The 57,232-nt window shown below is 52.1% G+C and carries 60 protein-coding genes, 1 tRNA gene and 1 pseudogene (2 of these 62 only partly in view); 50 read left to right on the top strand and 12 right to left on the bottom strand.

Translation table 11 applies throughout. The annotated features are described in order from the left end of the window. From CFREI_RS11470 to dmpG, 8 genes are all read left to right on the top strand, one after another. On the top strand, positions 1-857 hold the 3' portion of the coding sequence (locus tag CFREI_RS11470) for a FecCD family ABC transporter permease (protein WP_027013590.1). 214 nt of this gene lie to the left of the window's left edge; only the last 857 of its 1,071 coding nucleotides appear in the window; the start codon falls outside the window, past its left edge; the stop codon is at positions 855-857. Further along, the gene (locus CFREI_RS11465) at positions 851-1,573 is read left to right on the top strand and encodes an ABC transporter ATP-binding protein (RefSeq protein WP_027013591.1); all 723 of its coding nucleotides are present in this window, start codon (positions 851-853) and stop codon (positions 1,571-1,573) included. The genes CFREI_RS11470 and CFREI_RS11465 overlap by 7 nt, the downstream gene beginning before the upstream one ends. Next, a complete protein-coding gene (locus CFREI_RS11460) occupies positions 1,566-3,668 on the top strand; it encodes a S9 family peptidase (protein ID WP_027013592.1) in 2,103 nt (700 codons plus the stop codon). Before CFREI_RS11465 ends, CFREI_RS11460 begins: the two co-directional genes overlap by 8 nt. A 161-nt stretch (positions 3,669-3,829) precedes the next feature. Then, a complete protein-coding gene (locus CFREI_RS11455) occupies positions 3,830-4,699 on the top strand; it encodes an alpha/beta fold hydrolase (RefSeq protein WP_027013593.1) in 870 nt (289 codons plus the stop codon). After that, positions 4,692-5,642, top strand: coding sequence for a 3-carboxyethylcatechol 2,3-dioxygenase (locus CFREI_RS11450; protein ID WP_027013594.1), 951 nt, complete (start codon positions 4,692-4,694; stop codon positions 5,640-5,642). Before CFREI_RS11455 ends, CFREI_RS11450 begins: the two co-directional genes overlap by 8 nt. Then, complete coding sequence (locus CFREI_RS11445; RefSeq protein WP_027013595.1) at positions 5,639-6,415, top strand: 2-keto-4-pentenoate hydratase; 777 nt, start codon at positions 5,639-5,641, stop codon at positions 6,413-6,415. The genes CFREI_RS11450 and CFREI_RS11445 overlap by 4 nt, the downstream gene beginning before the upstream one ends. Before the next feature lie 18 nt (positions 6,416-6,433). Continuing rightward, positions 6,434-7,351 carry an acetaldehyde dehydrogenase (acetylating) gene (locus tag CFREI_RS11440; protein WP_027013596.1) on the top strand — a complete coding sequence of 306 codons (918 nt, stop codon included), beginning with the start codon at positions 6,434-6,436 and terminating at the stop codon, positions 7,349-7,351. Further along, on the top strand, positions 7,352-8,353 hold the full coding sequence (gene dmpG, locus CFREI_RS11435) for a 4-hydroxy-2-oxovalerate aldolase (RefSeq protein WP_027013597.1): 1,002 nt from the start codon (positions 7,352-7,354) through the stop codon (positions 8,351-8,353). 69 nt (positions 8,354-8,422) lie between these two features. Here the strand turns inward: dmpG and CFREI_RS11430 are convergent, their stop codons facing one another. After that, positions 8,423-9,211: an IclR family transcriptional regulator gene (locus CFREI_RS11430; protein WP_027013598.1), complete on the bottom strand. Its 789-nt coding sequence runs from the start codon at positions 9,209-9,211 to the stop codon at positions 8,423-8,425. Positions 9,212-9,590: 379 nt separating this feature from the next. Here CFREI_RS11430 and CFREI_RS11425 point away from each other — a divergent pair, with 379 nt between their 5' ends. From CFREI_RS11425 to trhA, 17 genes are all read left to right on the top strand, one after another. Further along, a complete protein-coding gene (locus tag CFREI_RS11425; RefSeq protein WP_027013599.1) occupies positions 9,591-10,925 on the top strand; it encodes an aromatic ring-hydroxylating dioxygenase subunit alpha in 1,335 nt (444 codons plus the stop codon). Between the two features lie 4 nt (positions 10,926-10,929). After that, the gene (locus CFREI_RS11420) at positions 10,930-11,265 is read left to right on the top strand and encodes a non-heme iron oxygenase ferredoxin subunit (protein ID WP_027013600.1); all 336 of its coding nucleotides are present in this window, start codon (positions 10,930-10,932) and stop codon (positions 11,263-11,265) included. Between the two features lie 20 nt (positions 11,266-11,285). Then, the gene (locus CFREI_RS11415; RefSeq protein WP_027013601.1) at positions 11,286-12,488 is read left to right on the top strand and encodes an NAD(P)/FAD-dependent oxidoreductase; all 1,203 of its coding nucleotides are present in this window, start codon (positions 11,286-11,288) and stop codon (positions 12,486-12,488) included. 9 nt (positions 12,489-12,497) lie between these two features. Beyond that, the gene (locus CFREI_RS11410; RefSeq protein ID WP_051256129.1) at positions 12,498-13,055 is read left to right on the top strand and encodes an aromatic-ring-hydroxylating dioxygenase subunit beta; all 558 of its coding nucleotides are present in this window, start codon (positions 12,498-12,500) and stop codon (positions 13,053-13,055) included. Positions 13,056-13,066: 11 nt separating this feature from the next. Beyond that, positions 13,067-13,885 (top strand): SDR family NAD(P)-dependent oxidoreductase, encoded by an 819-nt coding sequence (locus CFREI_RS11405; RefSeq protein ID WP_027013603.1) that lies wholly within the window; start codon positions 13,067-13,069, stop codon positions 13,883-13,885. Continuing rightward, positions 13,882-15,483, top strand: a complete 1,602-nt coding sequence (locus CFREI_RS11400) for an AMP-binding protein (RefSeq protein ID WP_027013604.1) — start codon at positions 13,882-13,884, stop codon at positions 15,481-15,483. Before CFREI_RS11405 ends, CFREI_RS11400 begins: the two co-directional genes overlap by 4 nt. Further along, positions 15,480-15,794, top strand: coding sequence for a hypothetical protein (locus CFREI_RS11395; protein ID WP_027013605.1), 315 nt, complete (start codon positions 15,480-15,482; stop codon positions 15,792-15,794). The genes CFREI_RS11400 and CFREI_RS11395 overlap by 4 nt, the downstream gene beginning before the upstream one ends. Continuing rightward, complete coding sequence (locus CFREI_RS11390; RefSeq protein ID WP_027013606.1) at positions 15,791-16,207, top strand: PaaI family thioesterase; 417 nt, start codon at positions 15,791-15,793, stop codon at positions 16,205-16,207. The genes CFREI_RS11395 and CFREI_RS11390 overlap by 4 nt, the downstream gene beginning before the upstream one ends. 714 nt (positions 16,208-16,921) lie before the next feature. Continuing rightward, entirely contained in the window at positions 16,922-18,109 is a 1,188-nt protein-coding gene (locus CFREI_RS11385; RefSeq protein ID WP_027013607.1) for an AAA family ATPase, read from the top strand. Positions 18,110-18,158: 49 nt separating this feature from the next. Then, positions 18,159-18,785 carry a 5,6-dimethylbenzimidazole synthase gene (gene bluB, locus CFREI_RS11380; RefSeq protein WP_027013608.1) on the top strand — a complete coding sequence of 209 codons (627 nt, stop codon included), beginning with the start codon at positions 18,159-18,161 and terminating at the stop codon, positions 18,783-18,785. Next, positions 18,782-19,261 (top strand): glutathione peroxidase, encoded by a 480-nt coding sequence (locus tag CFREI_RS11375; protein ID WP_027013609.1) that lies wholly within the window; start codon positions 18,782-18,784, stop codon positions 19,259-19,261. Before bluB ends, CFREI_RS11375 begins: the two co-directional genes overlap by 4 nt. Positions 19,262-19,391: 130 nt before the next feature. Further along, positions 19,392-19,637, top strand: a complete 246-nt coding sequence (purS, locus tag CFREI_RS11370; protein WP_027013610.1) for a phosphoribosylformylglycinamidine synthase subunit PurS — start codon at positions 19,392-19,394, stop codon at positions 19,635-19,637. Then, entirely contained in the window at positions 19,634-20,305 is a 672-nt protein-coding gene (gene purQ / locus CFREI_RS11365) for a phosphoribosylformylglycinamidine synthase subunit PurQ (RefSeq protein WP_027013611.1), read from the top strand. Before purS ends, purQ begins: the two co-directional genes overlap by 4 nt. A gap of 21 nt (positions 20,306-20,326) precedes the next feature. Next, a complete protein-coding gene (gene purL, locus CFREI_RS11360) occupies positions 20,327-22,603 on the top strand; it encodes a phosphoribosylformylglycinamidine synthase subunit PurL (RefSeq protein WP_027013612.1) in 2,277 nt (758 codons plus the stop codon). A gap of 171 nt (positions 22,604-22,774) precedes the next feature. Continuing rightward, positions 22,775-23,524 (top strand): ABC transporter ATP-binding protein, encoded by a 750-nt coding sequence (locus CFREI_RS11355; RefSeq protein WP_240483247.1) that lies wholly within the window; start codon positions 22,775-22,777, stop codon positions 23,522-23,524. Beyond that, positions 23,524-25,842 carry an ABC transporter permease gene (locus CFREI_RS11350; RefSeq protein WP_027013614.1) on the top strand — a complete coding sequence of 773 codons (2,319 nt, stop codon included), beginning with the start codon at positions 23,524-23,526 and terminating at the stop codon, positions 25,840-25,842. Before CFREI_RS11355 ends, CFREI_RS11350 begins: the two co-directional genes overlap by 1 nt. Before the next feature lie 74 nt (positions 25,843-25,916). Next, positions 25,917-26,621, top strand: a complete 705-nt coding sequence (gene trhA, locus CFREI_RS11345; RefSeq protein WP_035112583.1) for a PAQR family membrane homeostasis protein TrhA — start codon at positions 25,917-25,919, stop codon at positions 26,619-26,621. A gap of 165 nt (positions 26,622-26,786) precedes the next feature. Here the strand turns inward: trhA and CFREI_RS11340 are convergent, their stop codons facing one another. Further along, positions 26,787-27,755: an acyl-CoA thioesterase gene (locus CFREI_RS11340; RefSeq protein WP_027013615.1), complete on the bottom strand. Its 969-nt coding sequence runs from the start codon at positions 27,753-27,755 to the stop codon at positions 26,787-26,789. A 53-nt stretch (positions 27,756-27,808) separates the two neighbouring features. Between CFREI_RS11340 and CFREI_RS11335 the strand changes: the two genes are divergently transcribed. From CFREI_RS11335 to purM, 4 genes are all read left to right on the top strand, one after another. Further along, a complete protein-coding gene (locus CFREI_RS11335) occupies positions 27,809-28,186 on the top strand; it encodes a sterol carrier family protein (RefSeq protein ID WP_027013616.1) in 378 nt (125 codons plus the stop codon). Positions 28,187-28,251: 65 nt separating this feature from the next. Then, entirely contained in the window at positions 28,252-28,947 is a 696-nt protein-coding gene (locus CFREI_RS11330) for a VIT1/CCC1 transporter family protein (protein ID WP_027013617.1), read from the top strand. Between the two features lie 59 nt (positions 28,948-29,006). After that, positions 29,007-30,521, top strand: a complete 1,515-nt coding sequence (purF, locus tag CFREI_RS11325) for an amidophosphoribosyltransferase (protein WP_051256134.1) — start codon at positions 29,007-29,009, stop codon at positions 30,519-30,521. A gap of 34 nt (positions 30,522-30,555) precedes the next feature. After that, positions 30,556-31,626 (top strand): phosphoribosylformylglycinamidine cyclo-ligase, encoded by a 1,071-nt coding sequence (purM, locus tag CFREI_RS11320; protein ID WP_027013619.1) that lies wholly within the window; start codon positions 30,556-30,558, stop codon positions 31,624-31,626. Between the two features lie 363 nt (positions 31,627-31,989). Here purM and CFREI_RS11315 read toward each other — a convergent pair whose 3' ends face one another. Continuing rightward, the gene (locus CFREI_RS11315) at positions 31,990-32,193 is read right to left on the bottom strand and encodes a DUF3073 domain-containing protein (RefSeq protein ID WP_027013620.1); all 204 of its coding nucleotides are present in this window, start codon (positions 32,191-32,193) and stop codon (positions 31,990-31,992) included. 148 nt (positions 32,194-32,341) lie between these two features. Continuing rightward, positions 32,342-33,310 carry a CAF17-like 4Fe-4S cluster assembly/insertion protein YgfZ gene (ygfZ, locus tag CFREI_RS11310; protein ID WP_240483248.1) on the bottom strand — a complete coding sequence of 323 codons (969 nt, stop codon included), beginning with the start codon at positions 33,308-33,310 and terminating at the stop codon, positions 32,342-32,344. A 63-nt stretch (positions 33,311-33,373) separates the two neighbouring features. Between ygfZ and CFREI_RS11305 the strand changes: the two genes are divergently transcribed. Continuing rightward, positions 33,374-34,258, top strand: a complete 885-nt coding sequence (locus CFREI_RS11305) for an aminodeoxychorismate lyase (RefSeq protein ID WP_027013622.1) — start codon at positions 33,374-33,376, stop codon at positions 34,256-34,258. A 550-nt stretch (positions 34,259-34,808) separates the two neighbouring features. On the opposite strand, the gene CFREI_RS11300 is transcribed toward CFREI_RS11305, so the two are convergent. Further along, a complete protein-coding gene (locus CFREI_RS11300) occupies positions 34,809-35,450 on the bottom strand; it encodes a heme-binding beta-barrel domain-containing protein (RefSeq protein ID WP_027013623.1) in 642 nt (213 codons plus the stop codon). A gap of 20 nt (positions 35,451-35,470) precedes the next feature. Next, the gene (locus CFREI_RS11295; RefSeq protein ID WP_027013624.1) at positions 35,471-36,169 is read right to left on the bottom strand and encodes an LmeA family phospholipid-binding protein; all 699 of its coding nucleotides are present in this window, start codon (positions 36,167-36,169) and stop codon (positions 35,471-35,473) included. A gap of 25 nt (positions 36,170-36,194) precedes the next feature. Here CFREI_RS11295 and mshD point away from each other — a divergent pair, with 25 nt between their 5' ends. Continuing rightward, positions 36,195-37,043 (top strand): mycothiol synthase, encoded by an 849-nt coding sequence (gene mshD, locus CFREI_RS11290; RefSeq protein WP_027013625.1) that lies wholly within the window; start codon positions 36,195-36,197, stop codon positions 37,041-37,043. Between the two features lie 144 nt (positions 37,044-37,187). On the opposite strand, the gene CFREI_RS11285 is transcribed toward mshD, so the two are convergent. Further along, on the bottom strand, positions 37,188-38,048 hold the full coding sequence (locus tag CFREI_RS11285; protein WP_027013626.1) for a putative endonuclease domain-containing protein: 861 nt from the start codon (positions 38,046-38,048) through the stop codon (positions 37,188-37,190). A gap of 116 nt (positions 38,049-38,164) precedes the next feature. Continuing rightward, complete coding sequence (gene dusB, locus CFREI_RS11280) at positions 38,165-39,319, bottom strand: tRNA dihydrouridine synthase DusB (RefSeq protein ID WP_027013627.1); 1,155 nt, start codon at positions 39,317-39,319, stop codon at positions 38,165-38,167. Between the two features lie 264 nt (positions 39,320-39,583). Between dusB and scpC the strand changes: the two genes are divergently transcribed. Beyond that, on the top strand, positions 39,584-41,101 hold the full coding sequence (gene scpC, locus CFREI_RS11275) for a succinyl-CoA:acetate CoA-transferase ScpC (protein ID WP_027013628.1): 1,518 nt from the start codon (positions 39,584-39,586) through the stop codon (positions 41,099-41,101). Between the two features lie 910 nt (positions 41,102-42,011). Continuing rightward, positions 42,012-42,084: transfer RNA gene (locus CFREI_RS11270), tRNA-Lys, on the top strand. 94 nt (positions 42,085-42,178) lie between these two features. Here CFREI_RS11270 and CFREI_RS13440 read toward each other — a convergent pair. After that, a pseudogene (locus CFREI_RS13440) lies at positions 42,179-42,253 on the bottom strand (hypothetical protein); the annotation flags it as partial. A gap of 224 nt (positions 42,254-42,477) precedes the next feature. Here CFREI_RS13440 and CFREI_RS13395 point away from each other — a divergent pair. From CFREI_RS13395 to CFREI_RS11185, 17 genes are all read left to right on the top strand, one after another. Beyond that, a complete protein-coding gene (locus CFREI_RS13395; RefSeq protein WP_353959537.1) occupies positions 42,478-42,666 on the top strand; it encodes a helix-turn-helix domain-containing protein in 189 nt (62 codons plus the stop codon). After that, positions 42,666-43,010: a hypothetical protein gene (locus CFREI_RS11260; RefSeq protein WP_290246073.1), complete on the top strand. Its 345-nt coding sequence runs from the start codon at positions 42,666-42,668 to the stop codon at positions 43,008-43,010. The genes CFREI_RS13395 and CFREI_RS11260 overlap by 1 nt, the downstream gene beginning before the upstream one ends. Positions 43,011-43,640: 630 nt before the next feature. Beyond that, entirely contained in the window at positions 43,641-44,126 is a 486-nt protein-coding gene (locus CFREI_RS11255) for a hypothetical protein (protein ID WP_290246074.1), read from the top strand. Continuing rightward, on the top strand, positions 44,126-44,395 hold the full coding sequence (locus CFREI_RS11250; RefSeq protein WP_027011477.1) for an HNH endonuclease: 270 nt from the start codon (positions 44,126-44,128) through the stop codon (positions 44,393-44,395). Before CFREI_RS11255 ends, CFREI_RS11250 begins: the two co-directional genes overlap by 1 nt. A 136-nt stretch (positions 44,396-44,531) precedes the next feature. Beyond that, positions 44,532-44,873 (top strand): hypothetical protein, encoded by a 342-nt coding sequence (locus CFREI_RS11245; protein ID WP_051255733.1) that lies wholly within the window; start codon positions 44,532-44,534, stop codon positions 44,871-44,873. A 31-nt stretch (positions 44,874-44,904) separates the two neighbouring features. Beyond that, positions 44,905-46,248 (top strand): terminase large subunit domain-containing protein, encoded by a 1,344-nt coding sequence (locus CFREI_RS11240; RefSeq protein ID WP_169719116.1) that lies wholly within the window; start codon positions 44,905-44,907, stop codon positions 46,246-46,248. Between the two features lie 41 nt (positions 46,249-46,289). After that, entirely contained in the window at positions 46,290-47,375 is a 1,086-nt protein-coding gene (locus CFREI_RS11235) for a phage portal protein (RefSeq protein ID WP_290246075.1), read from the top strand. Continuing rightward, the gene (locus CFREI_RS11230; protein ID WP_084170620.1) at positions 47,372-48,229 is read left to right on the top strand and encodes a glycoside hydrolase family 25 protein; all 858 of its coding nucleotides are present in this window, start codon (positions 47,372-47,374) and stop codon (positions 48,227-48,229) included. The genes CFREI_RS11235 and CFREI_RS11230 overlap by 4 nt, the downstream gene beginning before the upstream one ends. 103 nt (positions 48,230-48,332) lie before the next feature. Continuing rightward, the gene (locus tag CFREI_RS11225) at positions 48,333-48,602 is read left to right on the top strand and encodes a hypothetical protein (RefSeq protein ID WP_035111211.1); all 270 of its coding nucleotides are present in this window, start codon (positions 48,333-48,335) and stop codon (positions 48,600-48,602) included. Beyond that, a complete protein-coding gene (locus tag CFREI_RS11220) occupies positions 48,586-50,043 on the top strand; it encodes an HK97 family phage prohead protease (RefSeq protein WP_290246076.1) in 1,458 nt (485 codons plus the stop codon). The genes CFREI_RS11225 and CFREI_RS11220 overlap by 17 nt, the downstream gene beginning before the upstream one ends. Continuing rightward, the gene (locus CFREI_RS11215) at positions 50,040-50,363 is read left to right on the top strand and encodes a hypothetical protein (RefSeq protein ID WP_290246077.1); all 324 of its coding nucleotides are present in this window, start codon (positions 50,040-50,042) and stop codon (positions 50,361-50,363) included. The genes CFREI_RS11220 and CFREI_RS11215 overlap by 4 nt, the downstream gene beginning before the upstream one ends. A 14-nt stretch (positions 50,364-50,377) precedes the next feature. Beyond that, positions 50,378-50,719, top strand: coding sequence for a hypothetical protein (locus CFREI_RS11210; protein ID WP_027011476.1), 342 nt, complete (start codon positions 50,378-50,380; stop codon positions 50,717-50,719). A gap of 9 nt (positions 50,720-50,728) precedes the next feature. After that, positions 50,729-51,169, top strand: coding sequence for a hypothetical protein (locus CFREI_RS11205; protein WP_027011475.1), 441 nt, complete (start codon positions 50,729-50,731; stop codon positions 51,167-51,169). Beyond that, entirely contained in the window at positions 51,166-51,579 is a 414-nt protein-coding gene (locus CFREI_RS11200; RefSeq protein WP_027011474.1) for a hypothetical protein, read from the top strand. The genes CFREI_RS11205 and CFREI_RS11200 overlap by 4 nt, the downstream gene beginning before the upstream one ends. 6 nt (positions 51,580-51,585) lie before the next feature. After that, complete coding sequence (locus tag CFREI_RS11195; protein ID WP_051255732.1) at positions 51,586-51,873, top strand: hypothetical protein; 288 nt, start codon at positions 51,586-51,588, stop codon at positions 51,871-51,873. 99 nt (positions 51,874-51,972) lie between these two features. Beyond that, positions 51,973-54,000 (top strand): phage tail tape measure protein, encoded by a 2,028-nt coding sequence (locus tag CFREI_RS11190; RefSeq protein WP_051255731.1) that lies wholly within the window; start codon positions 51,973-51,975, stop codon positions 53,998-54,000. Beyond that, complete coding sequence (locus tag CFREI_RS11185; RefSeq protein WP_027011473.1) at positions 53,994-55,142, top strand: hypothetical protein; 1,149 nt, start codon at positions 53,994-53,996, stop codon at positions 55,140-55,142. Before CFREI_RS11190 ends, CFREI_RS11185 begins: the two co-directional genes overlap by 7 nt. Here CFREI_RS11185 and CFREI_RS11180 read toward each other — a convergent pair. The 3 genes from CFREI_RS11180 to CFREI_RS11170 all read right to left on the bottom strand — a co-directional run. Continuing rightward, positions 55,139-55,957: a tyrosine-type recombinase/integrase gene (locus tag CFREI_RS11180; RefSeq protein ID WP_027011485.1), complete on the bottom strand. Its 819-nt coding sequence runs from the start codon at positions 55,955-55,957 to the stop codon at positions 55,139-55,141. The two genes, CFREI_RS11185 and CFREI_RS11180, sit on opposite strands and share 4 nt — an antisense overlap. A 205-nt stretch (positions 55,958-56,162) precedes the next feature. Beyond that, a complete protein-coding gene (locus CFREI_RS11175) occupies positions 56,163-56,405 on the bottom strand; it encodes a hypothetical protein (RefSeq protein WP_156907824.1) in 243 nt (80 codons plus the stop codon). 33 nt (positions 56,406-56,438) lie between these two features. Beyond that, positions 56,439-57,232, bottom strand: partial view of an alpha-amylase family glycosyl hydrolase gene (locus tag CFREI_RS11170; RefSeq protein WP_051256130.1) — the 3' portion only. It continues 1,525 nt past the right edge of the window; only the last 794 of its 2,319 coding nucleotides appear in the window; its start codon lies beyond the right edge, outside the window; its stop codon occupies positions 56,439-56,441.

Here is a 57,232-nt window from a genome sequence, read left to right as displayed (position 1 = left end):
ACACAGTGCTTTGGAAGCTCAGATTACCAATGTCAGTGATGGCCATCCTGGTGGGAATGTCATTGGCATTAGCCGGTGCCCAAATGCAAACGATCCTTGGAAATCCACTCGCAGAACCATTCACTCTTGGCATTTCTGCAGCCGCAGCTTTTGGCGGTGCGGCGGCAATTGTATTGGGATGGACGGTACTTGGTCACCCGCAATTCAACCTCGCTGCGACTGCTTGGGCTGCGGCAATGCTGGCAACCACGATTATTGTGGTCGCTGCGGTAGTGCGCGGAGCATCCGCAGAAACCATGATTTTATTGGGTATTGGTTTAGTCTTTTTGTTCCAAGCGTTACTGGCATTAATTCAGTATCGTGCTACCACCGAGGCACTCCAACAAATCGTGTTTTGGACAATGGGCTCATTGACTCGTGCAACCTGGATTGCCAATGGTGTTATTGGCGCAGTATTGGCAATGGCGATCCCATTGTTTGCGGTATTGGCCTGGCGGCTTACAGCATTACGGCTTGGCGACGCCCGCGCCCGCGCGCTTGGTGTGCATGTTACGCGCCTACGAATAATTGTTTTGATTGTCGTATCTTTGCTCGCAGCGACAGCAGTGGCGTTTTGCGGGATTATTGGATTCGTTGGATTGGTAGGGCCTCATGTGGCAAGGATGCTCGTGGGAGAAGACCAACGGTACTTTATGCCCGCTTCCATGGCGGCAGGGGCGTTTATGCTTTCTGCATCTCATGCCGCGAGCCTGGTAATTATCCCAGGTTTAGCGATGCCAATTGGGATTATTACTGCACTCATTGGTGTGCCATTTTTTATTGTCATCGTTATGGCTGGCAGGAGGACACTGTGGTAGCGCCCAAGCCAATAGAACTGGTTATTCAAGGAGTTACCGCTCGATATGGGCGGAAAACGGTGCTTAAAGATTTTGCCACCGAACGACCAATTCAAGGCGGCCACGTCACTGGACTTTTAGGGCCAAATGCTTCGGGAAAATCCACATTGATTCGATCCCTCGTGGGTAAACGAAAAGACATTGGTTATGTTCCCCAGGAAATCCCAGATACTGCCGCACTTAGTGCATTAGAAACCGTATTGGTTGGCGCACGCCGAGCCGGTGCGGTGCATCCGGTGGAGGCGGCGGCGTCGACACTCACTGAATTAGGTGTGGGGCATGTAGCTGGGCGGAGACTCCGTGAATTGTCCGGAGGACAGCGGCAGTTGGTGGCGGTGGCGCAAATGTTGGTGGCGGAACCAAATATTATGCTGCTTGACGAGCCAACCTCTGCACTAGATCTGCACCGGCAGCTTTTTCTCTTACACCTGCTGCGACAACGGACACAACAACGAGGAGCGGTAGCCTTAGTGGCCATCCACGATATTAATCTTGCCGCACGTATGTGTGGCGAATTGGTAGTGATGCACGAAGGTGAGCTGATTACCCAAGGTACACCGCAAGAGGTTATTACCCCTGACCTATTGCGCGAAGTATATAGGGTGGAAGCGCAAGTGCTGCGTGATGGCAATATTCCTGTGGTAACGCCGCTGAGTACCATCGGAGTGTATGACTGATTCCGTAACGCCACCCACGGCACAAAAAATTCCCCATACCCGTATCCACCATGGGCGGGAATTCATCGACAACTATGAGTGGATGCGGGATAAAGAATCCGCCGAAACAATCGCATACCTTGAGGCAGAAAATGCCTATACCGAAGCACAGACAAGCAAGCTAAAGACACTGCAGGAAAATATTTTCCAGGAAATAAAATCCCGCATTAAAGAAACAGATATGTCTGTGCCATCGCGGAGCGGTGACTGGTGGTACTTTGGGCGCACCGAAGAAGGCAAAAGCTACGGTATAACCTGCCGCGTACCAGCACATGACTGGAACCCGCCGCATATCACCGAAAGTGCATTGCCCGAAGAACAAATCATTCTAGACGCTAATGAACTAGCCGAAGGCCACGAATACTTTTCCCTCGGTGCCGGATCCGTTACGGTTTCCGGGCGTTATCTGGCGTATTCCACTGATACTGAAGGAAACGAGCGCTATACACTCCGGATTAAAGACCTAGAAAGCGGTGAGTTATTTCCCGATGAAATTCCCGGAATTGCCGCCGGGGCAGTATGGGCAGGGGACGATTATGTGTTCTATCAAAAGGTCGATGCATCATGGCGTCCAGATTCAGTATGGCGACATAAAGTAGGCACCCCAGTAAGTGAAGATGAACGAGTATTCTATGAGCCAGATGAGCGTTTTTGGGTGGGGGTGGATTCTACTCGGAGCGAAAAATACTTGCTTATTGAAGTAGGTTCAAAAATCACCAGCGAAATTTGGGTACTGGAATTAGCAAATCCAACAGGTGAATTCCGCTGCCTAGTACCCCGAAAAGAAGGCGTGGAATATGGGGTGGACCATGCCATAGTAAATGACGAGGATCGTTGGCTAGTAATACACAATGCAAGTGGGCCAAATTTTGAGCTCGCTGAATGCGGCATTGATGAATTGCACTCATTTGAATCGCTTAATGTACTCGTACCACATCGCGATAATGTACGTATTGAAGGGGTAGATACATTCGCCACGCATATTGCGTTTGGATATCGCTCCGGTGGTATCGGTCGGCTGGCAATTATGAAACTGGATCCTGGGTATACCGAATTCAAGGAACTCGAATTCCCGGAAGAACTTTACTCGGTAGGTACTGGAAGTAACCCAGAATGGAAAGCGCCTAAACTCCGTTTTTCATATACCAGCTTTCTTACCCCAAGTTGCTTGTATGATCTAGATATTCAAACTGGAGAAAAAACCCTGCTGAAACAGCAAGAAGTGCTTGGTGGATATGATCCTAATGAATACACTGCACGACGTGAATGGGTTACTGCCCGCGACGGAGTGCAAGTCCCAGTATCCATAATTTGCCGCAAAGACCTAGATATTTCCAAACCCCAGCCGACACTCCTATATGGCTATGGATCATACGAAACTCCGATCGATCCGGCATTTTCTACGGCGCGCTTAAGCATGCTTGACCGAGGCATGATCTTTGCAATTGCGCACGTTCGAGGTGGTGGCGAAATGGGGCGTATTTGGTATGACACCGGCAAAATACTCACTAAGAAAAACACCTTTACAGACTTTATCGACGTCGCGGACCACCTCATTGCGCACAACATCACCGACCCAACCAAACTCGTGGCAAATGGCGGGTCAGCAGGTGGACTTCTTATGGGTGCAGTAGCAAATATGGCGGGTGACCGATTCCAAGCAATAGCTGCAATCGTTCCATTTGTAGATCCACTGACCAGTATCCTTATGCCTGAATTGCCGCTTACTGTTGTGGAATGGGAAGAATGGGGCAACCCACTAGCAGACGAAAAGGTCTATGACTATATGGCTTCCTATGCTCCATACGAGAATATCGAAGCCAAACGATACCCAAACATCCTGGCAGTCACTTCAATCAATGACACACGTGTCCTTTATGTTGAGCCAGCCAAATGGATAGCAGCCCTCCGGGCAACCGCCACTAGTGGAGAATTTCTTCTGAAAACTGAAATGGCTGCTGGCCATGGTGGAGTCTCTGGACGATATGACAAATGGCGCCAAACAGCGTTTGAATATGCGTGGATGATTAATCAGGTCACCGGGAAAACCGACTAACCGGTTAGCTAAATAGGAACCCAAACGCAATACGTTTCTTGTAGGGCTCGTTCCATTCAATGGAACGAGCCCTACGTTTCTTTTGGCGGAAACCTTACGATCTCAAAGTGTGTGGCACATCACGATGTGTGCAAATGTTGTGCTTTTTGATCGGAGAAACTATGGAATATACGAGCGTTTGGGATGACCTTGCAGAAGTGGAATTTAGCCAAGGTTATATTGAAGCTGGAGGTTATCGCACCCGGTATTTACATGCCGGTTCACCAGAGAAACCAACATTATTTTTGCTTCATGGGATAACCGGCCATGCGGAAGCGTATGTAAGAAATTTGCAAGCGCATTCGAAGCATTTTAATGTCTATGCAATAGATTTTATTGGTCATGGGTACAGCTCAAAACCAGATCACCCACTTGAAATTAAGCACTATATTGCGCAAGTTCTTGCGGTAATGGATCATTTAGGTGTAGAAAAGGCTTCTTTTTCTGGAGAGTCCTTAGGCGGTTGGACAACTGCACGCTTAGCCCAATTGCATCCCGAGCGTGTAGAACGCATTGTGTTGAACACAATGGGTGGAACAATGGCAAATCCACAGGTGATGGAGCGCCTATACACATTGTCAATGGCTGCTGCAGAAGATCCCAGTTGGGAACGGGTTCAGGCGAGGCTCGAGTGGTTAATGGCGGATCCAAGCATGGTTACTCCAGATTTAATTCGAACTCGACAGCGAATTTTCGAGCAACCTGATTGGAAGCGTGCTTGTGAAATGAATATGGCGCTGCAAAACATGGAAATTCGGAAACGAAACATGCTCTCCGATCAAGACCTACAAGAAATTCAAGCACCAGCACTCGTGTTATGGACCACGAAGGATCCTTCAGGCCCGGTGGATGAAGGACGGCGCATTTCAGAACTAATTCCTAATGCCAAACTAGCGGTCATGGAAAATTGCGGACACTGGCCGCAGTACGAAGACGCGGACACCTTTAACAAGATTCAGCTCGAATTCCTCCTGGGAGAAACCAATGATTAAATTGCTCGCTATGTCTCATAGCCCGCTTCTACATATTAATGATCCAGGAGCAGATATTCTCCAGGAATTAGAAATCGCATTTGATCGGGTTCGTTCCGTAGTGCGCGCTTTTGATCCTGATCTAGTGGTCACTTTTTCGCCCGATCACTATAACGGGTTCTTTTACGATCTTATGCCACCTTATTGCGTGGGGTATGAGGCACTTGGTGTTGGGGATTATGATTCACAAGCAGGTCCGCTCGATGTACCTACTGCGCTTAGTGAGCAGCTTGCTCAATTTGTGTTGGATCGCGGTATTGATATGGCGATTTCACGCCGTATGGAATTGGACCATGGTGCTGTACAGCCGATGGAAATATTGTATGGTGACATCGCGGCCAAACCAGTCATTCCTATCTATGTAAATGGGTTAGCTCGTCCGTTTGTGCCAATGGAACGTGTGCGTCAAATGGGACAAACAGTCGGGGAGTTTTTGCGTCATCTTCAGGCAGATGGAAAAAAGGTACTTATTATTGCGTCTGGAGGTTTAAGCCACGATCCGCCTGTGCCGCAGTGGGTAACTGCGACAGATGAGCAAAAGAAACTGCTATTGAACGGTCGGCATCCTACCGAAGAAGCGAGGCAAGCCCGGCAAGAACGGGTGATTACCACTGCCCAAGCATTTGCTCGAGGTGAAGCTCCCATTCAGGAATTGAACCCAGAATGGGATCGAAAGTTTATGGAGGATTGTGCTTCCAATGAGCCGGAACGATTTGATGCGTATACAGCAGACCAAATGGATATCGACGCCGGGCATTCATCTCATGAAGTCCGAAGCTGGGTAGCGGCATTTTCGGCTTTACATGCGGCAACTGATGGCTTTGATGTGAGCTATGAATACTACCGGCCCATTAAGGAGTTTATTGCCGGTTTTGGCATTATGCTTGCCGAGGAGCGTCGATGAACCGCTCACTCGAAGAAGTTGCTGAGCAATTGTTGCAGGCCTATACCACCAAAAAGGCAGTTGATCCGCCTAGGAATCTTGTACCTGGGCTTGATCTAGCTGGTGCTTATAAGATTCAGCAGTATCAGGAACAGGCTTTGGTTGCCGCAGGCCACAGAGTTATTGGTAGAAAAATTGGATTGACCTCGCGAGCTATGCAGCAGCAACTTGGCGTTGATAGTCCAGATTTTGGATTTTTTACTGATCAGATGGTGTTCACCGATGGTGATGCGATAGACGTGTCTCGTTTTATTGCTCCGAAGGTTGAGCCTGAACTGGGATTTCAGTTGGCATCTTCACTGCGCGCAGATGCTGATTTTAAGGCGGTAGCTGAGGCGATTGAGGGAATATACCTGGCGGTGGAAATCATTGATTCGCGTGTACGCGATTGGGATATTCGCCTCGTGGATACCGTTGCTGATAATGCCTCGTGTGGTGCGGTAATTCTTGGTACAGAACCAGTGCCCATAAACATTGATGAGTTGTTGAGCGTCAGCGCAACTATGAGTATTGCAGGTCAAGTTGTTGGCAGCGGTCACGCTGCGGCTGTTATGGACCACCCATTACATCCATTGGTTTGGTTGGTGCACACCCTCGCCGAACAAGGTGTGGCCTTACAAAAAGGTGACGTGATTCTCACGGGTAGCTTTTGTGGCGCAGCCCCAGTCACATCTGGCGAGACTTTAGTTGTGGATTATGGCCCTTTCGGGACTTTAACTGCGCATTTTCAATAAAGTTTGAGGAAATCACCCATGAAAAAATACACTGCAGCGGTCATTGGTCCGGGGAATATCGGAACTGATCTGCTCATGAAATTGCGGAAAAACTCTCGTTATGTAGAGCCGGTATATATGATCGGTGTCGATCCAAACTCTGATGGTTTGGCACGGGCAGAAAAACTTGGAGTTACCGCTTCTGCCGGTGGCGTTGATTGGCTTTTGGAGCAAACGGAGCTTCCTGACCTTGTGTTTGAAGCTACATCAGCTTATGCGCATCAAGCTAATGCGCCGAAGTACCGAGAAGCAGGAATCCATGCTATCGATTTAACACCTGCTGCTGTGGGCCCGTACTTCTGCCCATCGGTCAATCTCGATGCCCTAAAAACTGTTGATAATGTCAATATGATTACCTGCGGAGGGCAGGCAACCACACCTATTGTTGCGGCAGTGTCGCGCATAGTGGATGTGGAATATGCGGAGATTGTGGCGTCAATAGCTTCAAAATCAGCCGGTCCTGGAACCCGCGCTAATATTGACGAATTTATGCACACGACGTCGCGCGCGCTTGAAGCTGTTGGTGGTGCACGGCGGGCGAAGGCAATTCTTATTTTGAACCCTGTTGATCCGCCCATGCTTATGCGTAATACCGTGTACTGTTCATTGCCAGCGATGGCTGCGGAACCTGGAGAACTTCAGGATCGTGTGCGTCAGTCGATCGATGAAATGGTTGCTACGGTCCAAGGATATGTGCCGGGCTATCGGCTTACGGCCGAACCTCAGTTTGATTATGCGCGCCCAGAGTGGAATGGATGGGGCCGTGTCACGGTATTGCTTGAGGTTAAAGGAGCCGCCGACTACTTGCCAGAATATGCAGGAAATCTGGATATTATCACTGCAGCTGCGGTTGCTACGGCGGATCGGTATGTAGAACTTTTAGAGGAGGGGAAATAAATGACCAAGATCCGTCTTAATGACACAACTTTACGAGATGGTTCCCATGCGGTTCGCCATCAATACACTGAAGAGCAAGTTCGGAATGTTGTTCGAGCACTAGACAACGCTTCTGTTGAAATGATTGAAGTCACCCACGGTGACGGTCTTGGTGGATCGTCATTTAATTACGGGTTTTCAAAAGTCCCTGATCTAGATTTAATTTCAGCGGCTGTAGATGAAGCGAAGTTTGCCAAGATTGCCTGCTTGTTATTGCCTGGTTTAGGCACGGTGGAGGATCTGAAGGAAGCACATGCTCGAGGGGCAAGCATGGTGCGAATTGCCACGCACTGTACGGAAGCTGATGTTTCCATAAGGCATTTTCAGGCAGCTCGGGAACTCGGCATGGAAACTGGTGGTTTCCTTATGCTTTCGCACCGAATTGAACCATTGGAATTAGCTAAGCAAGCTCGAATTATGGTTGATGCTGGTTGCGAATGCGTGTTTGTCGTTGACTCTGCTGGTTCGCTGATTATGGAAGAAGCTGCTGATCGTGTAAAAGCTTTGGTCGATGAAATAGGTGAAGAAGCACAAGTTGGTTTTCACGGCCACCAAAACCTTTCATTTGGGGTTGCAAACTCTGTGCTAGCGGTGCGTGCAGGGGCGTCGCAAATCGATGGCTCCTTGGCGGGACTTGGTGCAGGTGCAGGTAATTCCCCGACAGAAGTGCTTGCCGTAGCGTTCGATCGCCTGGATATTAAGCACGGTGTAGATTTAGAGGGTATTCTAGGCGCCGCCGAAGACGTGTTAAAGCCGATGGTGGAGCGTCTTCCGATGATGGACAGAGGTTCCATTATTCAAGGCCAGATGGGCGTATATAACTCCTTCCTTCTGCATGCTGAACGTGCGGCCGCGCGCTACAATATTCCCACCGCAGATATTCTTGCAGAGGTAGGCCGACGCGGTTACGTTGGCGGTCAAGAAGACATGATTATCGACGTCGCGGTGGCACTTCACGGATAGTCCGCGCAGTATGCTGTAGCCCCAACGCAGTCTTTGATTGCGATGGGGCTTCGGTGAATTTAATAGTGATTATGCAGTTTGTTCGAATTCTCGTTGATGTTCGAGGGCCGCTCGACCGGCAGCAGCACAGATTCGTTTTAACGCTGCGACATGCTCTTCAGGCTTAAATTGGGTGGATGCACCAGAAACTGACATGGCCGCAATGGGTTCGTTGTTTCGACCAAAAATTGGGGCAGCGATACAAGATAATCCGAGTGCTATTTCTTGCCTATCGTAAGCGATACCTTCATTTCGGATTGTCGCTAATTCTTCGCGGAATTCTTCAGGATCTGTAATGGTATATGGAGTCCAACGGTGGAGCCCGCTAGCAATTGTTGATTCTGCTCGCACGTAATCCCAAGCCAACATTGCTTTTCCAACGCCTGTGCAATAGGCGGGAGCACGTCCACCAATGCGAGACGGGCTAGCGATTCGCCGAGCGGAAAAAAGTTTATTTATGTATACAACTTCGTTCCCCTGGAGAGTTGCGAGGTGGACGGTCTGGCGCGTGCGTTCGAATAAAACTGCGAGGAATGGTGTGAGAATCTCGCTAATCATATCGTGTGCACGGGTCCCCTGATCGCTAGTCAATTCGAAACAAAGAGGGCCGAGACGGTAAAAGTCACCGGAGCGCTCGACGGCGCCATTGGCAACAAGGGTTGCAAGGAGGCGATGGGCTGTTGATTTAGAAAGGCAAGCCCTGCGGGCAAGTTCACTAACACCAACGCCTGCGGCGTCGTGATCGCTAAAACTGCGCAGTAAACTAAAAGCTTTATCTACAGAGCTGCGAGTATCTGGGGAATTCTTTGGGCTGCTCATGTGGTCTTTCCTGTTTGGGCTGATTGAATATATTTTGCGTTATTCTGTTGGTTTGCCGAAATGAAATGTTCCACTGTATGGAACGTGACGTGTTGTTTTAGATTAATTTTTAGCCGAATACATCTCCAATCGTGCGCCTGAATTTTGATGAAAAAGGTGGTCAATAGACTATTTGCTGGCAATCTGTGAGCTGCTGAAAACTTAGTTCATTAGGCACGGTATGGGCAGGTTGAAAATCAAGGGGGTGTAGGGGTGGGTGAATTACTTTTTCCAAGGTGAAGACGTTCCATTCTACGGAACGTGAACTAGAACACGGCTTGTGTTTTGGGGCACAGTGAAGGGGTGTCGTGCAGTCCCGCGGCAGTTTTAGGAGAACAACGTGTGTACAACTGGTAATCCAATACCTCGAGGGGGGCTCACCCGTCCTGAGGGTTTAGATCGAAACCTTGATGTCAGCGGTATGGTAGATCCGGATGGTGGTTTAATAGACCGGAGAATCTTTTCTGACCAGCGCATCTACGATCAGGAAATGCGAAGGATTTTCGCACGAAGCTGGCTTTTTATTGCTCATTCTGATCAATTCAAACGTCCTGGTGACTTTTTCCAAACCTATATGGGCGAAGACCCTGTTATCGCGACGATGAATAAAAAACGCGAAATTCGGGTGCTATTGAATAATTGCCGACATCGTGGTGCTCGGGTTTGTCGTGCTGATGAAGGTGCGACAAAGAACTTTATTTGTACCTACCACGGGTGGGCCTATGATCTCGATGGCAAACTTATTGATGTTCCAGCTCGAGAGGCATATGCCAGCGACTTTAATCCTGCGGATTGGGGCCTTGTAAGTGTTCCTCGCGTGGAGTCATACAAAGGTTTAATTTTTGCTAATTGGGATGAAAATGCGGAGCCATTAGAAGAGTCCCTGGGTGACATGAAATGGTATATCGACGCATTTATGGACCGGGACCCGGAGGGCACTTGCGTGGTTGGCGGTGTTGCAAAATGGGTGCTTGAAGGCAACTGGAAGCTAGCGGCGGAGCAGTTTGCGACCGACTGGTACCACGTTAATATGTCGCATGCCTCGGCGTTAATGGTCCTTTCGCCATCCGGAAAAGGGCCGAAAAAAGAAATTGCTCTGCGAACAGGTGTGCAATTTACAAATGAGCATGGTCATGGTGCAGGTTTCCCGGTGCATCCAAAAAACCGTTTTGATGCGCAACCAGTACATGAGTATTACGACTATGAATTCCTGAGGGAACGCCTTTCGCCTGAACAGGTCATGGGGCCGCTCACAAACGGCCATGCGACCGTATTTCCGAACTTTTCCTACCTGCCGGTGAATGGGTCGATACGCGTTTGGCATCCAAAAGGTCCTAACAAAATGGAAGTGTGGTCCTGGACTGTACTGGACAAATCAATGCCTGATGATGTGCGGCGTGCACAACGTTTATATAATCTCCGCACATTTGGGCCTTCCGGAATTTTCGAACAAGATGACGGCGAAAACTGGTCTGAGTGCCAAGCCAATGCACATGCATTTATGGTTGGCAACACTGCGCTGAACTATCAGATGGGATTGGGAACAGAAACTCAGCGCGATGACTACCCAGGTACAACCTCGGGTTTATATTCCGACGCTGCTGGTCGCGGAGTATACCGACGATGGCGCGAATTAATGTCCACCCCTGCTTGGCATGAGACCAAAGGAATGTGACTCCATGAATAACCCAGTAAAAATCGGTGAGATCGATGACTTTGAGCAAGAAGAAGGTACGGTTATCGAATCTGATGTAAGTGGTGTGGAAAACGCAATAGCCGTATTCCGTACTGAAGATGACGAGTTTTATGCTCTTGACGATGTGTGTACACATGGCAACGCGTCCCTAGCAGAAGGGTGGGTTGAGGGCACTGAAGTTGAGTGTCCGTTGCACTCTGGAAAATTCTGCCTAAAAACCGGAAAAGTGCTGAGTATGCCAGCGGTGGAAGACACCACTACCCACAAAGTTGAGCTTCGCGGTGATGAAGTGTGGCTTTATCCAGGAACCTCGGCATAGGTAGGAGCGTGGATTTTGCCATGAGTTCAACAACGATTATTGGCGGCGGTATTGCTGGATTTACTCTGGCCAGTGAATTACGTTCTCGCGGATACGCAGGCGAAATTACGATTATTGATCCGAACGGCTTGCCGTATGATCGTCCACCGCTTTCGAAAGAAATTCTGTCAGGTGAGAAAAACGCTGAGCAGCTACTTCTTGCGCCTCGCAGTTGGTATGAAGAGCAAGGCGTTAATGTCGTTCGAGGTCAGGTGGGTCGTATAGCTCCTGAAAACCGTGAATTGGTCATGGAAGATGGTAGTACCAGGGGCTATGACAACTTGGTTTTGGCCACCGGTGGGATACCTCGTAATATCCCAGCATTTGAGCACTTGTCCGTGTTTGTTCTTCGAACGGTCGAAGACGCGGAGAATTTGAAAAAAGTTCTTACAAAAGGTGTGCATTTAGCAATCGTTGGGGCTGGTCTTATCGGCGCTGAGGTTGCATCGTCGGCACGGGAGTTAGGGGCTGAGGTAACACTTATCGACCCTGCGCCAATTGCTCTGGTCCCGGCGCTTGGAGAAGAGCTGGCGCGACGTCTTCACGCATTGCACAAAGCCAACGGTGTGCACACAATTACTGGTTTGACTACCAGCATTGAGCACACAGAGCATGGTTATGCGATAACAATCGATGGGCACGATGCAGTACAGGCAGACTATGTGCTCCTTGCCGTTGGGATCGTGCCGGAAGAGCGTCTGGCCCGAAGTGCAGGCCTTGATTGTGATGGTGGCGTGCTCGTTGATTATGCACAACGAACAAGCCTAGAAAATATTTGGGCGATCGGGGACTGCGCTCGCACTCGAAACGAAGACGGTACATTGTTACGCCGGCATGAGCACTGGGAATCCGCAGTTTTTGAAGCACAAACTGCTGCTGCATCAATTACTGGTCAGGAACTTCCACAACATGGGGCAGCTTGGTTTTGGACAGACCGATACGGAGTGCATGTAGAAGGTGTGGGCTCGATGACCGAAGAAGGCGAAACGGTACTACGCCCGAACAAACATGGGGAACCTGAAGTTGCGTTCCGTGTTCGCCCAGACGGCACGCTCGCTGGCTGTGCAGCTATTGATAACGGCATGGCGGTACGAGCTGCAAGACGCATTATAGATCGGCGAATCGTGGTTGCCCCAGAACAACTGCGTGACCCGAACGTCAACCTGAAAAAGCTCGCACGTTAGGAAACGACCATGACTGATTACCTCAGCAAAGAAGGAATTACCCGAGGGGATCGTGTAGATATACAGCTTTACTACGAACTCCAAAACTTGTACTACGAGGAAGCCGCACTGCTGGACGAAGGGCGCTACGTAGATTGGTTACAACACTTTGATGAAGATCTTTACTATTGGGCACCGACGCGCACAAACCGAACGCGGCGTCAACAAGCGCTTGCGATCGCTGGTCCCGAAGATACCGCGTTTTACGATGAGACAAAGGATTCTCTAGCTTGGCGAATTCGGCGTTTCGACTCAGGTATGGCGTGGGCGGAGGACCCGCCATCACGTACCCGGCATTTGATTACCAATCTTATTGCGCGACACGCTACGCTGGCCGACCAAGATGTTATTGAAGTTCGAACAAATTTCTTAGTTTGGCGGACGCGACTAGAACGTGAACGCGATATGTTCGCTGGTACACGCACAGATCTTTTGCGCACGACAGATCAAGGGTGGAAAATCTTCGACCGTCGCATTCTGTTGGATATTAACGTGCTGCCTTCGAAAAATATTTCGACATTCTTTTAGGGAGAATCGAAATGTTACGAGGACAGACGGCAATAATTACTGGTGCCGGTTCCGGGCTCGGTGCCGCATTAGCAACACGATTTGCCAATGAGGGTGCTAATGTTGCACTTCTTGATATCGATGGCAAGCGGGCCCAGGAAATTGCTGGTAGGTTACCGTCCCATCAAACCTTGGCGCTACAAGCTGATGTCCGGGAACCAGATGATTTACAGGCAGCTGTAGCAGCGACGATTGAAACGTTTGGCAAACTTGATACCGTTATTCCAAATGCAGGAATTTGGGATTATAACCGCTCGGTGACGCGCCATTCTGGCGCTGAGCTAGCCCAAGTATTTGATGAAGTATTTGCGATTAATGTAAAGGGCTATTTACTTACCGTTGAAGCTACATGGCGGGAACTGGTAAAAACGCGAGGCTCAATCATTATGACGCTTTCGAATGCTGCATTTTATGCTGCAGGAGGTGGCCCGATTTACACCGCCAGCAAATTTGCAGATAGGGGTCTAATGCTGCAATTTGCGTACGAACTTGCACCAAAGGTTCGAGTCAATGCGGTGGCAGTAGGAGGAATGCGTACGGATTTACGTGGGCCAGCAGCATTGGGCTTGGAAACACGCAGTTTCCAGCAGACTCTGGATCGTCGACCAGCGCGAAGCAATCCCTATATTCCTCTTCACGATATTTCAACAGAACCAGAAACATTTACTGGTCCATATGTAATGCTGGCTTCTTCTCGCGAAGCCGGAAATATAACGGGCGCAATTATTAATGCTGATGGTGGAATTGCTGCCCGCGGATTTCAAAATTCGGCAGGAGGAGACGAATTATGATTATTACAGGGGTAAACCATAATCCGGAAACAATTGATATTAATCCCTGCACTCAAATTGCGCGCCACGCGGCGTACCAACCTGACCAATTGGCGTTAGTTTATGAAGGTGAAGAGGTAACCTACAGTGAACTCAATGCCATTATTAAAGCGTGGGCGGCTCATCTTGATGAAGCTGGAGTTCGTCAAGGTGATCGAGTTGCCTATCTGGGTATGAATTCGAAGTCCTTTATTTACACCATGTTGGCGGCGTGGTGGCTCGGGGCTACATTTATGCCCTTTAATTTCCGGCTTTCGGAGGCTGAAGTTTCTCAACTGCTAATGCAGGGAACACCGCACACTGTGGTTGTCGAAGGTACATATTTGCCAATGGCAAAGCATATTTACGGAATTGAACGGCACCATGTCATTATCGTTGACGACGACGATTTCGCTCCGGTAGAAGGAAAAGTTCCACTGTACTGGAGCACCACCTCAAATATCATGAAAACTGATACACAATCGGTGGCGAAATCACGTCCAATGACAATGCAAGATTTAGCGCTCTTGCTGTTTACCTCCGGGACCACTGGTATGCCAAAAGGTGCTCAGCTTACATTCGGCAATCTCTGGTGGAATTCCATAAATGTTGACACCATGGTGGATACCCGCCCGGGAGATGTCACCCTAGCCAGTGCACCACTGTTCCATGTTGGGGCTTTGAATTCCTTTGTAATTCGTGCTTTAGTTCGTGGGAATGTGGTACTTATTCATAGGCATTTCGATCCAGCGGTAGTAATGCGTGATATTGAAAAATACCAAGTGGGTTCCGCATTTTTAGTGCCTGCACAACTTGAGGCGATGTATAGTCACCCAGATTTTCATAGTGCTTCATTGAAATCAATGCGGGCAACGATTTGTGCTGGGGCGCCGGTACCACCTGTACTTATACGGCGCTACCTTGAAAAAGGTGTTAATGTTCAACAGGCTTGGGGGCTCACCGAAACTGCTCCATTTGCCACATATCTTCCGCCAAATATGACGGAAAAGAAAGCTGGCTCATGTGGAATCCCAATGCCGTACACGCAAATCAGGTTGGTTGACCCTGATACCGGCGAAGATGTGCGTGAAGCAGGACGTACTGGCGAGTTCTGGGTGCGGGGCCCAAATGTCGCAACCGGATATTGGAATAATCCAGAAATCACGCAAAAGGCTTATACCGCTGGGTGGTTCCATTCGGGTGACCTGGGCCACCGTGATGAAGATGGATACTATTACATTGTCGATCGCCTTAAAGACATGATTATTACTGGCGGTGAAAATGTATATCCAGCTGAAGTAGAGCGTGTTGTCGCAGAAATGGATGGTGTACGGGGTAATGCTGTAGTGGGCATTTCAGATGATCACTGGGGAGAAAGCGTTGTTTCGGTAGTGCAGTTAGATCCCGGAGCTGAAATCACATTGCAAGATTTGCGTGAGCATTGTGAGCGGCATTTGGCAAGGTATAAGTTGCCAAAGCGATTGATTATTGTTGACGAAATTGCGCGAAACTCTGCCGGAAAGGTAAATAAACTAGCAATTCGCCAATATGTCCGTGAGATAGTGGAGGCGGAAGAATGAAATACACACTAGTAGAACATTCTCCGCTCCGACACACGTATCCTTTCGGTAAAAATGATATTGAACTGGAATTTGGCTCGAGTAGGCAATTGCTGCAAAAGACCGCGGAGATTTACGGCGCCCACCCAGGATGTAGGCGCATTATTGTAGCTGTGGACGAAGGGGATATTGCCGCAATATCTGAGTGTGAGGATGCGGGATTCCGGTACGTTCTAGATGTGCAATTACGTGAGGGAAAAGAAGTCTCACTTATGGTTCATGAACCATTGTGGGTGACGGAAAAAGACACCGAAGAAGTGGATTTAACATGAATTTTATTGAACAGTGGGAAGCCTTCTATTCAAAGGTTGATGATGTAGCCATCACTCTGAAACTTTACCCAATCTCTGGCTCTGTTGACGAAGTACAAATTGGTATGCCCCTGCATAAAGCAATTACGCAACCAGCGGGTATGTTTTCCGCACCCGCTCTTTTTGGATTAGCGGATATTTGTGGAACCTGGCTCGCAATGCAGCAGGTGCCGCGAGGAGTGTTCCCGTTAGCGGTGGGCTCTTCGGTCAATATAGTGGCAAACAAACGCGAAGGCGATGCTATTGCTACAGCAACGATTGTTCGAGCCGGCCGCACCGTAATTGTTACTGACACCACGGTCCGTTCATCAATTGATGACGCCATCCTGGCCAAGGTGGTCACAACCTATACCGTCCCTGCATCAAAAGATTAGTGCAAACAGGATATCTTGCCCCACATTTGTTGGTAATTCCGACGATGTGGGGCTTTGTCGTGGCGTGCCAAACAGTGATTTAACACGCAGTCTGATTCCAGTTACGCCTTTTGTACATGCCCATTCAGCGAAAGCAAGACAAGGTTGTCAATACAAGGGCTTGTCTCCATTCACGCAAAATAGGAGTACTTATGCCCGAAATTAACCGGCTCGTTGATTTGGTGATTAGCGACAGCTTTGCGGAATGCTTCGAGTTGTAATTCATGAGGCATTACTTATTTGAAAATTTAACGCAGTGCACCGCTATATGCGACTGGTATGATATTCCGAATGGCTTCAATTCTGGTTGCTGGACGGTGCTCTTTATTATCAGGACGTTGGTGATTCGATTCTTTAAAAACGGCTCGACCAGAAAGTTGTGCTCCGCACCCGCTACCCCCGTATTCGGAGTGTGTGCCACGCCCGCCCATATAAAAAAGTGATAAGCGTTGCGTAAGTGTTCTACTGAGCCTAGTGGTTCGCTGTTATATGCCCCTTTTTGAGGGGGCTTTTTAGTTTCTGACGTGCATGGAGCTGCACACTTTCGATGCGCACTATAGTTCGACGTGATGGGGTCTAGAACATTCTCTTTCCTCAGGTTTCAAGGCCGGAACCTGAAAAATAGTGCACAATCTGTGCTATAACCACTTGGGTCTTTTTGCTACGGTGGCGCTTATGATTACTCACCTGCGATTGACCCAGTGGATGACGTTCCACGAGCAATCCCTTGAATTAGGGTCTGCTGCTTTGTTGGTGGGACCTCATCACGTTGGGAAGACAAATGCGCTGCTAGCGCTTCGTACGTTGGGAAGGCTAGCGGCGGGTTGGCCAATCGAATCGGTGCTTGAGGATCTTGAATGTGCTCCCCGAGGCCAAAATGAATTTCGCATAGGTTGCAGTGTGGGAAACCTGACCTATGACATTACGGTCGAAGTTCGCCCAGAACTACGCATTACGGAGGAAGTGCTCGGCATGGGCGAGGGGGAATCCTTGAATCTTGCTGAACTCTCGTTCGATGGTAGGCATTCTGCTCTCTTTAAACTTGCAGGTTTGCCCGTAAATGAAGACTGGGCAATCGAGGAGTTGTCCGAAACATTGCGGTCAATCACAGAGTTTGTTCCTCAACCGGAAAAAATGCGTGAATTTAGTCCAGTAAGTAGTGTTTTGGAATCCGATGCTTCGAACCTTTCCGGTGTGTTGTATCAATTGGCATCAACCGACCCGGAATCTTTTGCCCGCATTGAAACCATTGCATGCGATCTAGGGGGGCCTTCAGCCCGTTCCGTGGGGTTTGCTACCACAGATCTCGGCGATGTTATGTTAGTGCTCAATGAACAATTTCAAGGTCAATTTGTGGGCACGCCTGCCCGCCATTTAAGTGACGGTTTTCTTGGCGAACTCGCACTGGCTACTGCACAACTTAGCGGTAAAACTTTATTGATTGATACCCCCGAGCATTTCTTGCATCCGCAACATAGTGATCTTTTTTTGGCAATGTTGCACGGGATTCAATCCATCGTGGCAACACGAAGTCCAGCATTGGTAGATGCTGGTCAAGAAGTAGGTAATGAACATATCGTCATTGTTGGTCGAGATCCAGATACTGGATTAACGTATTTGAATCCAATTGTGGACATTGAAGAAATCGACGAAACAGAAGAACCTGAACGCAATGAAGAAAATGAGGAATCGACTGCACATGGTGATGTAGAGGACGTTGAAAAGGGCGAAGAAGTTGCCGAGACTCAACCTCGAGAGGAAACTGAATCGCACAACGAACCCGAAAGTGATCAGGATTCTGAAGATGATGATAACGAAGGGGCTGCAAATACCGAAGGTAAAGAATCAGTGATGTCGAATTAGTTGTCGGTCATCTCGCTGGCTGGGGTTGTAAACCTATGCTTTATCTATGATGGATGTGTATAACGCTATATTCCAGCGTCGCGATGTGCGAGCCGAATACACTGGCGAAGTTATTGGTAGTGATCAATTGCGTCGGATTCTTGCAGCGGGGCATGCTGCGCCGTCCGTGGGGAATTCGCAGCCATGGGATTTTGTGATCGTGCAAGAACCAGAGCGGTTGGCCAAGTTTGCCTCGCATGTGGCGGGGCGTCGGAAAGCATTCTCGGATAGCTTGCCTTCGGAACGTCGAAAAACTTTTAACCCAATTAAAATCGAGGGCATTTGTGAATCAGGCACTGGTGTTGTGGTGACGTATAACCCTGAGCGTGGCGGTCCGCATATTTTAGGTAGACATACTATTGATGAAACCGGGGTTTTCAGTGCGGCGCTTGCCATTCAAAATATGTGGCTAGCTGCAACTTCTGAAGGTGTAGGAATGGGCTGGGTTAGCTTTTATAAAGAAGCGTTTTTAGCCGATTTTATTGGCTGTCAGTCGCCAGTTCGTCCTATTGCATGGTTATGTCTGGGTCCCGTCACGCACCTCGAACAAATTCCTGATCTTGAGCGTTTTGGATGGCGTGATAGAAGGCCTTTGGATGACGCGATCCATCAAGAACGCCTACGCTCAACCATATGAGTTTCTACGATATTCCAGTGACCACAATCGACGGCCGTGAAACCACGTTAAGGGATTGGGAAGGTCATGTTCTTTTGATTGTAAATACTGCCTCTGAATGTGGTCTTACCGGACAATATGAGGGTCTCCAACAACTGTTTGATGACTATGCAATGCGTGGGTTCTTTGTGCTTGGCATGCCGTGTAACCAGTTTGGTGCGCAGGAACCAGGTACTCACGAACAAATTACCGAATTTTGTAAGAAGAACTATGGAGTGACTTTCCCTTTGTTCGCCAAGGCAGATGTCAATGGTGAGGACACGCATCCGTTGTATCAGCATCTCAAAGAAGCAACTGGTGGTGCTGACATAGCCTGGAATTTCGAAAAGTTTGTTATTTCGGATAATGGTGACGTGCTTGGGCGTTTTGATCCACGCACTGATCCGGAGGCTGATGAAATTATCGAACTCATTGAAGAGCATTTGCCGGTGCAGTAGGTGTCCTTAGCGCCCGCCGCACTTTCGAATAGGTGGTTTGGGTGCGTTCTCGGTATGCTGTGCGTGTCCGAGTCCTGCGTGATTCAGGCGCAGGACAGCACGCCTACCTACCGCGAGTAAGGGATTAATTGTGGCCCGTGTAGTTGTCAATGTGATGCCAAAGGCAGAGATTTTGGATCCTCAGGGGCAGGCGGTTGTGCGTGCCTTGGGTCGTATCGGGGTAGAGGGGGTGCAGGACGTACGGCAAGGAAAGCGATTCGAACTTGAGGTTGATGAAACAGTCACCCGGGCTGATCTCGAAAAAATTGCCGAAATTCTGCTCGCCAATACCGTGATTGAAGATTTCGAAGTTGTTGATTTTGAGGTGTCCGAGTGACCGCGAACATCGGCGTCATCACATTTCCGGGCACTCTTGATGATGTCGACGCCGCTCGTGCCGTCCGTATTGCAGGCGCTAAGGCTGTTTCGCTCTGGCATGCGGATGAAGATCTGCGGGGTGTTGACGCCGTAGTGATTCCTGGGGGCTTTTCCTATGGTGATTACCTCCGTTCTGGCGCTATTTCCGCACTTGCCCCAGTAATGCAATCTGTTATTGAAGCTGCTGGAAAAGGTATGCCTGTGCTGGGAATTTGTAATGGTTTCCAGATTCTTACAGAGTCCCGATTATTGCCCGGTGTATTGACCCGAAATGAGGGTCTACATTTTCACTGCGACGATATCTACCTAGAGGTCGTGAATAATTCGACCGCATGGACGAATACTTTAGAGGCTGGGCAACGGATTCTAATTCCCGCGAAGCATGGTGAGGGGCGCTTCCAAGCTTCTGCTGAAACCCTCAAAATGCTTGAAGATGAAGGTCGCGTTGTATTCCGCTATACCGACAACTTCAATGGTTCTATGAATTCGATTGCGGGTGTTTGTTCGGAAAATGGCCGCGTTGTTGGGCTTATGCCTCACCCCGAACATGCTGTTGAAACTTTGACCGGACCATCCTTGGATGGGCTGGAGTTGTTCTTGTCCGCTGTCGGCACCATTGCCTCCTAAAATTTTACTAAAGGTAGCACAATGACTGTTCCTTTCAATGACACTGTCGACGCCGCGAAGGCGCACCCGGACGCGCAGCAGCCGTACCGCGAACTCGGGCTTAAAGACGATGAATATGCCCGCATTAAAGAAATCTTGGGACGACGCCCTACGCATGCTGAATTAACTATGTATTCGGTGATGTGGTCAGAGCACTGCTCATACAAATCTTCTAAAGTGCACTTACGTTATTTCGGCGAGACCACTACACCTGAAATGGGCTCAAAGATTCTTGCTGGAATTGGCGAAAACGCGGGCGTTGTAGATATCGGGGATGGGCACGCAGTTACCTTCAGAGTCGAATCGCACAACCACCCGTCATATGTGGAACCTCATCAAGGTGCCGCTACCGGCGTGGGCGGTATTGTTCGCGACATTATGGCAATGGGTGCTCGCCCTATCGCGGTAATGGACCAACTTCGTTTTGGGCCCGCCGACGCCCCGGATACGCAACGTGTGCTGCCTGGGGTAGTGGATGGCATCGGTGGCTATGGTAATAGCCTTGGCCTTCCAAATATCGGTGGCGAAACAGTATTCGATGAATCTTATGCTGGTAACCCGCTTGTAAATGCACTTTGTGTAGGCACGCTCAAGGTCGAGGACCTGAAACTGGCGTTTGCGTCTGGTTTAGGCAATAAAGTTATGTTGTTCGGCTCCCGCACAGGCCTAGATGGTATCGGCGGCGTGTCCGTATTGGCCTCTGACACATTTGAGGAAGGTGCGGAACGGAAACTACCAGCCGTGCAGGTCGGTGACCCCTTTGCCGAAAAAGTTCTTATTGAGTGCTGCTTAGACTTATATAAAGCAGGAGTAGTTGTAGGTATTCAAGATCTTGGTGGGGCCGGCCTTTCATGTGCCACTTCCGAATTGGCGGCAGCTGGTGATGGCGGCATGACGGTAAACCTGGATATGGTTCCACTGCGGGCAGAAAATATGACTGCTGCGGAAATTCTTGCATCTGAATCACAAGAACGCATGTGTGCAATTGTGACTCCGGAAAATGTAGCAAAGTTCAAAGAAATTTGTGCTCACTGGGATGTAACTTGCGCTGAGATTGGGGAAGTTACAGACAATGATCGTTTGGTGATTACGCATCGCGGTGAAATCGTTGTTGAAGCTCCAGCACATACAATCGCTCACCAAGGCCCTGTATATGAACGCCCATATGCGCGGCCTGAATGGCAGGATGAACTCCAGGTGTTCCGGGGCGTCGAAAAGCCAAGCGATTTGCGTGCAACACTATTGCAGATGGTTTCATCGCCAGCGCTGTGCTCTAGGGCATTTATTACACAACAGTATGATCGCTATGTGCGCGGCAATACGGTACTCGCACAAAATTCTGATGCCGGTGTGCTTCGTATCGACGAAGAATCCGGCCGTGGTGTGGCTGTTTCCGCAGATGCGTCGGGTCGGTATACCAAGCTTGATCCGAATACGGGTGCGCGTCTCGCATTGGCGGAAGCCTATCGCAATGTAGCAGTTACTGGCGCCCGGCCGGTGGCCGTAACGAACTGCCTAAACTTCGGTTCGCCAGAAGACCCTGACGTGATGTGGCAGTTCCGTGAAGCCGTACATGGGCTTGCCGATGGCTGTGTTGAACTGGGGATCCCAGTCTCTGGTGGCAATGTTTCCTTCTATAACCAGACTGGTGACACCCCGATTCTCCCGACTCCTGTAGTGGGTGTGCTTGGTGTAATTGATGATGTACACCAACGAATCGGACATAAACTGGGCACCGTTGACCATACCGAGGACCTTTATGTACTCGGCACTACCGAAGACGAATTCGGTGGTTCGATTTGGCAGCAAATTTCTGGTGCAGGCCTGAATGGTATGCCCCCGAACATTGATCTGGCTAAGGAAAAGACCCTTTCGGATTTCTTTACCGGCCCACGTGTTGTTACTGCTGCTCACGATTTATCTGAGGGCGGTCTTGCCCAGGCGCTTGCTGAACTCACCATCACTTCAAATATCGGTGCGGATATCGATATTGCTTCCGTACACAACGATGCATTCATTGCACTGTTTTCTGAAACTGCATCACGAGTACTCGTTGCTACGGATACTGGTGAAGCATTGGAAGCACGTGCAGCTGAACTCGGAATTCCTTGTGTAAAACTCGGCTCCACCAATGAAGATCGTGTTTTACGAATCAATGGACAGTTTGACATTCCATTGGATGAGCTCCGTGAAGCATGGGAAGCCACACTGCCCAGTATCTTTGGGCATGCGGTTGGCGCCAACTCTGTCGTTGAATAGTTAGGACGCTGGTTTCGCGCTAAACAACCATAAAAGATAAGGCATTCGGAATGACCGGGTGCCTTATTTTTGTGTGCCTTTAATGTTTAAAGTGGCCTTACTGGGTGCGGTCGTGGACCCCAGAAGTAATGGGTTACTGAGGCTTCACATTCAAACTTAGGTGGAACTAGTATGGGCTTTAAAAGCGCAGTCAAAAATAAAAATGAAGTGGACAGAAAAATGTTGTACGCTTTAAAACACATTTCCAAAGTTTATGGGGTTAAACCAGCTGAAGTCCATGCATTGCGCGATATTACAATAGATATTCCTGCCTCAAAGTTTATTGTTGTTTTGGGGGCGAGTGGTTCTGGGAAAAGCACCTTGCTTAATCTTCTAGGGGGAATGGACTCACCAACGTCAGGATCGATTTTATTTCGCGGCGTTGATATTAGTATTTTTTCTGCGCGAAAACTAACAAAATTTCGACGCAAAGAAGTGGGGTTTATTTTCCAGTCGTATAATTTACTTTCAGATCTGACGGTACTGGAGAATGTTATTTTTGCAACGTCAATGGTCGGGCTAACTCGCGCCGATGCGAAGGATGCCCTTACTGCTGTGGGGCTAGCAGATCGCTTGGATTATTATCCGCACCAACTTTCTGGCGGTCAGCAGCAAAGGGTTTCGATAGCGCGTGCATTGGCAAAACGGCCACAAGTGCTGTTGTGTGATGAGCCGACAGGGGCGTTAGATTTTGAAACAGGTGTTCAGGTTTTAGAGGAGTTGCAACGATTGCAACGTGAGCATGAAACTTCAATAATAGTAATCACTCATAATAAAGATATTGCCAAAATGGCCGATATGGTAATTACCATGCGAAGTGGGGAAATTACTGAAGTAATTTACAATGAAAATCCCGCTATGGCGTCGGAGGTGCAATGGTAATGTTAATGCCTCTTATAAATGCGCTTCGCCAAATGCGCCGTAGTATAAGTTCGATTATTGGTCTTGTTGTTATCGTTGGTGTAGCGGTTGGTTTTTACGCCACGCTAAAAACAAATTCGGATAATTTTGATGAATCTTCGCATCGGTATTTTCAAGAATATGCAATCCCAGATGTAATTATTGATGGCGTAGATTTCACGCAAAATGATGCCGATAAATTAGCGAATATTGCTGGCGTGAAATCGGTGCAACGTCGGGCAGCTCTGGATACTCGTGATGGTGATAAAACACTTCGATTGTTGTCGTACGATTTCCAGGATCCTCGGGTAAATATTCCTTATATCCACCAAGGAGAAGCGCCTAGGAATTCTGATGAATGCTTAGTGGCCCACAAATATGCGGTGAGGCATAATGTCCAGCCAGGCGATGTTTTGTCATTTGAGCATCGTCTTTTTCAAGCAACCTGCAATGTAAGCGGTATTGCTACTGCTCCGGAAGAAATGTACCTTAAGCAATCCCCGACGGAGTCGGTTGCGGATGTTTCCTTATTTGGTGTTGTGTATGTGGATACGGAATTTCTTGAATCGCACCAAGTGCCGTTTCAGCAGATTGCGTTGCTTTACCAGACGCGCAATGAAAATGATGCGATTATCAGCAGTGTTGAGCAATTGCTAGGGGAAAAGATACTCAATATTACGGAGTATCCGGATATAAATACGGTGAATGCTTTTACTGCAGATGTGCGTGATTTCGATCAGATGGCATATATATTTCCAATCGTGTTCCTTTGCATCGCATCCATTGTGGTTTTTGTTGGGCAGCGGCGCAATGTTTTAAGGGACCGTAGGCAAATCGGAATTCTAAAAGCGATGGGTACTAGTAGTGTACAAATTATTTTTCTGTACTGTGCTGTCGCTGTTGTTGCAACCATTGTGGGTGTTTTGTTGGGGATTGGAATTGCTCAGGTTGCTGGTCCGAATTTGGTGCACACATACCAGAAGATTTTCACTGCGCCATTCTTTGTCTTTGAAGGATCATTACACCATATTTGGTTGCCTGCGGTGCTCGCATTGGTGATTAGTGTCGTTTCAACGCTGATTGCCACCTATAGCGTTGTGCGAATAATGCCTGCTGAAGCTATGCACGCAGCTGCGCCTAAAAGTGGTAAAGACATTATCTTACAGCGAACTCCCATCTGGGCCCGGCTATCATTTCATTCTCGATACGCCGTAAAGTCAGCGTTTCGAAATTGGGGCCGTTCGCTGGCAATGATTTGTGGAGTGATTGCTTCAACATCGTTGACGGTTATGTCCCTGGGGTTTCAGGATTCGTATCAGCTAATTACCACCGAATACTTTGATGTTACGGCGAAATATGATTATGCGATTACAGTGCCGCCAACTCATATTAATAATGATCCAGGGTTTTCAGAGGATATTAATTTAGAAACGCAGTATAAGGCGCTCACTGTCCCGGCTACATTGCGGGTAGCAGATAGGCGGGAAGAGCTTCCACTCATTATTACGGACCGACCAGCCGATATTTATAATTTTCAGGATGTGGACGATAACCCTATGACCTATGGTGCCGGGATTGTACTGCCGGAATTTTATGCCGAAAGGCTAGGTATTGGCAAAGGGGATTTGGTAACTATTGAAAGCTCAAACAGTGTTGTAGATGGAGATATTAGTGTCACTGGCCTAAGCCAACAAAATATTGGTTTTATTGCGATTGCTTCGTATAATGCTGCCGAAAAAGATTTAGGGCTAAAAGAACAAACTTTTACTACGGTGTTTGCTAGTGCGAAGGATAATATCGGTGAGACGAAAAAGAAGTTGGAGCGTGAGGAATCAGTACTGGCCGTAAGTGCGATTCCAAATGAGCGGGAAAGTTTTCAAAAGCATGCCGCTGCATTGAATATGTATATTACACTACTAGTTCTTTTCTCTATTATGCTCGGCATTGCTGCTTTGTATTCAATTTCTTCAATTTCGCTATTGGCTCGCCAATATGAGTTTGTGGTGCTTCGTGTATTGGGGTATACGCCACTGGATATTTCGCTTGCATATTTGAAGGAATTGGTGCTGCAAATACTCGTGGGATTACCGTTAGGTTTGGTCTCAGGATTGTATTTAACTCGGTATGTGTCTTCGAAGTTTTCAAACTCGCAATTATATTTCGAAGAGATGATTCAACCGGATACATATGTATATGCGGCATTGATCGCTTGCCTTGTGCTTGCGGTTGTTTGGCTTTTCTCTATCGGCATGGTGTCAAGACTTCGTCTTGTTGAGGGTTTAAAGGCCAGAGATGAATAATTTTAAAACACTGGTGCTCTTGTAGTCAGGGCGCTAGACTTTACGCATTCGTAAGTTACGCGACCGAAAGTTTTATTGTGACAGTAATAGAAAAGTCGAGGTTAATACCCAAAACCCGCTGGGTGGTTGATCGAGGCCCACGCCCACGAGCCCGAGGTTGGTTTCATGTGGCGGCAGCATTTTTAGCCTCCGTTTCTGGGGCCGTTTTAACAACTTTTTCGTGGATGACCCTTCCGGGAGTTTTCGCGTTTGCGGTCACTGTATATGCGGTTGGTTTATTGCAATTGTTTGGCGTTTCCGCTGCGTATCATTGTGTTCCTTGGCGTTCAGCGCGCGCTATAGCTTGGTGGAAATGGGCCGACCATTCCACGATAGCGGTCTTTATAGCGGCGACATACACTCCACTGGTTTCTATGATTTTGTCTCCAGTTGCCGCTACTTGGCTTTTGGCGGCGGTGTGGGGTGGGGCGTCGATAAGCGTGATATTGTCCTTGGTGCCACATCCGCGTTGGTTGGATGTGGTCGTGTACCTGGTGCTGGGGTGGTTAGTTATTCCCCTAATTTCGCAACTTTGGGTAAATGCGGGGCCTGCGGTTGTATGGTTGCTGTTTGCCGGTGGAATCGTATATTCATTCGGTGCAATGTTTTATGCGCTGCGGTGGCCAGGACGTAATGCGCGATGGTTTGGGTACCATGAGCATTTCCATCTGGCTACGGTGATGGCCGGGGTTTTACACCTTATTGCTGTGTGGATGGTAGTAGTTCAGACGGGGGCGTAGGGGGGGGCTAGTCGCTCATATTTTCGCACCTGAGTCTGTAGGATCGTTGCGGTTGCGGTGGACTGTTAGTGCGTCAACGTTTTCTTTTATTTAAAGGATGGGTTGGTTTTGGTATGGCAAAGTGACTGAAGGTGCGCACCATGTGGCGCTGGTGCGCACATGTTTTTATTTTCGGCTGATCAGTGGTTTCGGTGCGTATTGAGCGCGGAGTTCGCGGAGCTTGGCCGCATGGTTTGCAAGCCGAACATCTTCGGTGGATCGGGGAACAAATGGTCGTGCGGGGAGCGGGAATCCATCTATATCAACGGCAATATAGGTGATTGTTGCGTGGATTGCGGTTTCCAGTGCATCGCGTCCGCCACGGGGAGCACCTGATCGAACGTGCACAGACATTTGCATTGATCGGGCATCGGTACGCATTAACCGCGCATCGACTTCGATCAAATCGCCGATTTGGATTGGACGATAGAACCGAATACCGCCAGCATAGACGGCAACCGTATGTTCCCCTGACCATTCCATCGTGCAGGCGGTACCAGCTTCGTCAATCCATTCCATTGCGGTGCCACCATGTACTTTTCCGCCCCAGTTTACGTCGGTTGGTTTTGCGAGGAAGCGGGTAATTAGTCGTGGTGCCTCGGAGGGGCCAACATATGTTTGTTCACCCATTTCTTTTTCAATGGCTTTGCGCAAGTCTATGCGGGAAAGTGCGGCGTCGAGGACTCGTCGTTCTTCGTCGGTGTTAGGGATGAATTCTGGGACTGCTTGGGGTTTTCCGGTTTCGGCATCTTTTGCTACGAAGATGACTAAGCAGTCGCATGCACGTGTGAATACACCTTCGCGCGGGTCGGCGGAGAGTACCTCGTTTACGATATGCATGGATGAGCGCCCCGTCATTGCTATCCGGGAGCGCACTTCGACCATATGCCCGCTAGGAATTGGGCGAGTGAAGTGAATGTGTCCCACGTAGGCGGTTACGCAATATGCCCCAGACCAACCCACCGCGCAGGCATAGGCGGCTTTATCGATCCATTCTAAGACTCGGCCGCCGGAAACTCCGTGGTTACCAGCCATAATGATATCTGTAGGGGCAGCCATAAAACGCAGGGTTACGCTGGCGGCGCGTTGGGACATACTGCTTCCTTTCTTCGCTGTAGTTATAGCTTAGAACGGTAGGCTTCACTTTTGTGAAGCGTGTTATCTCTGCGACTGAAACCCAAGCTGCCGTGGTGGCGGTGGCTGACTGGCTCCGAAGTGATGCTGCCCCGACACCGCCGCGGACAGCGATTGCAAAAGCTGTTCGACTAACGGCCCGTACACTTGAACAGATAGCTCCTGGTAGCAGTGTGGAAGTGAGGGTCCCGCCGTTTGTTGCTGTGCAATGTATCGATGGCCCCCGCCACACGCGGGGTACGCCGCCGAATGTCGTGGAAACTGATCCTCGCACATGGCTTCGATTGGCTACTGGACTTGCATCGCTTCTCGACGCCCCCGATGTTGATATCTCAGGTACGCGTGCGGCAGACATTGCACATTGGCTGCCCATTGTGCCTTTGGAGCCTTAAAGTGTCCCACAAAGCCAAGCCTATACATATGTGCGCATCTATGCACATATGTATAGGCTTGGGGTATGAATGGTGATTCTCAAACATTAAACTCAAAACTCAACTGGTTACGTGCAGGTGTATTAGGTGCCAATGACGGCATTGTTTCCACCGCTGGTTTAGTTATTGGCGTTGCCGCTACCGGGGCGTCGTCAAGCGTTATCGCTACAGCTGGCTTTGCAGCGCTGGTTTCTGGAGCGGTAAGCATGGCTCTTGGTGAATATGTTTCGGTGTCTGCGCAACGTGATACGGAGCGGGCATTGGTGGAAAAGGAGCGCTGGGACTTAGAACATACGCCTGAAGCTGAGCGACTCGAACTTGTGGGCATTTTGCAAGGGAAAGGCTTGAGCATGGAAACTGCTGAGCGGGCGGTTGTTGAGCTTACTGAAGAGGATCCTCTTTCAGCCCACCTAGACATCGAACTCGGCATCGACTCTAAAGAACTTACTGACCCCCGTCTAGCCGCAATATCTTCGGCGATTTCGTTTGTCCTAGGTGCTTTGCTGCCACTAGTGGCAGTTTTGATCGCCCCCAATGATTGGCGGGTGAGTATTACCCTTGTGGCTACCCTTGTTTCTTTGGGTATTACCGGCAGCGTTTCGGCGTGGCTGGCTGATGCTCATCATGGCAGGTCAGTGGCACGTTTAATTATTGGTGGTGCGGTGGCATTGGGGGTGACCTATGTGATCGGCGTTGTGTTCGGTGTTGCTTTTGGGGCATAGTGCCGAGCTTTATTAGGGCATAACCCAATCAAGCGCTACGATTGTCTCCCGTGGCACCTTTGGAGAAATCCCTGCGCGCGACAATTCACCGTCCCGCGCCCACCAACAATGACGGATTCGATGACCACGGCGAACAAGCGCCCCGCGAAGAATGTGGTGTTTTCGGGGTATGGGCACCAGGGGAGGAGGTGTCCAAACTGACGTACTACGGCATGTATGCGTTGCAGCATCGTGGTCAAGAAGCTGCAGGCATTGCTGTTGGTGATGGTGACCAGATCGTTGTATTTAAAGATATCGGATTGGTCTCTCAAATCTTTGACGAAAAAACTCTCGAATCGCTGCGTGGTGACGTGGCCATTGGCCATACGCGCTATTCCACCGCAGGCGGAATCTGCTGGGAAAACGCGCAGCCGATGTTTCGGGTTTCTCCAGATGGTACGGATGTAGCGCTTGGACACAATGGAAACCTGGTGAACTACACCGAGTTACTAGATGAGGCAGCCACGAAGGGGCTCGTTGATAAAGCGAACAGCCCTTCGGACTCCGATGTAATGTGTGCTCTGCTCGCCGACGGAATGCGTGATGGGCAATCCGTGGTCGATTCCGCCAAATCACTGCTGCCGCGAATCGAAGGAGCTTTCTGCCTAACGTTTACCGACGGCACGACCCTCTACGCAGCCAGAGACCCATATGGAGTTCGCCCGTTAGCGCTCGGGAGGTTAGAGCGTGGCTGGGTTGTGGCCTCGGAAACTGCAGCTCTTGACATTGTTGGTGCTTCATTTGTGCGGGAAGTTGAACCCGGCGAACTGATTAGCATTAATGAAGCTGGAATTCGCTCCGAACGCTTCGGTGAAACCAACCATAAGGGTTGTGTTTTCGAATATGTCTATTTAGCGAGGCCAGATTCAATTATTCGAGGTCGCGCAGTGAACGCAACGCGCGTGGAAATTGGGCGTCGATTAGCACAAGAGTGCCCAGCTGAAGGTGACCTGGTAATTCCAGTTCCTGACTCTGGAACTCCAGCCGCCGTCGGCTACGCCCAAGGATCTGGAATCCCCTTCGGCCAAGGACTGGTCAAAAACGCATATGTTGGGCGAACATTTATTCAACCTTCGCAGACGATCCGGCAATTGGGTATTCGGTTAAAACTCAACCCACTTCGCGAAGTTATTGCTGGTAAGCGTCTAGTTGTTGTGGATGACTCAATTGTTCGCGGTAATACGCAACGAGCACTTATTCGAATGCTCCGTGAAGCTGGGGCCGCCGAAGTCCATGTACGAATCGCTTCTCCACCTGTGAAATGGCCATGTTTTTATGGCATTGACTTTGCTAGCCCAGGTGAATTGCTTGCCAACTGTGTTGAAGGCGATGACGAAGAAGCAATCGTTCAGGCAGTGGGAACAGCCATTGGTGCAGACTCCCTCGGTTTTGTGTCTGTGGACAATATGGTCGAAGCAACCCGGCAAAAACGAAATGAACTCTGCTGTGCATGCTTTGATGGTAAATATCCTCTTGGCCTGCCAAAAGGAAACCATAACGCTGACCTAGTCCGCACCATGCAGAATACGATGTAGCTGCGTGACCGAACATCCGAAATAGAGGAAATACATGAGTGAAAACGCCGACATGAGCAGTTCATATGCCGCCGCAGGTGTGGATATCGAAGCAGGAGATAGGGCTGTCGAATTATTTGCCCCACATGCAAAGCGAGCGTCTCGCCCGGAGGTTCGAGGCGGCCTTGGGGGATTCGCAGGTTTATTCGCACTTGGGAAATACCGCGAACCATTGCTGGCGGCCGGTTCCGACGGCGTCGGCACGAAATTGGCCGTAGCCCAAGCTATGAACAAACACGACACCATCGGCATCGATTTAGTTGCCATGTGTGTCGACGACCTTGTAGTATGCGGTGCCGAACCGCTGTTTCTCCAAGATTATATAGCCGTAGGCAAAGTAGTACCCGAACATGTAGCCGAAATCGTAGCGGGTATTGCAGAAGGGTGTGTGCAAGCCGGATGTGCCCTCCTTGGCGGCGAAACGGCAGAACACCCAGGCGTTATGGAACCTAGCCACTACGACGTCTCTGCCACAGCAGTAGGCGTTGTAGAAGCCGACAGTGTCCTAGGCCCCGAACGAGTACGTGCTGGCGACATCGTAATCGGCATGAAATCCAGCGGCCTCCACTCGAACGGATATTCACTAGCGCGGCACGTACTTTTAGAAAAAGCTGGACTTCCTCTCGACGGCTATATGGAAGAACTTGGCCGAACCCTAGGCGAAGAGCTTCTTGAACCCACAAAAATCTATGCACTTGACTGCTTAGCACTTGCATCCGAATGTGAAACCCACACCTTCTGCCATGTCACCGGGGGAGGGCTCGCAGGAAACCTCTCTCGAGTAATCCCCGAGGGACTTACAGCGGACATTAGCCGTGCAACATGGACCCCAAGCCAAATCTTCCGGACCATTGCAGCACTCGGCAAAGTACCACAAAGTGAAATGGAAAAAACTTTCAATATGGGGGTGGGGATGATCGCAGTTATCGCTCCACAAGATCGAGACCGCGCACTCGCCATGCTGACAGCACGCCATATTGAAGCCTGGGAACTCGGCACAATCCGCAAAGCCGAAAACAATGACACCAACCGCGTAAACATGATTGGCGAACACCCCGGCTACTAAGCAAAACCACCGGGTCTAGGCATAACATGTTCCCGAGGCGGCTGGGTGAGTTCGGTTCACCTGGTCGGCTAGGGCTGCGCCGACAGGGATGGTTTCCCTGGGCGAAAAGGCAGTGAAAAGGCTGTAGAAAGGCAGATGTTGCATCAGGCACAACCTGTAGGGATCGTGACCTGGGGAAATGGATTATTGGCTGGTGCACAATGTCAGATCTGCCTTTTCCAGCCCAGCACGAGTCCACACAAGGACACACAGCCAACCCAAAAGCAAACCCAGGGGCAAGAAAAGTTAGACAAAGGTCCTGGGCTTAGGCATGCCGAAACGCGAGGTCGGCGGGGGCCTTCCTCGCGGTGACTTTGGAGGGCGTTATCGCCAGCTCTGTTCGTCTTCGGCGTCGTGGTCGTCCCAGTCCGCCCATTCGGCGTACTGGTCGTCCTCTTTGCGTGAGGATTCGTTTCCGGACTTTCCAGCTAGCTCTCGCTGTAGTGATGCGAGGTCCATTTCTGGAGAGTTGTACTTCAGTTGACGAGCAACCTTGGCTTGTTTTGCCTTGGCGCGGCCGCGACCCATGGCCTGACCCCCTTGGTGTGAGCGAGGAGTGCGCGGGGAATTCGGCACTCCCTTGAGCGTTTCTAATTAAATGTATTCCTGTTAGACACAATAGCGGTTGTGAGCGAAAAAGTCCGCAACGGGGCTGTGACCTGGGGGTTTCTGGGGGTTATTTTCCGCGAAGGCGGTTTTGGGCGACGCGTCCCGGTCGTTCTCCTTCGTCTTTGGGGATGGTGTCTGGGTCAATGGACAACGCTACGTCTTCTACGGCGAGGTCGGGAGTTTCCAAGGCGGTGCGCTTGATCAGGGCCAGGGCGATGGGGCCGTAGTCGCAATCGTGTACTACGGTGCCGAGGCGTCCGACAGTGCGGCCATGGGCGGTAATTGCGGCACCTGGTTCGGGTAATTCGGGGGCGGATCCGTCGAGGTGGACCATGACCAGTGTTCGGGGTGCTCTGCCAAGGTTGTGTACTCGGGCGACGGTTTCTTGTCCGCGGTAGCAACCTTTGTCTAGGTGGACTGCGGAGGTGATCCAAGCGGGTACTTCATGTGGGATTGTTTTGGCGTCAAGGTCGGTGGTGACTTCGGGTTCTACGGCTTTGACGCGTTCGGCGGTAAACGCCATAAGGCCGGCGAGTGGCAAATCAAGCTTATCGACGGCCGCGTCCATGCGGTCTCTGGGAATGAGTATGTCCCACCGCTCGGGGCCGTTCCATTGGACGCGTCGCTTGAGTCCCGTTGTGGGTTCCTCGCCAATCGCCGTAAATAGGGCGAAATCCGCTTCTTTTATTTCCACATCGGACCAAAAGACCATACGGAGAAGATATGGCTTTAAAGTGGCTATTTCGGGCGCCGGTCCTTCTAGATAGAACGTGTCATTGTGGAACCAGATTCCAACATGATGGAGAATGCGCCCTTGCGCGTCGAGGTTGAGCGCAGCCGTGGAGGTCGGGGCGTCGAGAAGCTGTTGGGATAGGAGATTGTTTAAGAATGTTGGGGCGTCGGGACCGGACACGCGAAGTACCCGATGGTGTGAGCGATCGACGAGAAATGAGCCGCGTTGCTCGCCGAGTGGGTTGCCATAATGCCAAGCCACACCAATATTCGGAGAAGCCGGTGCCGCGCCGGGGCGGGTCATGAACGGTGATTTATATGTGCAAACTTCAGCCACAAGGCTCATCGTAACCCCTAAAGTAGAGTTATGAAGCCCACAATCGTTGTGCTGGAGCCGCACGGAGGTTCGACTCGGCACCATAATCCTGAACTGCCGCTGGTGTATTGGGACGATGCTGCGGTAACGCGCGGTGACGGCATTTTCGAAACTTTGCTCGTCCGAAATGGCAAGGTGTGCAATCTGCAACGGCATATCGACCGATTCCAATCAAGTGCGCAATTACTAGACCTCCCGAGCCCTGATCCTCAGCACTGGGCACAGGCTACCGAAGAAGCTATTGAATCTTGGGGAAACTTCGAAGCTACGTGCGTTTGGACCCTTACTCGAGGCCGCGCTAGCACTGGCCGCCCGTCTGCCTGGATCACCATAAAACCAATTGCCGAAAATGTGCTTGAACAGCGCAAACACGGTGTTCGCGTGATGACGACACCCCGCGGATACAGCATTAATACGGCACTGCCTGGTGACCTCGGTGGTCCACCCCCGGCACCTTGGCTAACTGTCGGCGCAAAAACCTTGAACTATGCCGCAAATATGGCCGCACTCCGCTATGCAAATGCTAATGGATTCGATGACATTATCTATGTGGAAAACGGCCAGGTGCTTGAGGGGGCCACATCCAGTGTTATTATTGTGCAAGGTACCAACCTATACACGCCGACCCCCGGCGGTGATATCCTTCCCGGCACTACACAAGCTGCCTTATTCGAACACGCATCCTGGAAGGGTTGGGATTGTCACACTGTCCCAATCGGCATTTCAGACCTTTTCGACGCCGATAGTGTCTGGCTTATCAGTTCCGTGCGCATTGCCACTCGTGTTACTGCCCTGAATGGGAAAACCTTGAATGACCCAGGCAAACAAGCTAATGAGCAGTTGTATCGCATGGTGGAAACCGCGCTTGGTTGGTGAGTATTGTGGCCGGGCTCATGAAATAGCAAGGGCCCCAGGAGCTGGTGTGCTCCTAGGGCCCTCCCTCCCCGAGGCCTTGTTACGGGCACTTGCAGAATAACTCGCCAACAGTGCAAAAGGAAGATCCAGCGACCAAAATGAGCAATGAATTTTATGGCGCTCAACTGGTAAAAATTCGATTTAAGCAAGTATCAGAACTGCGTTTTGGGTGATGTTTTGGTGGTATTGAAAAATAATTGTGATGCAATGATCTAGGTATCCACATATTGCCCCATTGATGTTCTAATTATATCGAACAATGTTTTTGGGCTGGAGGATAGGAGTGAATCCGATTTGGCCAGTCGTTATAGGAACATTGGGGGCACATATATTGGGGCGTGGCGAAATGTGAATAATCTATTGGCCAGCGGTCTTGTTGCAAGCAAACCAATAGTGGCATGTGTGAAGCAATTTCCTTGTGTGATATCGGGTTCTGCGCTGGTGAAACCCAGAAATCTGCCAGATAAAAAGACCCCCGAAAAACACCCCCGATAGATAATCATTGAGGAAGCTACCCAACTACTCGGCGTAACCGCGCGGACATATTTGGCAGAAGTTGATTATCTACCAGCCGTTCATCCACCCAGCCGAGCTCGTTTGTGGGAAGCAAGCCATATACTCGTTTCCCTGGACCGAGTTGTGCCGGGCCGCTTTCTGTCACCATGGTTGAGGCGCTTTCTAATTCCCAGGCTCGCTCGTTTAAGGGATTGCCGTACAGAATTTCCACAACACCTGAGGCATGGCAGGAAATTACTTCGATTTCATCCTTGAGGCTAATGCGCCAAAAACCAGTTTCCCGCTGATCATGCCCAGTAGGGTTACCGCTGGCGTCCAGGCGCCAGACCACAGATTCGTAGGCAAGATAATTTTCCCCATTATGGCTAAATGTTAGCTGCTGGCCAAAGGCATAATCGCCATCGGTGGTTGCGGCTTGTCCTTCACCACGCCACACGCCAACAAGTGGGAGTAATGCAAGGAGGCCATCGTGAAGATTTGGGCCAAAGCGCAAATTGGCGGTATCGGTGGGGACTGCTAATGCATCCAACCCTTCAATTTCCGAAGCAATATTCAATCCAGCTGTTGATTTTGCCTGTTCAGCTGCGAGATTTACGGCTTCATTTCCATCGAGATTTGCGTTGTTATTTTCAGACATGGACTCTAGCCTAATGCCAGTTAGGTTGTGCGCGACAACGGTGAGAGGTCGGCGGCGTCGAGAAGCACATTGCGTTCGAGGGATTCAACGTAGATACTGCCGCCGGCGACAAAAATCTTGCTGGCAGGAGCGGTGAGGGGGAGCTCGGCGTTAGTGAACGTGAGTGCGAATGCTTCATTTGATTCCGGGATGATATTGATCGTGTCACCGATAATGCGCAGCTTGGCTAATTCGGTCACAGGTTCGGTTTCTCCGGGCGGTGTGCCGCGCAAACGAACCTCCGCGGCATCGCCACCATTTGGTGAAATGTCGTTCGGGTGTGAAATATCCAGATCGGTCATATCCAATAAATGTCCGAGTGCCACGCCATCCATACTGATGCGACGAGTGAGCAAGCCTGCTTTTGCGCCAGTAATATCGCCCTTGCGGACTTGTTCGGGTGTAACTTCGATTCCACGAGCCTCCGTACGGGCGTTCACCATTCCGAGTCGTGGCACATCCACATCCAGTACCTCCGAACTAATGATCGGGATTTCTCCGGTGATAAGAGCTTGTGCATAAGGCACCCCACCCAAATAAATTTTTGGAGTGGCGTCCAAATTTGCATGTGCGCGTGTCTCTTCACCGATGCGACGTTCAAGGTTGGCGGCATAAGCATTATCCACTGCATAGGCGCCGCCCAAAATTACGGCGATCACAAGGGCAATTGTGCGTTTCACCCTTTCAGGTTACTAGGGTAGGACCATGGAACTTCGACATGCGACCACATTGCCAGAACCGCTACTCGCTCAAGCATTTGCACTTTGCGACGCTGCGACCGCCGCCGATGGGTTCGCACCATTGTCCGAACAATTCCTTCGGGGGCTCACCGAAAACAACACTCATGTGCTCTTATTCGCACCAGAACTCGTCGCACTGGCGGCCTATGACGGAGCAACAGCAGAACTGGTGGTCCACCCAGACCATCGCCGCCGCGGATACGCCACCGCACTTATCGACGCCCTGCCCGCCACCAGTATCTGGGCTCACGGCAATCTCCCGGAAGCCCAAGCCCTAGCCGCAAAACTCAATATGGTGGAAGCTCGAAAGCTTCTGGTTATGGGGATAGAAGGCGAAGCTTTACGCGATGCTAAACAATATTCACTTCCCGAAGGTTTTTCCGAAAGCCACTATCAAGCACTCGGAGAAGCAGTCTTGCCAATCTGGCTCCAGGTAAACAATGAAGCCTTTTCTTGGCATCCTGAACAAGGGAACTGGGATCTATTGCGGCTAGAAAAAGCGATCGACGTACCCTGGTTTTCCCCAAGTGGTGTCCGATTCCTGCTCGACCCAGAAGGCAATATCGCCGGATTCCACTGGACAAAGCAACATTCCGAGGAACTCGGTGAAATATATGTGGTGGGTCTCGGCGAAAATTATCGAGGTACAGGGCTTGGGGGGCCTTTGATCAGTCTGGGTCTAGCTCACTTGGTGGAAATTGGATGTAGCAAAGTAATCCTCTATGTGGAAGCCGATAATCAACCAGCGGTTGCGGCGTACCAGCACCTCGGATTCACCATTGAGGAAGAGCATGTGGTGTATCAAGCCCAATAGGTGGGCATAGGTTGTGGGGCAGTTAAATCTGCCTCAGGCAGATTTAACATAGCGCTATTTTCCCAGGTCAAATTTTGGAAAAATGCCCAATTTTGCATCAAAATCAGGCAGATTTTACAGCGGGCACAAGCTTCCCCTAGTCACTCACCGTCCGGGGGTATTTCGCGGAGTCCATAGTGCTGTTTCGGGGGTTATGGGCGTGAATTGGTCAGCGGTCGCTCGTTGGATTGCGTGCTGGATGTTTTTGGTGAGGGCATTGGGGTTTCGGAGGAGACCGTGGGTAATGCGGATTGATTCCCAGCCCATTTCTCTGAGTTCGATTTGGACTCGGGCATCGTAGTCTCGTTGGTGCCGGTTAAGGTGGTGCTCGCCATCGTAGAATAGGGCTACTTTAATGTCTTCCCAGCCTGCATCGGCGGTGGTGAGAAGTCGGTGAGGTGGGGTTTGTTCGTAGATGGGGATTTGGATATCGGGGTTGGGGCGAATGGTGTTGGCTATAAGGCGGAGGGCGGTTTCTGGTGGTGATTGGGATCCCGGGTGGGATTGGTTCAGGAGTTTTTCTAGTTTGCGGGCATTAAAGATATTTCGGGCTGTGCTGTGCAGAAGCGGCAAGTTGAGGGGGTGGTGCTGGTGGAGGGCGTCGATAAGCTGTGTGGCACGGACTTCCCAGGGTTGTTGTTGAGGTACTTGGTAGGTCCACCAGGTGTAGTAGTTGCGTTGAAGGTCGATAAGACAGTCGATAAGGGCGACCTCGGGAGCAGCAACATGCATATTGGGGTAGGAGGGGTCCGGAGCCCAGGTTGGGGTATTTGGGCGAATGCGGCGTCGTGTTGGTTTGGTGGGGTTGTGGGTGCGGAGATAGTTACTGGTCACATGGAGGGTGACGGGTGCTTTGCTAACCCAGTTAGTGAGGCCGGTGTATGCCAGGGCGGCCCAGCCTCCGATAATGGCATTTGGTCTTGCAATGTGGTGTTTACGGGCGCGGGCTAGGATATCGACTCTCATAGTTGTGTTGGTAGCCCGCGAATGATGGGTTTGCCTAGTTGATTGCGCGAAGGGATGCGCAGATTTGTGGATATATGGTGGTGGGGTGCGTGTTATCCACAGGTAGAGGTGCGTTATTATCCGCCGGAATTGTCGATTTCGGCGCCGACGGGTACTGTGTCGTCTTCCGGGTCATCGAGCCAGCCTTCGGGGAGAATGACTTTTCCAGGGGAGCCTTGACGTCCGCGGGCTCCATCGTGGTCATTGGCGAGTGCGGGGGAGTCGGACCATGGGGCTAGGGTTTCCCGCAGTTCGGCAAGGGTACGGATGCGGGCAAGGTCGCGCCGGGTGTCGCCGCCTACCGGGAATCCGCGGAGATACCAACCCATGTGTTTACGCATATCACGGCATCCATGTTCCTCGCCCATGTGTTCTGATAGGAGTTCGGCGTGGCGAATAATAATCTGGGTTACTTCGCCAAGTGTCGGCTGTGCTGGCTTTTCAATGCCCCGTAGTACGGCTGACAATTCCGCAAATAGCCAAGGACGACCAAGACATCCCCTGCCGATAACCACGCCATCGCAACTGGTTTGTTCCATCATTGCCAAGGCATCTTCGGCGGCAAAGATATCACCATTTCCCAGCACCGGTATATCTGCAAACCCGTGTGCAATCATATGGGTTTTCAGGTTGGCAATCTCCCGCCAATCTGCGGATCCAGAATACCGTTGGGCAGCTGTTCGGGCGTGGAGTGCTACGGCCTGGGCGCCTTGCTCGGCGGCGATACGCCCGGCGTCGAGATGCGTGTGGTGAGCTGCGTCAATGCCGACCCGAAATTTCACGGTTACGGGAATATTGGTGCCTTCGGTGGCGCGGACAGCAGCGGCGACAATGTTAGCGAAAAGACGGCGTTTATAGGGCAGCGCCGAACCACCGCCGCGTCGCGTGACTTTAGGCACTGGGCACCCGAAATTCATATCTATGTGATCGGCCATATTTTCTTCCGCAATCATTTTCGCAGCTTCGTATGTGTATTTGGGGTCGGTAGTGTAGAGCTGCATAGACCGCGGGCTTTCATCCTCCGCAAAAGCGGTCATGCGCATGGTTTTTTCATTGCGCTCCGCTAGGGCGCGGGCGGTGACCATTTCACACACATAGAGGCCTGACACGGTTCCGGTTTTTTCGCGCTCCTGTTCGCGGCACAAGCCGCGAAAAGCAATATTGGTTACGCCCGCCATTGGCGCGAGTACTACAGGAGATTGCAGTGTAAGGGGTCCGATCTTCAGTGTCACTGCAGTATTGTCGCATGCTTATCGACGCCCGCGCATCTTGCCTTTTCACGCAGCTTCCGCATTAGCGGGGGTAGAGGGTGGGGAGAGTGTTGTAAAGATTTATGAAACTAGGGGCATATGGCGGGGGCATTTGCGATACTGTGGTGACCACAACTTAGGCATTATTGTATTGGGTGCGTCACAGCGCCCAATGAGGCCTACGCCATATATGAAGATATAGCTGGTCCGCCATGTAGTGTGGCCCCAGAACTCTCAGGAGGATAAATGTCCGATCGGATCGCAAACGCCAAGCTTCGCGGCAAGGTCATGACTGCAGAGGAGGCTGCGCAGTTCGTCAACCACGGCGACAAGGTAGGAATCTCCGGGTTTACCGGCGCAGGCTACCCAAAGGTACTTCCAGCAGCCATTGCAGACCGCGCTAAAGAGGCCCACGCACGCGGCGAAGAATACATGATCGACCTCTTTACCGGTGCCTCCACAGCTCCGGACTGTGACGGTGTTCTTGCCGAAGCTGATGCAATCCACTTCCGCACCCCATATCAATCAGATCCGATCCTGCGGAACAAAATCAATGATGGTACGTCTTACTATGCCGATTACCACCTTTCCGAATCTGGCCTATATGTAGAACAAGGCTTTTTTGGCAAGATGAATGTGGCCATTGTTGAAGCGGTGCGTATTACCGAAGAAGGCCATATCGTTCCATCCTCCTCGGTGGGCAATAATGTGGAATACCTCGACGCAGCAGAAAAGATCATTATCGAGGTCAACTCCTGGCAATCCGAAGAACTCGAAGGCATGGCCGACATTTGGCGCAATAAGAAGCTGCCAAACCGTGTGCCAATCCCAATTACCGAGCCAGGCCAGCGCATTGGTACCACCTACATTGATATTGATGTAGATAAAGTGGTTGCGGTTGTAGAGACAGACCTTCCAGACCGCAACGCCCCATTTAAGCCAATCGACGAACAGTCCAAGCAAATCGCTGGGCACTTCCTGGACTTCCTTGAAGGTGAAGTTGCTGCAGGTCGCCTTACCTATGATGGCTACCGCATGCAATCCGGCGTTGGCAATGTTCCAAACGCCGTAATGAGCGGCCTGCTTGACTCCAAGTTCGAGAATATTCAGGCCTACACCGAGGTTATCCAAGACGGCATGGTTGACCTTATCGACGCAGGCAAAATGACCGTCGCGTCCGCGACGTCGTTCTCCCTCTCGCCGGAATACGCAGAGCGCATGAACCGTGAGGCATCCAAGTACGCCAAGCAAATCATCCTCCGCCCACAACAGGTCTCCAACCACCCTGAGGTTGTACGCCGCCTGGGCCTGATCTGCACCAATGGCCTAATCGAGGCTGATATCTACGGCAACGTCAACTCCACCAATGTCATCGGCTCCCGCATGATGAACGGTGTGGGTGGCTCCGCGGACTTCACCCGCAATGGCTACATCAGCTCCTTTATCACCCCATCCGATGCAAAGGGCGGTGCTATTTCTGCGATCGTGCCATTCGTATCCCACGTTGACCACACCGAACAAGACGTGAAGGTCATTATTACCGAATACGGTTACGCAGACCTCCGTGGCCTGGCACCACGCCAGCGCGTAGAAAAGATCATTGCCCTTGCGCACCCAGACTACCGTCCGCTGCTCGAAGAATACTACGAGCGTGCACTTCACCTAGCCAAGGAACGCAAGACCCTGCAAACCCCGCATGATCTGGCAACCGCATTCAGCTTCCACCAGCGCTTCGCTGAGACCGGCACCATGAAGAAGAGCTAAAAACCGGTGGTTTCTGGTTAAGCCCGAGGACTGGTTAGGTCCTTAGGGTTGGCCCCGTTGGGCCGCTTGCTGAACCTTGCTGAACTGCACCCCGCTTTCGTTGCTTGAAGGCGGGGTGTTTTGGGGTTTTGTGTGCTTGTGGTTTTGTTGTGTGCTTGTGGTTTTGTTGTGTGCTTGTGGTTTTGTTGTGTGCTTGTGGTGACCTGGGATTTGGTTGGGAGGTGCTTAATCTTTTCGGGCTGCTGGCCGAGAGGTGCTCAGTCTTTTGGGCGCTGGTTGGGCGTGTTGTCACAGATTCCATTTTTTCGGCGGATTTTATGGAATCTGTGACACGATAGGTAGGGATCCTGTCACAGATTCCATTTTTTTTCACTGTTTTTATGGAATCTGCGACACACCCCAGGTCAACGATTGCGCGCAATGTTGGTTGCTGTCGCAAATTCCATTTTTTCGGGCGATTTTATGGAATCTGCGACACTTGACATAAAAACATCACTAGTTTAATAGGGCTAGCCTATCAAACCGCACGTAAGGCCGCCCACCGCCTAGGAAACCAGCCCAAACCTCCGGAAACCCAACCGAGCCACCCGGGAAATCCCCTATCTAGTTACCCACACGCTGGGAAACTGGCAGTAATCAGCTCTGACAACTGTGAACTAGGCATATCGAGAACCGGATTTTGCTGTTTTGGGAAAATCCGGTGTCTTAGATTCGTGCGGGTCACATCTGCCTGCGAAAAAGGAACCCAAACAGTCCTCAAATTAGTGTACGTGTTTCAACTTGCTCTCTTGTTAGCTGGCGGGGGGCGGGAGTAAACCCAGGTTTACCTGCGAATTTTTGGAGAAATCAGGCCGATTTCCCAACTGTGTGGGAAACCGCTAAGATGATGTCGTTGTTGTTTCACAACGAAGGGCCTTTAGCTCAGTTGGTAGAGCTGCGGACTTTTAATCCGTAGGTCGTGGGTTCGAGCCCCACAGGGCCCACAGTATTACCCCCATCAGGATCACTGGTGGGGGTTTTCCCTGTTTGCAACCACTCCAGTGGGACACCAGTCCTAAGCGACCACAGGCGAAGGGTCTGTAATGGAACAGGGACTTTTCCATTGATATAGCGGCTAATGGTGAATTTAGAGATGTCTAAGTATGTAGCCATGTCGATAGCAGTCAGGTCTGCGATCTCTAATGCTTTTCGGAGGCGATCTCCGAGATTAAATTCCAGTTTTGAAAAGTCGAAATGTTGCTGCATTGTCATGTTGACACCCTAACGCAATAGTTGTTGCAATATCAACCCCCAAAGTGCCCCCAAAGTCCAGTTTAAGAAATTGATTAGAAACGCAACAGTTGCGCTTGAGTCTATCCATTGGTATTAGTCATGGTATGGAACAGCAACAGTTGCTATCTACGCATGAGGTGGCAAAACTATTTAGGGTTAACCGATCGACGGTTCATCGTTGGGTGAAGCAAGGGATTTTGGCACCGGTTTTGAAAAGTTCAACTCAAACGGGAACCTATATTTTTTCGGAATATGATGTTCGCGAACTGCTTGACCGGAAGGCAGTGGCGTGATGTCTGTGTTTGCTTTTTTGGTTGGTCTTGCCGGTATCGCCGTGATGGTTATATGTATCTTTTTATCAGGCAATGGTGGGGGGAAATCGGATGGTGTGGTGGCTTCTCGGCCTGCGCCTGTGCCGGTGTGGATTGATGATTTGATTGGGGTGGTTGATGAGATTTATGGGGAGGAGTCGGCCCCGTATGGGTATGTTGCTGCTGAGGCGTTGCAGACTGCGGAGGCGTGGGTGCGGACGTATGGGCCGATTGGGGGGCATCTTCCGCCTGAGTTGGTGACTCGGATCCGGCAGAATGTCGTGTCGCATGGGGGGTGTGGTGATGAACCTGACTGTGTCTGCTGAGTGGCGTCCTGCGCGTCGGTCGAAAACCCGGTGTGGAGTTTGTGGTGTGCATTTTGCCGAAGGGTGTGTACCGCCGCGGATGGTGTCGGGTCCGTGGGCGGGGGAGCATGTGTGTGCCCGGTGTCGGGAGGAGTTAGCAGTGTGGTTGCCTGAGCCGTTGTTTTAGTTGCTGGTTGTGACTGCCTGGGTGCGGGTGGGTCACGAGGACACATCAACGTTGCCGTTCTGTTGGTGTTTCCTCGTGGTGCACCGCGTATGCGGAGGCATCAAGAACTAACTAAATAGTCATTAACCAACTTCGACCCGATCTGTCGTTTGTCCCGCAAGTTCGACACTAACCAACTGCGGCCGAGTATGTGCCTCCAATACATAAACCAAAGCGTATGACGGCTCGGCGTTATACCGCCATCTCACATCTGATCAGTGTGGGCGTGGCGTATAGCTGGAAGCCGGTGGGCAAAATCGCCCATCGGCTACTGGTCGTGGGTGTGACGACGGGAGGCGGAAAAACTGGGAAGCGCGACTGGGAGGTCACAGCAAAGGGGGCCCTTTGGGCCTTCGAACTCTTTGGCCTGGAGTGGCTGTGATCTATAGGCCTTGTGTATTGATTGATCTGTGAGGGCATGACTTATGACCATCTTTCCTGGGGTGCCGACGCCGTGTACGGCTCCTGATGCTGATCCCACGTGGTGGGACTACCCTACTTCGTTTCCGTCTGAGCAGTCTCTTGCTGAGCGCACTCGCCTGTTGCACGAGCGTGCTGCGCAGTTGTGTGGCGGCTGTCCGTTGCTGCGTGCGTGTGCTACCTATGCCTTGTCGTTGCCTGCGCCGCCGATTGGTGGGGTGATTGTTGCTGGTATTCCGATTCCGCCGCATGGCGTGTCTGTGCGTTATCGTGTGGCGATCGCTGCGGTGAGTGGGGTGGCTAGTGGGTTGTCGCTGCGCGCGATGCATGCAGCGCAGCTGGACGCAGCTGTCACGGAGCAAACGGCTCGGGCTGCTCGGGCTGCTCGGGCGCGTCGGCGGAGGGGGACCCACCCCGCCCCTGCCCATCCTGCACCCCGCCGGGATAGGGGGCGGGTATCGCGCGCGCAGGCTGAGTGTGAGGTGCTGTGATGGCTGGTTGGGGTGGGCGATCTGCGTCGCGGCTGCGGGTGTTGACGTTGGCGACGTACGGCACGATCTGCCATTTGTGCTTGCGTGATGGTGCTGACACAGCCGATCATGTGGTGCCTCGTTCGGCTGGTGGTGATGATTCGATCGAGAATCTTCGTCCGGCGCACGCCAGTTGCAATTCAGCCCGCCGTGATATGCCGCTTGATATGTGGTTCGCGAAATACCCAGTGCGACCTGGGAAAACTCTGCCGCCGAGTCGCCGATGGTGAGTTTTTATAAAAGCCGAGGTCGGGGAAGCCCCGCGCCAGCCGGAAAATCTCTCCCCGTTGTGCCCCGGGGGGCGTCCCCCCTCCCCCCTCCCCCCTTGTTTTCACTCATAACCCCCGAAACGGAAAAAGTTTTGCCATGAACCAACCCGCGCTGTTTACCCCGGCTGATGTGCCGACCGGTGACCGACACGCCCAAATGCTTGAGACTGCGATCGCCCAAGCTCGCCGCGATGGTTACCTCGAAACCCTCGACGAGGCGGCAGTATCGCTGGCTCGGGCGAATGCCCGCGCTTTGGACCAAGCCGAAGCTGATCGGAAGTACTATGCGATTGCCCAATTATCTGGGCCGTATATGGAATTGCTTCGGGAAATGAAATTGATCCCTTCTGCTCGAAATACTGACGCCGATGATGCCATTACCCAAGCCCTTGCAGCGCTCAGCACCCCCACGATTCGCCACGCCTCGGCCGACGATTAACCCTACGTTTGGCCCTGCCATTTGCCAGATTATGGAGTGGTCTGGCACGCCGGCGATGCCATGGCAGGAGTGGGCTGCGGATGTTATTGGTGAGGTTGATCGTGCCACGGGGTTGCGCCGGTGGCCACTGGTGATTATTTCGGTACCGCGCCAGTCGGGAAAAACCCGGCTTATTGGTGCCGCATGTATCCAGCGCGCACTGCAAGCTCCGAAGTCATATGTGTGGTCCACCGCCCAAACCGGCGGGCACGCCCGGCGGAATTGGATGAAGTTCACCAATGATTTACTTGATCCAACGTTTCCGTTATCAAAGCTGTTTGACCGGAAGAAATCTCGTGGTGATGAGCATTTTCTGATCCCTCGAAATGGTTCTGACTGGGCGCCGCATCCCCCGACAGAGGAGTCGCTACACGGTGAGCAAGGCGACTTCAACGTGATTGATGAGGCATGGGTGTTCGACCAAGCTGAAGGTGAAGCGCTGATGCAGGCAATTACCCCGACCCAGTCCACTCGCCCTGGTGCGCAAGTCATTTTGGTCTCGACTCGTGGGACGGCGGCGAGTACATGGTTTCACGATCAGGTTGAGGCGGCCCGTGTGGGGAAGGAAGGTGTGGCGCTGCTGGATTGGGGCATTGCTGATGATGACGATGCCAGCGATATTGCTGTTGTCGCTGCGGCGCATCCTGCGGTTGGGTTCACCCAGTCGGTGGAGTCGTTGCAGGCTGCGTGGAAGAAAATGGGTGGTAAGGTTAATGAGTTTGCTAGGGCTTACGGTAATCGTGAAACACATACCCGAGATCGATTGATCCCCATTGAAGCATGGGAGATGGCATCCAGTGACGACCCGATTCCAGCTGATGCGCCAGTGGCGTTCGGCGTAGCTGTCGCCGCTGATCGTAATACCGCCATTATTGTTACTGCTTCCATCGTGGCCTCGCAACCAATGGTTGAAGTTGTTGATGCACGCCCCGGATATCGGTGGGCGGTGGAACGAATTAATGAACTGTGTGAAGCCCACGGCGCACAGGTATGGATTGACCCGATCGGCCCGGCAGATGCTCTTGCTGCTGAACTGGACCGCAAAGGCATTCATGTGAATAAAATCACGTTTCGGGCGCTGGCGGCGGGGTGTGGTGATTTTTTGACCCGCTTGATGCACATTGATGATGATGGCATGTTTGCCCCGGAGATCAAGATACGCCCCGATCCGGCATTGGACGCCGCCGCTGATATCGCCGCTCGTCGTCGGGTTGGTGATTCCTGGGTGTGGGATCGGCGTGCAGCGGTCGGGTCGATTGCTCCGTTGGAGGCAGCGACACTGGCGATGATTGGTGCCCAGAATTACCGCGAAGACATCGAACCAGAAATTTACTAAAACCCCAGCGTGTTCTATAGATTCAGCGGAAAACCATCAGTGTGGTCAATGATGCATCCATGGGCATGATGGATGCATTTCGGGCGCTGCGCGCGATGACCGCGCCCACTTCGTCTTTGTCTGAGCACCCCAGGTTGGAGTCCCTGAGTTTCATTGGTGACGATCTCGATGACGTGTCATTGCATGGTATTACCCGTGACGCGGCCCTCACGATTCCTGCACTGCTGCGCGCCCGCAACCTTATTTGCACTACCTGCGCTCGGCTCCCGATCGTAGCGGTGCGAAACGGCACAGACCTGGATGCCCAACCCGCATGGATTTCCCGCACTGATGGGCTGCTCAGCCCGTATCACCGGATGTTGTGGACCATCGACGATCTGCTGTTTTACGGCTGGTCACTGTGGCGGGTCACCCGCGACTACTCAGGTCATGTGCTCACCGCTGACCGGGTCCCATACGATGCCTGGGCATTTGATGCCGAGGATCGTGTCCTAGTCGATGGGGCGCCGGTTGCGGCCGCAACCCATATCCTGATCCCTGGGATTCATGAGGGCATTCTTGCACTGGGGAAAACCACCATCCCGGAAGCACTCGCGCTTGCTCGTGGGGTGCGGCGCGCAGTAGAAACCCCAGCCCACACCACCGAGTTGCATCAAACCAGTGATAAGCCGTTGACACCGGAAAAAGTCGCCGAGCTGAAACAAAGCTGGATTCGTGCCCGGAAAGGCCGCGATGGTGGGGTCGCATTCACTTCAGCAGGCATTGAAGTGAAAGAACACGGCAGCATCAAAGAACACCTGTTGGTTGAGGGCCGCAACGCGGTTGCGGTTGACTTGGCGCGACTGTGCTCGATCCCGGCCGCGATGATCGATGCCACCCTCTCCGGCACCTCCTTGTCGTATTCCAATACTCAAGCCAGGATGGCCGAGCTGATCACCTTTGGCATCGCCCCGATGATTTCAGCGGTCACCGCCCGACTGGGGATGGACGACATTGTGCCCCGTGGTGTGTCACTCAGGGTCGATACCAGCGAGGCCACCGCCGATATCGCTGCACTCACTGTGCCTGATGATCGTTCCCTACCCGCGCCTAACCCACATGTTGAAATTGAAAGTGAGAACCAATGACTATTTTTGGCGTTGATGTCTCTGAGTGGCAAAACGGTCTCAGCCTCGTCGAGGCCGCCCGCGAGTCGGACCTGGATTTCGCCATCATTCGTACTACTGATGGCATCCACCGTGACCGGGTCTACCAGTCGCATCTGGCAGACGCCGAGGCAGCTGGCCTGATTACGTCGGCATACCACTATTTGCGTAACCCTCGTGAAGGATCGAGTATTGCGGCCCAGGTACAAGCCTCCCTTGAGGTTATGGGAAACCAGCAACGCCCAATGTGGATTGATGTGGAAACCCCCGCAGGCATCCACGTCGATCACATCCGCGAATGTAAGCGACTGTTCGAGCAAGCTGGTGTTCGTGTCATCGGGTGTTATTCATATGTTCCCTATTGGGAGCATAAAATTTCACCAAATGAGCCAGATAGCCATGAGTTCGGTGCATTTTGGGTCGCCGCTTATGGAACCAATACCCCGGGCCCGCCAAAAAATATTTATCCAGGAAATAGCCACAGGCAGTGGAATTACCCATTGGGCAACCAACAGCCAGCGTTGTGGCAATTTAGCTCAGAAGCGCGATTTGGAAGCTGGCGCGGCGGAAATTCAGGTGTTGATATCAATGCTTTTCGTGGCACCAGAGAACAACTACATGCCCTGTTCTATGGCACCACCTCACCGATGGAAGAAAGTGAACCTATGCGCACAGATATTGATTCATTGATCCTTGACCAGTTGGCCGGGCCGGGCCGCGATGCCCATGGCCACACATTCGCCGGCTGGCCGCAGCTCGGCGGGCGCACCGTCGTCGATGCCTTGGCCGCCATTGGTGAAGCCCTTGAAGTGCAAGGGTTTTCTGCAAAACCATGACCGTCATCGAACTTGTTGCCTTAACCATCACCGCTGTGGTGAATACCTTTGCCGTCCGGCAACTGCTTACGGTTGTTGCCCCTGATCCTGCTCCCGTACAACCATGACACCAACACAAGTGAAACATCCAAACCGCGCCACGATCCGCACCCTGGTCGCCGCTGTCATTGGCATCGGCCCGATTTTGCCAATCATTGCCAAAGAACTTGGCATTGAATCCATTCCATGGGTGGCGGCAACCCTCGCCACGATCGCTACGATCACCCGTATTCTTGCTCACCCTGCTACGGAGGCATGGATGAAAACCTACATGCCGTGGTTGGCTGCTGAACCACGAGAAAAAAAGGGGCGCCACCGTGATTCTGCAGACTAACGCACTGTTGACTGCCACCACCTGCACTGACGCCGACGCTGCCCCACGCATCGTTGAAGGGCTTATCCTGCCGTGGAATCAGCATGGCATGACCAGCGCCGGAGACTATCAGGTCGCGCGTGGGGCGATCACCATCCCCGATGATCTTCGCCATATTAAATTGTTGAGAAACCACTCAACTCAAGCAGATTGGCAACCGGTCGGCTACGCCCTGGAACTTACCGACACCGATGCTGGTTTGTACGCAAAATTTCATCTTGCCCGAACCCCGGATGGCGATCTTGCCAGCGCAGACATCCGCGAAGGAGTGCGCGATGCGCTATCGGTCGAACTGCTCGAACCCCAATTTGACGGTGACACAATTACTGCGGCGACACTGATGTCAGTCGCGTTGGTGGCGATCCCAGCGTTCTCCAGCGCCCGTGTCACCAGTATCACCGCCTCCCATACCACACCCGACCCAACCGAGACCACCACGATGAATAATGACACCCCCACCGCCGAGACTGTCACCGCCAGCGCAGGCCCGGCCGCAGCCCCCGGCGGCATCCACGCCACACCGCGCCCAGTCGAACTCAGCTGCTCTGCGATCTACGATGCGCTTGCCCGCCTGGATGATCCCACCGCCGAGCCGACTATGCTCACCGCGGCACTGCAATCATTGCAGGTCGCGAAATCCCCACTTGGGCTCGCGCCGAACTGGGTCGGTGAGCTTTGGGAAGGCGTCACCTACCAGCGGAAATTTATCCCGGCCATGCGGCAAGACACTCTCACGGGGTTGAAAATGCAAGGCGTGCGCTGGAAAACCAAACCTGAGGTCGCCGACTACGCTGGGCATCCCGCTGAAGTCTCGTCAACTAAAGCTGAATTCGAACTCGTCGAAGTTGAGGCCACCCGATTGGCGGGCGCGAACCAGCTGCCGATCGAGCACATCCATTTCCACCAAGTCGATGTCATCGCCAAATACTTCGCAGCCATGGCGGAATCCTATGCGCAAAAGTCCGACGAAAAAGCCCTGGCTGATGCGCTTGCGGGTGCCGGTGCCGAGGATGATCAATCTGCAAAGCAATGGTCGCTGTTTAAAGCCTGCGGCTGGGCGCGGCACACGATCCATGCTGCGACCAATATCGACCCGGATGTGTATGTCGTCAATGACATGGATTGGTTTAATTTGATCGATGTCAAAGAAAAAGAATTACCAGCGTTTTTGGAAATGCTTGGCATTACCCCGGCCCAGATGAAACCAACTCCATTGATCGGCAAAGGGAAAGTCCTGGCGTGGTGTAAACCAGCCATCCGCCACGGGGAGTTAGCAGGCAGCCCGATCCGCGTCGATGCACTCAACGTCGCTAAAGGTGCCACCGATGAAGGCGTGTTCGGCTATCGCGCCACACTGGTTGAGCAACCCAAGGGCCTAAAGTTGGTGAAGTTTACCGCATGACCAACCGACCAGTAGGCATCATCAATGCCGAAAAGCTTGCCGCCCAACTCAAACTCAGCGGCGACTATCACGCTGACCTCGCCGACGTCATCGACGCAGTCGTAGACCTGGTCGCTGACTGGGTCCCGGCGTCCCAATGGGACAGTGCGAAAACCCGCCGTGGCGCGCACATGCTCGCCGCCCGATTATGGCGACGCCGCGCCAGCCCCTCCGGGGTGGAAACTATCGGTGAACTGGGTCCCAGCTATGTCGCGAAATACGATCCCGATATCGAGGCATTGCTGAACCTTGGGCGCCACCGAGACATCATCGTCGCCTAGCTACCGTTACTGCAATGATTACCGACAGCCTCACTGACATTACGACCGCACTCCAAAATGCGGGCATCCCGGCCGATATCGACCCGCTATGTCTGCATCCACCGTGTGCGTGGGTGCATGCTACCCGCTGGCTCGGCCGCCGTCTCGACGGCACAAACATTATTGAGATAGGGATTCATCTTATTAGCCCAGAAACAGATATCCCGGCGGCCATCGGCGTGCTAGAAAAGATGCTCACCACAGCACTGGACGTGCTGAGCGGCAACGTCGTTGACACCGACCTGGGGACCACCGTCACCCTCCCCGGCGGGGAGGTCTGCCCTGCATTCTCTCTCACCATCCGACCCCCACACTAGGAGCTATCCATGCCAGTCAACACTAAAATTGCTACCACTGGGCCCGGCAAAATTGTGCTTGGCCAATCCACCGCCGGATTGAACTTTTCCGCCGAGGTGTCCGCCGCAACCATCGCACCATCGGTGAAAGCCGGCTCGGAAATCCAACTCCTATCAGGTGATGTCGCCGCCGAGGCAACTACCTATAGTTATAAGTTGAAACTCACATGTGTGCAAAACCTCACCGTTAAAGGCATCGTTGGGTATTTGTGGTCGAAAAAAGGCACCACTGAGAAAATCGAGTTCATTCCCAACACCACCGATGGTGGCAAATTCGAAGGCACGGTTCGCCTTGACCCGCCAGAAGTCGGGGGCAAGGTCGGGGAAGCTGGAACTACCAACATCGAGCTGGATTTCATCGGTGAACCCACATTCACCCCAGCCACGAAAGTCAACGGGATCACGCCATGAGCTACGCCGGAGCACCCGGCCATGTAGAAATCGAAGGTGCCCGGCAACTGCGCGCATCACTCCGCCGCGCTGGCATCGACATGAAACAACTCAAAGCGGTCAACAAATCAGCCGGTGAAATCGTCAAAACCGCATCTGTGGCTGTCGCACCAGTAGGCTCGCGCACAAAACGCGCGCGCGTTCGCAGACTCAAAGACACGCTCACAGTGTTCTCCACCCAGACCGGGGCACGTATCCGCCTTGGCGCGAAAAGCGTGCCCTACGCCGGGCCGATCCACTGGGGCTGGTTTGCCCGGAACATCACACCAAACCCGTTTGTTGCAGAGCAAGCCCAAAAAACTGAACCCACATGGCTTCGCCTCTACGAAGAGCACGTCAAGAACATTCTCAACACCATCGAAGGAGCTTAACCACCAATGAAAAAAATCACAGTGACGTATTCCGACGGTACGACCGAAACCGCGAAGGTCATGACCCCCGACCAAGTGCGGTTTGATATGCATCGTGCCCGGATGGGCTGGCCCTCATTTCAGGACGCACCGTTTCTCGGGATGTCGTACTGGACGTGGGCCGCACTCAACCGCACCCACGCCACCACCCTGGACTTTGACACATGGATCGAAACCGTCGCCGACCTGGTCGCCGATGATGCTCCGGAGGTGATGCCGGACCCTACGACCGGGGCACCACCATCCGGGAATTAATGCGCCTGGCCTATGCGTGGGGTGTCGCCCCTGACTATTTTTTCACCTGCGATGATGTGATGATCGCGACTGCGGTCGCCGTGGTAGAGGAAATCAACAATGGGTAAAACAGCACTGCTCTCTGTCAAAATTTTGGCAGATGCAAAAGGCGCGAACAAAGGATTCGATGAAGCCGAAACCCGGATCGATAAACTGCAATCACGCGCCACCTCCGCAGCCCAAGCCATGAGCGTGGCCTCCGGCGCAGTCATCGCCTTCGGCGTGCAAGCATTCGAATCCGCGAGCAGCCTGCAACAATCCACCGGCGCGGTAGAAAGCATTTACAAACACCAAGCCGAAGCAATTAAAACCCTCGCCGCAGAAGCATCCAGCGCCGTCGGTTTGAGCAAAAACGAATACCAAGAGTTAGCCTCGGTGATGGGGGCGCAGCTGAAAAACATGGGCGTCTCCCAAGGGGAGCTGGTCGGCCAAACTGATGAACTCATTCAAAAAGGCGCTGACCTCGCCGCCACGTTTGGTGGTACCACCGCCGACGCAGTCGCTGCACTGTCATCCCTCATGAAAGGCGAGGCCGACCCGATCGAGCGCTACGGCGTGTCCATCAAAGAATCCACCATCCAAGCCGAACTGGCCGCGCAAGGACTCGATAAACTCGAAGGCGAAGCCGCGAAAACCGCCCGCACCCAAGCCATCCTGACGCTGCTGAACCAACAAACCGCCGACACAGTTGGCGCATTCAGCCGAGAAGCCGATACCGCCGCCGGCCAACAACAACGCGCTAACGCCGCCTGGGAAAACGCCAAAGCCTCCCTCGGTGAAGCCCTCCTACCATACGTGGCACAAGCTGCAGAAAAAGTCGCGGAGCTTGCCAAATGGGTCGGCGAAAACCCAGAAAAATTCCAAGCCATGGCCGGCGCCGTCATCGGGATCACCGCCGCACTCTGGGGTGTGGTCGCTGTCGTGAAAGCCTGGCAAACCGCCACCGCTGCGATGCAGATCGCCCAAACCGCGCTCAACGTCGTCATGAGCGCCAACCCATTGGGGCTCATCGTTCTGGCGATCGCTGCGGTCATCGCGGCGCTGGTGTGGTTTTTCACTGAAACAGAAACCGGTAAACAACTCTGGCAGCAATTTACCACCGCACTCAGCGACAGCGCAGCATGGCTCGGTGACCAACTCACCGCCGCCTGGAACTGGTGCACCCAAGAATGGGAAAAGTTCACCGGTGCTGTCGACGACGGCGCGACCTGGGTGACCGACTCCTGGAACTCAATGTGGCACTCAGCCGAAGACACCTGGAATAACGCCACCGGATGGCTCGACGACAAAGCGACCTGGGTGACCGACACCATCACTGGCCTACGCTCCCTCATCTTCGACGGCGACTACACCGGCACCCTCGGCCAAGCCCTCGGCATCGAAGAAGACAACACCACCATCGGCTTCGTCCTCAATGTCCGAGACTCCCTCACAAACCTAAAAACCTCATGGTCAGAAGTCTGGACCGCGTTCCACGGCGGTGATGACGGCTACGGTGCCCTGTCATCCCTCATCGGTGCGAGTGCCGCAGAATACGTCATCACCAAAGTCGCCGATGTTGGCGACGGGATGCGCACCATGGCTGAAACCAGCCGCACAGCACTGGACTGGTGCATCGACAAATGGCACGACACCAGCACTATCGTCAGCGAGTTTATCGACCTCGCCGCCCGCCCCGGCGACGCCATCAGCGGGGCCATGGACCTCGCCGTCACCGCACACAATCGCCTCATCCAGGCCGTACGCGACACCATCGACTGGATTGACGCACTCCTCGATCGCCTCGCGAATGTCAGCCTCGGCGACCTCGCCACCTACGCGGGTGAGATTTTCGCCACCCACACCCCACCAGATCTAACCGGCACGATCCCACCAGCCCACATCCTCACCGCCGCGCCACTGGCCGCAGCCATCCTCACCGCCGCCGCCACACCCCGCCGACCACTGCGCCTCGGACGACTCTCTTACCACACCCGACCCGAAATACACAACCACTTCACCATCACTGGGGCCCTTGACCCCGATGCTGTCGCCGATCAAATCCGGCGGCTGCTCGATCGCGACCGTGAACGGCAAACAACATGGTAAAACAACGATCACCGCTGGCGCGGGGTTTGCGCGTGTCAATTGCGGGGACGCGCATCCCACTTTATGAGATTGCCGGGTTTTCCACGACGTGGGGGCGTCAAGAACTCAACGAGCCACCACGCTCGCGCACCGCCACACTCAAGCTTTACTACCCAGATTCTGCTGATGATCTGCGTGCGGCCGTAGAGTTTATGCGCAAAAAAATAGTGGTTGACCTGAATATTCCCACGCCGACTACTCAAACGAAAGAACCCAAAACTGTCCCGGTATTCCGGGGGTACGTCGATGAGGTGGAAATCACCCCAAACCACCCGCCAGAGGACGGCGGCCGCGTGCTGATCCGCGCAATCGAAGCTACTGATTATGAGGATATTTTCCGGCTCACCCCTGATGTTTTTCCGAGGGATCGGAAAGCTCATAATGCTAAAACCATGATTAACGAGTGGTTGATTAAAAAGGGTCGGCCGCGCCTGGGCATCAGCGCGTACACCGTCAGTGGCAACCCGGAGTTGTATCCCGCATCCCACAAGCAAGAAAAACGCACCATCCGCCAATGGCTCGAGGCATCGATTTGCCGTCCCATGGGCAGCTATCCGTGCTGGTCACCGGACTATCAAACGTTGCGTGTATCCACGTGCGCCGCCCGCGGCCTGACCTGGGGTGGGCTGACAGAACTCCCCGCCACCAACGTCATCTCCACCGCCGCCGCCCGTGTCGGACCCCAGCACCGAACAAAATTAATCTGGGTAGAAAACTCCGGCGCAGTCATCGGGCCCAAACGACATATCATCATCGACATCGACCGCGCCGACCGACACGGTCCTGTGATGAAAATCATTTCAGACTACGGTGTATACACCACAGACTACAAGGAGGATATGACCGCACTCTGGAAGCTGCAGGTCACGGGCTCAAGAAAATTCACATTCTCCGATCGACTTATTGCGCCATCGTGGTGGGAAAACAGGTACTGCTGGCTGCCATGGGAAGACCTCCACACCGGCATCAGCATCGCCGGCGACCCCATCGCCACCATCATGGGCGCACCCCCCTGCTTCACCGTCATCGGCGGCACCCTCACCGTCACCACCACCGAAACCACCCACACCGTCAACGCCATCTGGCGCACCCCACCAACCTAACCACCCTCAATCCGCCACGCCGCGCTGGCTGTCTCAATAACGCTCGACGGATCAACTGCGGTGTAGGCTTCAGTCGTAGCCACGCTTGCGTGGCCTAGAAGTTGTTGCACTGCACGTAGATCGTGGTGTGATCGATAGGCCACACTGGCGTATCTGTGGCGCAATTTATGTGAAGTAATTCCGGCGGGCAAATATTTACTGATTTGTTTTCCAAGCCAGCCAGCTGACACATGGCCATTCTGGCCCCCTGGAAATACATACCCTTGTTTAGCTGTAAGTTTGATTGCAAGGTGTGGTGGACACGGCACATATCGTGAATGTCCACCTTTGCCGATGACATGTATGGTCCAAAGGTTGCCGATTGCTTGCACATCAAGGCTTCTTAGTTTTGCTACTTCAAACCTTCGCAGACCGCAGGTAGTCATGATCTCGACGGCGAGCGCTACCCATGCTGGTGCTTCTTGCATGGCTTTGATTATTTGATAGTCGGCTGCGGGCATCGGAGATTTGCGAGGTCGTGCAACGGCTGGAAGTGATTCAGCTGGGTTTGCCGAAATCTTATTTTGAGCTAAAAGCCACGCAAAAAACATTCGAAGTGAGATGATTACTTGACGCCGAGTTTCGGGTGCGTATTTGCATTGAGCCAGCCAGCTTATTAGGTGGTGTCGACGGACATCATGCAGCGGGACACCTATGGAATTAAGCACCCGGCGGGTGTGTGATGTTCGGACGCCTAGAGTTCCGTCACTGCGTCCAGCTGCAGCAAGTTCTTTCCGCCACCCCCGTAGACAATCCTCTAATAAAACTCTTTGCATTTACATAGGTTAAACCTATGCTGCCCTGACCCCGTGTAAGACACGCCTAATCCTTAATCCGTAGGTCGTGGGTTCGAGCCCCACAGGGCCCACAGTATTACCCCCATCAGGATCACTGGTGGGGGTATTTTTGGATGGGTCGGAACTTCGTCTTTCAATAGCCTTGGTGATCTGCATAAGACTGGCGGGGTGTGTTCCTTGCCGGTTATTCATTGGCTGTCTCCGTTTTAAGCTCTTTTTGAGTCTCCTGTGGCCGGTAATTGCGATGATAATGAGGGGAGACGAGAACCAATGCAAGGGATTCTTTTCCATTGGGATGCCTGGCGCGGCGTCGATACTTTTCGACGCCGCGTTTCGTGCAGCTCATTGCGTTGATTGCGGGGCGTTCGTACTGAGGATTTTTTTCGAGGTGTTTTTGGTCAACAATGCCTGCTACACCGATAAACACGAAGTTCTCAGAACGTGAGGCCGATGCAGCAAATTAGCGGTGCCACACGGCGATCGACCAGGGGTGTACCGAGTTGTGGTTGTGTACGGTGACTGCTTCATCGTCATGCCAGTAGTTGTTTACCAATTCCGCCCAGTTGGCGGTGTCGATAATATAGCGCCAGTCGGAAGTGCGGAATTCTTCTGGGACATAGAAGTCCTGTTGGTCTCCGGTCATATTAATCATGATCCAGAAATTATCTTCCGGGGAGTCAATGTATACACCTAGGGCACGGTCACCTTCGGCGGGCGCGGCGTCGCCACTTGTGTTGTAGAACAGGTAGGAGACGTCGTGATTATTGGCAATATTATCGCCCCACTCGGTTTGCTGGAGACTGCTATGGCGATGCCGGAGCTGCATAAGGAAGTTGGCAAAGCGGAACAGGCCATTGACATTGGGGTTGTCATTGGCGAACTCGCCGAGATTGTCGTGGTACGCGGCGTCGATATCTTCGGCGACAGGGACACGTTGTGGCGCGTTAGTGGTGAGCATGTCGTAGTTATTGCGCATAGCCACTGAGTGAAGGGCCCAAGGATTGTTATTGCCGTTTTGGGTGCGGCCGAATTCGTCGCCGGCAACAATCATTGGGACGCCGCGGGAGAACATAAGGATGGTCCATAGGTTTCGGAGTCGTTGGCGGCGCAGCGCTTGGCTGCCACCAGAATCCCAGGACACATTATTGTCACTGCCACCATCGGAAGGTCCAAAGGGGTAGGGCTGGTCGTTGTTTTTAGTTTGATAACTGACCAGGTCTGCAAGGTTAAAGCCATCATGGGCGACAATAAAGT

It is taken from the genome of Corynebacterium freiburgense, assembly GCF_030408815.1.
Classification (GTDB): Bacteria; Actinomycetota; Actinomycetes; order Mycobacteriales; family Mycobacteriaceae; genus Corynebacterium; species Corynebacterium freiburgense.
The sequence above is the reverse complement of the archived record's forward strand: the minus strand, read 5'-3'. Positions and strand labels throughout refer to the sequence as shown.

Excerpts from the sequence above, each read along its gene's own strand:
- purL (WP_027013612.1), top strand. The coding sequence starts at position 20,327 with ATGACTGTTCCTTTCAATGACACTGTCGACGCCGCGAAGGCGCACCCG.
- CFREI_RS11230 (WP_084170620.1), top strand. The coding sequence starts at position 47,372 with ATGACTATTTTTGGCGTTGATGTCTCTGAGTGGCAAAACGGTCTCAGC.
- CFREI_RS11330 (WP_027013617.1), top strand. The coding sequence starts at position 28,252 with ATGAATGGTGATTCTCAAACATTAAACTCAAAACTCAACTGGTTACGT.
- bluB (WP_027013608.1), top strand. The coding sequence starts at position 18,159 with ATGGATGTGTATAACGCTATATTCCAGCGTCGCGATGTGCGAGCCGAA.
- CFREI_RS11190 (WP_051255731.1), top strand. The coding sequence starts at position 51,973 with ATGGGTAAAACAGCACTGCTCTCTGTCAAAATTTTGGCAGATGCAAAA.
- CFREI_RS11315 (WP_027013620.1), bottom strand. The coding sequence starts at position 32,193 with ATGGGTCGCGGCCGCGCCAAGGCAAAACAAGCCAAGGTTGCTCGTCAA.
- CFREI_RS11260 (WP_290246073.1), top strand. The coding sequence starts at position 42,666 with ATGTCTGTGTTTGCTTTTTTGGTTGGTCTTGCCGGTATCGCCGTGATG.
- CFREI_RS11415 (WP_027013601.1), top strand. The coding sequence starts at position 11,286 with ATGAGTTCAACAACGATTATTGGCGGCGGTATTGCTGGATTTACTCTG.
- CFREI_RS11420 (WP_027013600.1), top strand. The coding sequence starts at position 10,930 with ATGAATAACCCAGTAAAAATCGGTGAGATCGATGACTTTGAGCAAGAA.
- CFREI_RS11285 (WP_027013626.1), bottom strand. The coding sequence starts at position 38,048 with ATGAGAGTCGATATCCTAGCCCGCGCCCGTAAACACCACATTGCAAGA.
- CFREI_RS11245 (WP_051255733.1), top strand. The coding sequence starts at position 44,532 with ATGAACCAACCCGCGCTGTTTACCCCGGCTGATGTGCCGACCGGTGAC.
- CFREI_RS11390 (WP_027013606.1), top strand. The coding sequence starts at position 15,791 with ATGAATTTTATTGAACAGTGGGAAGCCTTCTATTCAAAGGTTGATGAT.
- CFREI_RS11180 (WP_027011485.1), bottom strand. The coding sequence starts at position 55,957 with ATGCAAAGAGTTTTATTAGAGGATTGTCTACGGGGGTGGCGGAAAGAA.
- CFREI_RS11445 (WP_027013595.1), top strand. The coding sequence starts at position 5,639 with ATGAACCGCTCACTCGAAGAAGTTGCTGAGCAATTGTTGCAGGCCTAT.
- CFREI_RS11255 (WP_290246074.1), top strand. The coding sequence starts at position 43,641 with ATGACCATCTTTCCTGGGGTGCCGACGCCGTGTACGGCTCCTGATGCT.
- CFREI_RS11185 (WP_027011473.1), top strand. The coding sequence starts at position 53,994 with ATGGTAAAACAACGATCACCGCTGGCGCGGGGTTTGCGCGTGTCAATT.
- CFREI_RS11305 (WP_027013622.1), top strand. The coding sequence starts at position 33,374 with ATGAAGCCCACAATCGTTGTGCTGGAGCCGCACGGAGGTTCGACTCGG.
- ygfZ (WP_240483248.1), bottom strand. The coding sequence starts at position 33,310 with ATGACCCGCCCCGGCGCGGCACCGGCTTCTCCGAATATTGGTGTGGCT.
- CFREI_RS11200 (WP_027011474.1), top strand. The coding sequence starts at position 51,166 with ATGAGCTACGCCGGAGCACCCGGCCATGTAGAAATCGAAGGTGCCCGG.
- CFREI_RS11205 (WP_027011475.1), top strand. The coding sequence starts at position 50,729 with ATGCCAGTCAACACTAAAATTGCTACCACTGGGCCCGGCAAAATTGTG.
- CFREI_RS11440 (WP_027013596.1), top strand. The coding sequence starts at position 6,434 with ATGAAAAAATACACTGCAGCGGTCATTGGTCCGGGGAATATCGGAACT.
- scpC (WP_027013628.1), top strand. The coding sequence starts at position 39,584 with ATGTCCGATCGGATCGCAAACGCCAAGCTTCGCGGCAAGGTCATGACT.
- CFREI_RS11400 (WP_027013604.1), top strand. The coding sequence starts at position 13,882 with ATGATTATTACAGGGGTAAACCATAATCCGGAAACAATTGATATTAAT.
- CFREI_RS11225 (WP_035111211.1), top strand. The coding sequence starts at position 48,333 with ATGACACCAACACAAGTGAAACATCCAAACCGCGCCACGATCCGCACC.
- CFREI_RS11340 (WP_027013615.1), bottom strand. The coding sequence starts at position 27,755 with ATGTCCCAACGCGCCGCCAGCGTAACCCTGCGTTTTATGGCTGCCCCT.
- CFREI_RS11210 (WP_027011476.1), top strand. The coding sequence starts at position 50,378 with ATGATTACCGACAGCCTCACTGACATTACGACCGCACTCCAAAATGCG.
- CFREI_RS11350 (WP_027013614.1), top strand. The coding sequence starts at position 23,524 with ATGTTAATGCCTCTTATAAATGCGCTTCGCCAAATGCGCCGTAGTATA.
- purM (WP_027013619.1), top strand. The coding sequence starts at position 30,556 with ATGAGTGAAAACGCCGACATGAGCAGTTCATATGCCGCCGCAGGTGTG.
- CFREI_RS11250 (WP_027011477.1), top strand. The coding sequence starts at position 44,126 with ATGGCTGGTTGGGGTGGGCGATCTGCGTCGCGGCTGCGGGTGTTGACG.
- CFREI_RS11215 (WP_290246077.1), top strand. The coding sequence starts at position 50,040 with ATGACCAACCGACCAGTAGGCATCATCAATGCCGAAAAGCTTGCCGCC.
- CFREI_RS11460 (WP_027013592.1), top strand. The coding sequence starts at position 1,566 with ATGACTGATTCCGTAACGCCACCCACGGCACAAAAAATTCCCCATACC.
- CFREI_RS11395 (WP_027013605.1), top strand. The coding sequence starts at position 15,480 with ATGAAATACACACTAGTAGAACATTCTCCGCTCCGACACACGTATCCT.
- CFREI_RS13395 (WP_353959537.1), top strand. The coding sequence starts at position 42,478 with ATGGAACAGCAACAGTTGCTATCTACGCATGAGGTGGCAAAACTATTT.
- CFREI_RS11385 (WP_027013607.1), top strand. The coding sequence starts at position 16,922 with ATGATTACTCACCTGCGATTGACCCAGTGGATGACGTTCCACGAGCAA.
- dmpG (WP_027013597.1), top strand. The coding sequence starts at position 7,352 with ATGACCAAGATCCGTCTTAATGACACAACTTTACGAGATGGTTCCCAT.
- CFREI_RS11300 (WP_027013623.1), bottom strand. The coding sequence starts at position 35,450 with ATGTCTGAAAATAACAACGCAAATCTCGATGGAAATGAAGCCGTAAAT.
- mshD (WP_027013625.1), top strand. The coding sequence starts at position 36,195 with ATGGAACTTCGACATGCGACCACATTGCCAGAACCGCTACTCGCTCAA.
- CFREI_RS11410 (WP_051256129.1), top strand. The coding sequence starts at position 12,498 with ATGACTGATTACCTCAGCAAAGAAGGAATTACCCGAGGGGATCGTGTA.
- CFREI_RS11375 (WP_027013609.1), top strand. The coding sequence starts at position 18,782 with ATGAGTTTCTACGATATTCCAGTGACCACAATCGACGGCCGTGAAACC.
- CFREI_RS11455 (WP_027013593.1), top strand. The coding sequence starts at position 3,830 with ATGGAATATACGAGCGTTTGGGATGACCTTGCAGAAGTGGAATTTAGC.
- CFREI_RS11450 (WP_027013594.1), top strand. The coding sequence starts at position 4,692 with ATGATTAAATTGCTCGCTATGTCTCATAGCCCGCTTCTACATATTAAT.
- CFREI_RS11240 (WP_169719116.1), top strand. The coding sequence starts at position 44,905 with ATGGAGTGGTCTGGCACGCCGGCGATGCCATGGCAGGAGTGGGCTGCG.
- CFREI_RS11195 (WP_051255732.1), top strand. The coding sequence starts at position 51,586 with ATGAAAAAAATCACAGTGACGTATTCCGACGGTACGACCGAAACCGCG.
- CFREI_RS11430 (WP_027013598.1), bottom strand. The coding sequence starts at position 9,211 with ATGAGCAGCCCAAAGAATTCCCCAGATACTCGCAGCTCTGTAGATAAA.
- CFREI_RS11405 (WP_027013603.1), top strand. The coding sequence starts at position 13,067 with ATGTTACGAGGACAGACGGCAATAATTACTGGTGCCGGTTCCGGGCTC.
- CFREI_RS11355 (WP_240483247.1), top strand. The coding sequence starts at position 22,775 with ATGGGCTTTAAAAGCGCAGTCAAAAATAAAAATGAAGTGGACAGAAAA.